This is a genomic window from Rhizobium sp. L51/94 (genome assembly GCF_019355555.1).
Lineage (GTDB): Bacteria > Pseudomonadota > Alphaproteobacteria > Rhizobiales > Rhizobiaceae > Rhizobium > Rhizobium rhododendri.
In genome coordinates, this window is the sequence record NZ_CP072141.1 from 686,322 (window position 1) to 743,613 (window position 57,292).

54 protein-coding genes (2 of these 54 only partly in view) are annotated in these 57,292 nt (G+C 60.5%); 30 read left to right on the top strand and 24 right to left on the bottom strand.

Going from position 1 to position 57,292, the window contains the following annotated elements; translation table 11 throughout:
- Nucleotides 1-894, bottom strand: the 5' portion of a protein-coding gene (gene htpX, locus J5274_RS03305; protein WP_142824500.1) for a zinc metalloprotease HtpX. The gene continues 90 nt to the left of window position 1, outside the view; only the first 894 of its 984 coding nucleotides appear in the window; its start codon is at nt 892-894; the stop codon falls past the left edge of the window.
- Nucleotides 895-997: 103 nt separating this feature from the next.
- On the opposite strand from htpX, the gene J5274_RS03310 reads away from it, so the two are divergent.
- The 5 genes from J5274_RS03310 to J5274_RS03330 all read left to right on the top strand — a co-directional run bounded on the left by J5274_RS03310 (nt 998) and on the right by J5274_RS03330 (nt 4,526).
- Complete coding sequence (locus J5274_RS03310) at nt 998-1,225, top strand: DUF1674 domain-containing protein (RefSeq protein ID WP_142824499.1); 228 nt, start codon at nt 998-1,000, stop codon at nt 1,223-1,225.
- A gap of 53 nt (nt 1,226-1,278) precedes the next feature.
- On the top strand, nt 1,279-1,734 hold the full coding sequence (locus J5274_RS03315) for a thermonuclease family protein (RefSeq protein ID WP_142824498.1): 456 nt from the start codon (nt 1,279-1,281) through the stop codon (nt 1,732-1,734).
- Between the two features lie 249 nt (nt 1,735-1,983).
- The gene (locus J5274_RS03320) at nt 1,984-2,430 is read left to right on the top strand and encodes a transposase (RefSeq protein WP_219274753.1); all 447 of its coding nucleotides are present in this window, start codon (nt 1,984-1,986) and stop codon (nt 2,428-2,430) included.
- A complete protein-coding gene (gene tnpB, locus J5274_RS03325) occupies nt 2,427-2,780 on the top strand; it encodes an IS66 family insertion sequence element accessory protein TnpB (protein WP_374113730.1) in 354 nt (117 codons plus the stop codon). Before J5274_RS03320 ends, tnpB begins: the two co-directional genes overlap by 4 nt.
- Before the next feature lie 45 nt (nt 2,781-2,825).
- Nucleotides 2,826-4,526, top strand: a complete 1,701-nt coding sequence (locus tag J5274_RS03330) for an IS66 family transposase (protein ID WP_219274754.1) — start codon at nt 2,826-2,828, stop codon at nt 4,524-4,526.
- Here J5274_RS03330 and J5274_RS03335 read toward each other — a convergent pair.
- Nucleotides 4,507-4,740: a DUF6429 family protein gene (locus J5274_RS03335; RefSeq protein ID WP_219274755.1), complete on the bottom strand. Its 234-nt coding sequence runs from the start codon at nt 4,738-4,740 to the stop codon at nt 4,507-4,509. The genes J5274_RS03330 and J5274_RS03335 overlap by 20 nt on opposite strands.
- Before the next feature lie 910 nt (nt 4,741-5,650).
- Between J5274_RS03335 and J5274_RS03340 the strand changes: the two genes are divergently transcribed.
- Entirely contained in the window at nt 5,651-5,932 is a 282-nt protein-coding gene (locus tag J5274_RS03340) for a hypothetical protein (RefSeq protein WP_142828747.1), read from the top strand.
- Nucleotides 5,933-6,086: 154 nt separating this feature from the next.
- Nucleotides 6,087-7,973: an MFS transporter gene (locus J5274_RS03345; RefSeq protein WP_142828745.1), complete on the top strand. Its 1,887-nt coding sequence runs from the start codon at nt 6,087-6,089 to the stop codon at nt 7,971-7,973.
- 39 nt (nt 7,974-8,012) lie between these two features.
- On the opposite strand, the gene J5274_RS03350 is transcribed toward J5274_RS03345, so the two are convergent.
- The 5 genes from J5274_RS03350 to J5274_RS03370 form a co-directional block, all read right to left on the bottom strand.
- Nucleotides 8,013-8,753, bottom strand: coding sequence for a phosphatase PAP2 family protein (locus J5274_RS03350; RefSeq protein WP_224153323.1), 741 nt, complete (start codon nt 8,751-8,753; stop codon nt 8,013-8,015).
- A gap of 153 nt (nt 8,754-8,906) precedes the next feature.
- Nucleotides 8,907-10,019, bottom strand: coding sequence for a 3-isopropylmalate dehydrogenase (leuB, locus tag J5274_RS03355; RefSeq protein WP_142828743.1), 1,113 nt, complete (start codon nt 10,017-10,019; stop codon nt 8,907-8,909).
- A 177-nt stretch (nt 10,020-10,196) separates the two neighbouring features.
- Entirely contained in the window at nt 10,197-11,012 is an 816-nt protein-coding gene (locus J5274_RS03360; protein WP_142828741.1) for a sugar phosphate isomerase/epimerase, read from the bottom strand.
- A 153-nt stretch (nt 11,013-11,165) separates the two neighbouring features.
- The gene (locus tag J5274_RS03365) at nt 11,166-11,981 is read right to left on the bottom strand and encodes a sugar phosphate isomerase/epimerase (protein ID WP_142828739.1); all 816 of its coding nucleotides are present in this window, start codon (nt 11,979-11,981) and stop codon (nt 11,166-11,168) included.
- Between the two features lie 174 nt (nt 11,982-12,155).
- Nucleotides 12,156-12,815, bottom strand: coding sequence for a YggS family pyridoxal phosphate-dependent enzyme (locus J5274_RS03370; protein WP_142828737.1), 660 nt, complete (start codon nt 12,813-12,815; stop codon nt 12,156-12,158).
- Nucleotides 12,816-13,010: 195 nt separating this feature from the next.
- Between J5274_RS03370 and leuS the strand changes: the two genes are divergently transcribed.
- The 3 genes from leuS to holA are packed head-to-tail and all read left to right on the top strand — an operon-like array spanning nt 13,011 to nt 17,229.
- Nucleotides 13,011-15,641, top strand: a complete 2,631-nt coding sequence (gene leuS, locus J5274_RS03375) for a leucine--tRNA ligase (RefSeq protein WP_143123319.1) — start codon at nt 13,011-13,013, stop codon at nt 15,639-15,641.
- Nucleotides 15,631-16,170 (top strand): LPS assembly lipoprotein LptE, encoded by a 540-nt coding sequence (locus J5274_RS03380; RefSeq protein ID WP_142828733.1) that lies wholly within the window; start codon nt 15,631-15,633, stop codon nt 16,168-16,170. The genes leuS and J5274_RS03380 overlap by 11 nt, the downstream gene beginning before the upstream one ends.
- Before the next feature lie 21 nt (nt 16,171-16,191).
- Entirely contained in the window at nt 16,192-17,229 is a 1,038-nt protein-coding gene (holA, locus tag J5274_RS03385) for a DNA polymerase III subunit delta (protein WP_142828731.1), read from the top strand.
- 1 nt (nt 17,230) lies between these two features.
- Here the strand turns inward: holA and J5274_RS03390 are convergent, their stop codons facing one another.
- From J5274_RS03390 to hemE, 8 genes are all read right to left on the bottom strand, one after another.
- Nucleotides 17,231-18,115, bottom strand: coding sequence for a ParB/RepB/Spo0J family partition protein (locus J5274_RS03390; protein ID WP_142828729.1), 885 nt, complete (start codon nt 18,113-18,115; stop codon nt 17,231-17,233).
- A 36-nt stretch (nt 18,116-18,151) separates the two neighbouring features.
- Nucleotides 18,152-18,949, bottom strand: a complete 798-nt coding sequence (locus J5274_RS03395) for a ParA family protein (protein ID WP_111222118.1) — start codon at nt 18,947-18,949, stop codon at nt 18,152-18,154.
- An 18-nt stretch (nt 18,950-18,967) separates the two neighbouring features.
- Nucleotides 18,968-19,585 carry a 16S rRNA (guanine(527)-N(7))-methyltransferase RsmG gene (gene rsmG / locus J5274_RS03400; RefSeq protein ID WP_219274756.1) on the bottom strand — a complete coding sequence of 206 codons (618 nt, stop codon included), beginning with the start codon at nt 19,583-19,585 and terminating at the stop codon, nt 18,968-18,970.
- A gap of 25 nt (nt 19,586-19,610) precedes the next feature.
- The gene (gene mnmG, locus J5274_RS03405; protein WP_142828725.1) at nt 19,611-21,488 is read right to left on the bottom strand and encodes a tRNA uridine-5-carboxymethylaminomethyl(34) synthesis enzyme MnmG; all 1,878 of its coding nucleotides are present in this window, start codon (nt 21,486-21,488) and stop codon (nt 19,611-19,613) included.
- 101 nt (nt 21,489-21,589) lie between these two features.
- Nucleotides 21,590-22,909 carry a tRNA uridine-5-carboxymethylaminomethyl(34) synthesis GTPase MnmE gene (gene mnmE / locus J5274_RS03410; RefSeq protein ID WP_142828723.1) on the bottom strand — a complete coding sequence of 440 codons (1,320 nt, stop codon included), beginning with the start codon at nt 22,907-22,909 and terminating at the stop codon, nt 21,590-21,592.
- An 82-nt stretch (nt 22,910-22,991) separates the two neighbouring features.
- Nucleotides 22,992-24,257, bottom strand: coding sequence for a transcription termination factor Rho (gene rho / locus J5274_RS03415; RefSeq protein WP_111222121.1), 1,266 nt, complete (start codon nt 24,255-24,257; stop codon nt 22,992-22,994).
- A 185-nt stretch (nt 24,258-24,442) separates the two neighbouring features.
- The gene (hemJ, locus tag J5274_RS03420; protein WP_142828721.1) at nt 24,443-24,988 is read right to left on the bottom strand and encodes a protoporphyrinogen oxidase HemJ; all 546 of its coding nucleotides are present in this window, start codon (nt 24,986-24,988) and stop codon (nt 24,443-24,445) included.
- A complete protein-coding gene (gene hemE / locus J5274_RS03425; protein WP_374113731.1) occupies nt 24,985-25,995 on the bottom strand; it encodes a uroporphyrinogen decarboxylase in 1,011 nt (336 codons plus the stop codon). The genes hemJ and hemE overlap by 4 nt, the downstream gene beginning before the upstream one ends.
- A 425-nt stretch (nt 25,996-26,420) precedes the next feature.
- Here hemE and J5274_RS03430 point away from each other — a divergent pair, with 425 nt between their 5' ends.
- The 5 genes from J5274_RS03430 to dnaQ are packed head-to-tail and all read left to right on the top strand — an operon-like array spanning nt 26,421 to nt 30,045.
- On the top strand, nt 26,421-27,242 hold the full coding sequence (locus J5274_RS03430) for a pyruvate, water dikinase regulatory protein (protein WP_142828717.1): 822 nt from the start codon (nt 26,421-26,423) through the stop codon (nt 27,240-27,242).
- Between the two features lie 33 nt (nt 27,243-27,275).
- Nucleotides 27,276-27,875: a Maf-like protein gene (locus tag J5274_RS03435; RefSeq protein WP_142828715.1), complete on the top strand. Its 600-nt coding sequence runs from the start codon at nt 27,276-27,278 to the stop codon at nt 27,873-27,875.
- Complete coding sequence (locus J5274_RS03440; protein WP_142828714.1) at nt 27,868-28,731, top strand: shikimate dehydrogenase; 864 nt, start codon at nt 27,868-27,870, stop codon at nt 28,729-28,731. Before J5274_RS03435 ends, J5274_RS03440 begins: the two co-directional genes overlap by 8 nt.
- The gene (coaE, locus tag J5274_RS03445) at nt 28,728-29,330 is read left to right on the top strand and encodes a dephospho-CoA kinase (protein WP_142828712.1); all 603 of its coding nucleotides are present in this window, start codon (nt 28,728-28,730) and stop codon (nt 29,328-29,330) included. The genes J5274_RS03440 and coaE overlap by 4 nt, the downstream gene beginning before the upstream one ends.
- A gap of 1 nt (nt 29,331) precedes the next feature.
- Nucleotides 29,332-30,045, top strand: coding sequence for a DNA polymerase III subunit epsilon (gene dnaQ / locus J5274_RS03450; RefSeq protein ID WP_142828710.1), 714 nt, complete (start codon nt 29,332-29,334; stop codon nt 30,043-30,045).
- Nucleotides 30,046-30,101: 56 nt separating this feature from the next.
- Here dnaQ and secB read toward each other — a convergent pair whose 3' ends face one another.
- Both secB and J5274_RS03460 read right to left on the bottom strand, forming a co-directional pair.
- The gene (gene secB / locus J5274_RS03455; protein ID WP_111222128.1) at nt 30,102-30,578 is read right to left on the bottom strand and encodes a protein-export chaperone SecB; all 477 of its coding nucleotides are present in this window, start codon (nt 30,576-30,578) and stop codon (nt 30,102-30,104) included.
- Nucleotides 30,579-30,669: 91 nt separating this feature from the next.
- A complete protein-coding gene (locus J5274_RS03460) occupies nt 30,670-31,176 on the bottom strand; it encodes an FxsA family protein (protein ID WP_142828708.1) in 507 nt (168 codons plus the stop codon).
- Nucleotides 31,177-31,316: 140 nt separating this feature from the next.
- Here J5274_RS03460 and J5274_RS03465 point away from each other — a divergent pair, with 140 nt between their 5' ends.
- From J5274_RS03465 to gyrB, 5 genes are all read left to right on the top strand, one after another.
- Nucleotides 31,317-32,018 carry a Tim44/TimA family putative adaptor protein gene (locus tag J5274_RS03465; protein ID WP_142828706.1) on the top strand — a complete coding sequence of 234 codons (702 nt, stop codon included), beginning with the start codon at nt 31,317-31,319 and terminating at the stop codon, nt 32,016-32,018.
- Entirely contained in the window at nt 32,015-33,133 is a 1,119-nt protein-coding gene (locus J5274_RS03470) for a murein transglycosylase A (protein ID WP_142828704.1), read from the top strand. Before J5274_RS03465 ends, J5274_RS03470 begins: the two co-directional genes overlap by 4 nt.
- Complete coding sequence (locus J5274_RS03475; RefSeq protein ID WP_142828703.1) at nt 33,133-33,708, top strand: Smr/MutS family protein; 576 nt, start codon at nt 33,133-33,135, stop codon at nt 33,706-33,708. Before J5274_RS03470 ends, J5274_RS03475 begins: the two co-directional genes overlap by 1 nt.
- Nucleotides 33,705-34,070 carry a helix-turn-helix domain-containing protein gene (locus tag J5274_RS03480; protein ID WP_142828701.1) on the top strand — a complete coding sequence of 122 codons (366 nt, stop codon included), beginning with the start codon at nt 33,705-33,707 and terminating at the stop codon, nt 34,068-34,070. Before J5274_RS03475 ends, J5274_RS03480 begins: the two co-directional genes overlap by 4 nt.
- 144 nt (nt 34,071-34,214) lie before the next feature.
- Nucleotides 34,215-36,650 carry a DNA topoisomerase (ATP-hydrolyzing) subunit B gene (gyrB, locus tag J5274_RS03485; protein WP_142828699.1) on the top strand — a complete coding sequence of 812 codons (2,436 nt, stop codon included), beginning with the start codon at nt 34,215-34,217 and terminating at the stop codon, nt 36,648-36,650.
- Between the two features lie 75 nt (nt 36,651-36,725).
- Here the strand turns inward: gyrB and J5274_RS03490 are convergent, their stop codons facing one another.
- Entirely contained in the window at nt 36,726-37,325 is a 600-nt protein-coding gene (locus J5274_RS03490; RefSeq protein WP_142828697.1) for a nitroreductase family protein, read from the bottom strand.
- 208 nt (nt 37,326-37,533) lie between these two features.
- Between J5274_RS03490 and J5274_RS03495 the strand changes: the two genes are divergently transcribed.
- The 10 genes from J5274_RS03495 (at nt 37,534) to J5274_RS03540 (ending at nt 47,527) form a co-directional block, all read left to right on the top strand.
- A complete protein-coding gene (locus J5274_RS03495) occupies nt 37,534-38,487 on the top strand; it encodes a glutathione S-transferase family protein (protein ID WP_142828695.1) in 954 nt (317 codons plus the stop codon).
- Between the two features lie 185 nt (nt 38,488-38,672).
- The gene (locus tag J5274_RS03500; protein WP_142828693.1) at nt 38,673-39,515 is read left to right on the top strand and encodes a fumarylacetoacetate hydrolase family protein; all 843 of its coding nucleotides are present in this window, start codon (nt 38,673-38,675) and stop codon (nt 39,513-39,515) included.
- Nucleotides 39,516-39,691: 176 nt separating this feature from the next.
- Nucleotides 39,692-40,963 carry a polyhydroxyalkanoate depolymerase gene (locus J5274_RS03505; RefSeq protein WP_142828814.1) on the top strand — a complete coding sequence of 424 codons (1,272 nt, stop codon included), beginning with the start codon at nt 39,692-39,694 and terminating at the stop codon, nt 40,961-40,963.
- Between the two features lie 142 nt (nt 40,964-41,105).
- Nucleotides 41,106-41,540, top strand: a complete 435-nt coding sequence (locus tag J5274_RS03510; RefSeq protein ID WP_142828691.1) for a DUF2852 domain-containing protein — start codon at nt 41,106-41,108, stop codon at nt 41,538-41,540.
- A gap of 76 nt (nt 41,541-41,616) precedes the next feature.
- Nucleotides 41,617-42,378, top strand: a complete 762-nt coding sequence (locus tag J5274_RS03515) for a M48 family metallopeptidase (RefSeq protein ID WP_142828689.1) — start codon at nt 41,617-41,619, stop codon at nt 42,376-42,378.
- A gap of 75 nt (nt 42,379-42,453) precedes the next feature.
- Complete coding sequence (locus tag J5274_RS03520; protein WP_143123323.1) at nt 42,454-43,122, top strand: phosphoribosylanthranilate isomerase; 669 nt, start codon at nt 42,454-42,456, stop codon at nt 43,120-43,122.
- 2 nt (nt 43,123-43,124) lie between these two features.
- Nucleotides 43,125-44,345 carry a tryptophan synthase subunit beta gene (trpB, locus tag J5274_RS03525; protein WP_142828685.1) on the top strand — a complete coding sequence of 407 codons (1,221 nt, stop codon included), beginning with the start codon at nt 43,125-43,127 and terminating at the stop codon, nt 44,343-44,345.
- Nucleotide 44,346: 1 nt separating this feature from the next.
- Nucleotides 44,347-45,186, top strand: a complete 840-nt coding sequence (trpA, locus tag J5274_RS03530) for a tryptophan synthase subunit alpha (RefSeq protein ID WP_142828683.1) — start codon at nt 44,347-44,349, stop codon at nt 45,184-45,186.
- A 48-nt stretch (nt 45,187-45,234) separates the two neighbouring features.
- Nucleotides 45,235-46,143 (top strand): acetyl-CoA carboxylase, carboxyltransferase subunit beta, encoded by a 909-nt coding sequence (gene accD, locus J5274_RS03535; protein ID WP_142828681.1) that lies wholly within the window; start codon nt 45,235-45,237, stop codon nt 46,141-46,143.
- 31 nt (nt 46,144-46,174) lie between these two features.
- Nucleotides 46,175-47,527: a folylpolyglutamate synthase/dihydrofolate synthase family protein gene (locus tag J5274_RS03540; RefSeq protein WP_142828679.1), complete on the top strand. Its 1,353-nt coding sequence runs from the start codon at nt 46,175-46,177 to the stop codon at nt 47,525-47,527.
- A gap of 51 nt (nt 47,528-47,578) precedes the next feature.
- Here J5274_RS03540 and trxA read toward each other — a convergent pair whose 3' ends face one another.
- The 6 genes from trxA to J5274_RS03570 form a co-directional block, all read right to left on the bottom strand.
- Nucleotides 47,579-47,899, bottom strand: coding sequence for a thioredoxin (gene trxA / locus J5274_RS03545; protein ID WP_111222142.1), 321 nt, complete (start codon nt 47,897-47,899; stop codon nt 47,579-47,581).
- A 75-nt stretch (nt 47,900-47,974) separates the two neighbouring features.
- Complete coding sequence (gene addA, locus J5274_RS03550) at nt 47,975-51,526, bottom strand: double-strand break repair helicase AddA (RefSeq protein ID WP_142828677.1); 3,552 nt, start codon at nt 51,524-51,526, stop codon at nt 47,975-47,977.
- Entirely contained in the window at nt 51,519-54,713 is a 3,195-nt protein-coding gene (gene addB / locus J5274_RS03555) for a double-strand break repair protein AddB (protein ID WP_142828675.1), read from the bottom strand. Before addB ends, addA begins: the two co-directional genes overlap by 8 nt.
- On the bottom strand, nt 54,710-55,447 hold the full coding sequence (locus J5274_RS03560) for a nucleotidyltransferase family protein (protein ID WP_142828673.1): 738 nt from the start codon (nt 55,445-55,447) through the stop codon (nt 54,710-54,712). Before J5274_RS03560 ends, addB begins: the two co-directional genes overlap by 4 nt.
- A 12-nt stretch (nt 55,448-55,459) precedes the next feature.
- Nucleotides 55,460-56,968, bottom strand: a complete 1,509-nt coding sequence (gene tsaE / locus J5274_RS03565) for a tRNA (adenosine(37)-N6)-threonylcarbamoyltransferase complex ATPase subunit type 1 TsaE (RefSeq protein WP_263431741.1) — start codon at nt 56,966-56,968, stop codon at nt 55,460-55,462.
- Between the two features lie 5 nt (nt 56,969-56,973).
- Nucleotides 56,974-57,292, bottom strand: the 3' portion of a protein-coding gene (locus J5274_RS03570; protein ID WP_374113732.1) for an ATP-binding protein. The gene runs 2,261 nt beyond the window's last position; only the last 319 of its 2,580 coding nucleotides appear in the window; its start codon lies off the right edge, out of view; it ends in the stop codon at nt 56,974-56,976.

A 57,292-nucleotide genomic window follows, 5' to 3' on the forward strand; every position in this document is an offset into this window, starting at 1 on the left:
CCGGACCGGCTGCGTCGAGCCGTGCCCATGCAGTGGATTGCCATTGGAGGGCATATCCATAGACATCGCCTGCAGCGCGGCAATGCGGCTTTCGGTGTTCGGATGGGTGGAAAACAGATTGTCCATCGGCCGCCCGGAGAGCGGGTTGATGATGAACATATGTGCCGTTGCCGGGTGACGCTCGGCATCCTCGTTGGGAACATGGGCCGCAGCGCCGGCGATCTTGCCAAGCGCCGAGGCAAGCCACAGGGGATTGCCGCAGATCTCCGCGCCGCGCCGGTCTGCGGCATATTCGCGCGTCCGGCTGATTGCCATTTGCACCAGCATGGCCGCCAGCGGCGCGACGATCATGGCGACAAGGGCACCGATCCCACCGAGCGGGCTGTTGCTGTCGCGCCGGCCGCCGAAAAAGAAAGCGAAATTGCCGAGCATCGAGATGGCGCCGGCGAGCGTCGCTGTTATCGTCATGGTCAGCGTATCGCGGTTCTGGACGTGCGCCAGTTCATGCGCCATGACGCCGGCCACTTCTTGCGGCGTGAGCGCGTTCAGCAGGCCGGTAGAGGCGGCGACGGCGGCATTCTCGGGATTGCGGCCGGTGGCGAAGGCATTCGGCTGCGGGCTGTCGTAGAGATAGACGCGCGGCATGGGCAGACCGGCATTGGCGGCGAGATCGCGGATCATGCCGAAAAACTCCGGCGCGCTGCGCTCGTCGACAGCCTGGGCATTATAGGTCGACAGCACCATGTTGCCTGAATTCCAGTAGGAAAAGAAATTCATGCCGGCCGCAACGACGAAGGCGACCATCATGCCCGACCGACCGCCGATCAGAAAGCCGACGCCCATGAACAGCGCCGTCATGAAGGCCAGAAGCATCGCCGTTCGCATCATGTTCATCGTCGTCTCCGCCAATTGACCCGCGTCGCGCTTTTCATTCCGGCAGCGACGCCCTATAATCTGGCTATGCGCCCGCCCAATTCAATATTTGCTGGAGAGCCTCATGCAGGCAGCCGATAACGACAACAGCGAAACCGTCGAGACTTCCGACGAAGGCGCTACACCGCGCAAGCCGCTCTCTCCGGCAGCCAAGCGCGCCCTCGCCGAAGCAGAAGAACGTCGACGGCTGCAAGCGCAGACCGAACTTCCGCCCGAAATCGGCGGTCGCGGCGGCGCCGAGCCCTCCCGGTTCGGCGATTGGGAGATCAATGGCCGGGCCATCGACTTCTAGTCGGTAAATATTCCTATTGACTTCCCGATGATTCAGGAAATAATTCCTCAATCATGGCTCGATCCTATTTGACTCTGTTGGTCTGTCTCATCCTCTCGCTGCCCTCTGGCGCGACGGCCAACACGGTGCATGAGACAATTGCCGGTCCCGTCACCGCCGAGATCCTCCAGGTCATCGATGGCGACACCATTCTGGTGGATGCATCGCCCTGGCCGCAGCAGACGATCGAGGTCTATGTCAGGCTGCGCGGCATCGATGCGCCGGAACTGCATTCGACATGCGCTTCGGTGCGCGAGGAGGCTGAGCAGGCGCAGGCAGCGCTGGAGGAAATATTGCCGGCCACAGGCGAGATCCAACTGATGCGAATTTCCGGCGACAAGTATTTCGGCCGCATCCTCGCCGACGTCACCACCGCCAACGGGCGCAACCCGGCCGACACACTTCTCTCATCCGGCCACGCCATCCCCTACCACGGCGGCCACAAACCCACCGAGCGATGCCAGCAGTAGAACCCCAATCCCACCCTCAAGGCAGCCGCCAAAAACTCTAGGCTGCAAAGTCTTCCAGTCCAGCCACGTCTGATGGCAGTTTTAGAGGACAGGTTTCCTGTTTCCTCTGACAACACACGAATGAGGGAGGTCGGCATGCACGCTGAGCAAGGTATTGAAAACTCAAATCTATCGAGGTGTCCAACTCTGGTACGCCTCCGAGGAAGGCCGCCTTGCTGAGAAGTGAGGCGAACTGGATGCTGTGTCTATATGGACGTCAATATAGACAGTGTGAGCAGCGTGGATTTATCGATAGAGAAGCGGCCGCAAGTTAGCCGTATGGAGATTGTCGATAGCGGGCGGCGTCGCCGTTTCAGCATCGAGGCCAAACTTGCGATCGTGGCGGAGAGTTATTCCGCCCCGCGTCAGGTCACGGCAACAGCACGTCGCCATGGGATCACACGCTTTCAGTTGAACGATTGGCGTAAAGCAGCTCGCGAGGGACGGCTCGGCAGTGGCCGTGGGAGTGAAGGGTTTATTCCTGCACTGTTGGTCCCGGAGCCAGGCATTCCGGTTGTTGCGCCGACCAATTCTTCGACGGCACATAGTGGGCTTATGGAGGTTGTCAGCGCCAATGGTCGCCGTGTGATTGTGGGACGCGATGTCGACGTTGAAGCGCTGCTTCGGATCCTGCGCGGACTGGAGGCGCTGAGGTGAATCCGTTTCCGATGGGAACAGGGGTCAAGGTCTGGCTTTCGACAGGGTATACTGACATGCGCTGTGGCTTTCCTTCTCTGGCGCTTCGGGTGCAGGAGGTTCTGAAGCATGATCCGTTGTCAGGGCATCTCTTCGTCTTCAGGGGTCGCAGATCGGATATTTTGAAGATCATCTGGCACGATGGTCTGGGCGCCTGCCTTTTTACCCGGCGGCTGGAGAAGGGCCGGTTTATCTGGCCGAATATGGAGGGCGGCGCGGTCGCGATCTCACCGGCACAATTGTCTTATTTGTTGTCCGGGATCGACTGGCGCAATCCGCAGGAAACCTGGCGTCCGACACGGATCGGATAGCATTATTGCATTGAAAATATTGAATGAATCTGATCGAATGGCTTCATGACTTCGAAGCCTGTGGACCTTCCTGCGGACCTTGCGAGCGCCTATCTGGCGCTGCTTTCCGAGCGTGAGATGTTACAGGCTGAACGTGATGTCGTTGTTGCCGAGCGCGACACCGTCGTCACTGAACGGGACATTGCGGTGGCGCAAGCCGCCAATGCGCAGGCCATGCTGTCGGACAGTGAGGCCTTGATTGCCAGTCTGGAGCTGGCGATCGAAAAGCTGAGACGCGAACTGCGCGGAAAGCGATCTGAGCGCACGGCGCGCCTGATCGACCAGATGGAATTGCAGCTCGAAGAACTGGTGATGGCGGCGACGGAGGATGAAGCCGCAGCGCAGGCGGCTTCCGCCAAGACCTCGAGCGTGCGTTCGTTCACGCGCAAACGGCCGGTCCGAAAGCCGTGGCCGGAGGATATCGAGCGCGAGCGCGTGGTCATCGATCCCCCGGCCACTTGCGCATGCTGCGGTGGATCACGGCTTTCCAAGCTGGGCGAAGACGTCACCGAGACGCTGGAAGAGATTCCGCGTCGGTTCAAAGTGATCGAGACGGTGCGGGAGAAATTTACCTGCCGTGACTGCGAAGCGATCAGCCAGCCGCCGGCGCCGTTCCATGCGACGCCGCGCGGCTTCATCGGTCCTCATCTGCTGGCGACGATCCTCTTTGACAAGTTTGGAATGCATAGCCCGCTGAACCGCCAGAGCACCCGGTTCAAATGCGAGGGCATCGAGCTTTCGACCTCGACGCTGGCCGACCAGGTCGGGTATGGAACGGCCGCGCTCCTGCCGATCTTTGATCTGATCGAGGCGCATGTCTTCGCGGCCGAGCGCCTTTTTGGCGACGACACCACTATTCCCATCCAGGCCAAAGACAAATGCACGACCGGGCGAATATGGACCTACGTATGCGATGACCGTCCCTACGGCGGCGCGGCGGCGCCGGCGGCCATATACTATGCTTCGAGCGACCGTCGCGGCGAGCATCCGCAGAAGCACCTGGCCGGGTATGGCGGCATTCTCCAGAGCGATTGCTACAATGGCTTCGAGCCGCTCAGTGTCGCCGAAAAGAAGGTGGTACCGATCACCTTTGCCTTTTGTCATGCGCACGCGCGGCGCAAATTCTTTGAACTGGCTGACATCCAGAAAAATGCCCGCGATCGCAAACGTAAAGGCAAGCCGATCTCGCCGATCGCGCTTGAGGCCGTCCAACGGTACGAGGCGCTGTTTGAGATCGAACGCGAGATCAATGGATTGAGTGCCGAAGAACGGTTGGCCGCGCGGCAGGAAAAGAGCAAGCCGCTGTTTGACGACATGCACGAGTGGCTGAAACGGGAGCGGGCCTCGCTCAGCAAATCGTCCGAGGTGATCGAGCCGATCGATTACATGCTGAAGCGCTGGGATGGCTTTGCCCGTTTCCTCGAAGATGGCCGGATTTGTCTCACGAACAATGCGGCCGAGCGCGCTCTGAGAGGAATTGCACTCGGGCGTCGAAACTGGACCTTCGCCGGTTCCCAGCGTGGGGCTGATCGAGCCGCCATCATGCTCTCCGTCATCACGACCTGCCGCCTCAACGACGTCGACGCAAAGGCGTGGCTCGCCGATGTGTTCGCCCGCATCGCCGATCTTCCCGTCTCCCGCCTGCACGAACTGCTGCCGTGGCAGTGGAAGGCCCACAAAGGGACGGCTATCGTGGTGGCCGCGTAAACAGCTCCCGGAACAATGCTTCCGAACGCTCCAAGCCTTCATCGGTCAGGATCAATGACTTCGACTTGTTGACCGGGTCGCCGATCATGCCCTTCTTGTGAAGCCGATCCGTCGTTGCCCAGTCGAAGCCCTTCCAGGCCCAACGCTCGTTATGCAGCGTCAGCCATAGCAGCGCCAAAACGGCATCGTCGATCTTGTCCTCATCGATCTCCATGAACCGACGTTACCACGCGCGGCGCTCAAAATCTTGCGGCCCTGCTCGGATGGATACCAACTCTGTGAAGAAGGATCAATTGCGGCCACGTCTTTTTAAGATCCAATCTCGCCTGAGGTGCCCACCACACCCTCATTCCTGTGCCCGTCACAGGAATGAGGGAGTCGGGGTGGCTCTTTCCGGTTTTATGATCTTTCTGACCTCACACGCACACACACTCTCTCTATCTCTCGCACTCTCTCCTCTCGCTTTACTCCATCGCCCTGCTCGCAGCACCTCATGGGGATAAACCGTTGGGATTTCCGTTTGGAAACAATGCCGGCATCATAATTTCATCCCCGTGCTTTCGGCCTGATCTATAATCACCCCGTTCCACCATCGGATACACCGGTCTGCGTTGCCGGCGAGGTGGGACCGGGTCTTGGAGGGGTTGCCGTCTACGCAGGCACGTCTTCAAGGGTCCGCAGAAGTGGATCCCTTCGGGCCCCTAGGCTCGGCGTGCCTGTGTGGCATAACTCCGGCAGCTTTTCCCCTCAAAGGGACCTGGGTCGGAAACAGAGGATCCGGAGTTGCGGATAAAAACTGTCGAACGGGGCACATCTGGTGTCACTTCACTAAAAAATCATCAGGCACACGGTGTGCCCCGGCCATCAGATTTGAAAACACGGGTCGAACAGATCGCGTGAACGGGATGGTGTGTGCGCGATAGACGCCGGATGGGAATACGGGAACACCAAAACATGGAGATCTGCATGTCGACGCCCACCATAGACCACCGTGCCGTCTTTCTTCAGCAACGCGCCGTCAGGCACGAGTTGCTCAGCCGCAGTGCTGCATCCTATTTCTGCAATCGGGCCTCGCCCTGCGTCGTCCACCTTTGCCGCCTCAGGAAATGCCACCGGGACCGCGTTTGCAGCGGGCCGATGCGAACGTCAGCCGTCCTCCTCGACGACTGAACGAACTCCACAGGCTTGGCCTGCCCAGCAGCGCCTGCACCGTTCTCCCCGCCTGCCTTTCAGCTGCCGACAAGGACCTGCTGCACATATTCGAAGAGTGGCGCGACTGGTGGACGCCAAGGCTCAAGAACTTGCCCGAGATGACCTGGCCGCAACTCTCAAAAGTCCTGCGCTACTCCATGAGGCGCGATTGCGACGAGGGCGATCTGTCCAAAGATGGCGACAACGATCTGTAACATCGGCGACACAGGCGGCAACGGCAGGCTGCAATGGCGTGTTTCACTACGGAGTTTTTTCTGGCACACTCTAAAGATGCGCGTCGTGTTGGAGGACGTCCCGGGATCCGGGAGGCGCGCATGACACTCAGCATTCCGTGGGAGGAAAGAATTTATGGCTAACGTCGCAATGACCGGTCGGCCGAAGGCGGCCGCCATGACTGCCGAGGAACGGAAGGTAATCTTCGCCTCGTCGCTTGGCACCGTGTTCGAATGGTACGACTTCTACCTCTACGGCTCTCTTGTCGTCTATATCGGCGCGAGCTTCTTCGGCCAGTATCCGGAAACAACCCGCAACATCTTCGCACTGCTGGCCTTTGCCGCCGGCTTCCTGGTGCGCCCCTTCGGCGCGCTGGTGTTCGGCCGGCTCGGCGATCTCGTCGGCCGCAAATATACCTTCCTCATCACCATCCTGATCATGGGCCTGTCGACCTTCCTGGTCGGCCTCTTGCCCGGGGCGGCCTCGATCGGAATTCTGGCACCGATCATCCTGATTGCGCTCCGCCTGCTGCAGGGCCTGGCGCTCGGCGGCGAATATGGCGGCGCTGCTACCTATGTTGCCGAACATGCTCCGCCCGGACGTCGCGGCTTCTACACCGCCTGGATCCAGACGACCGCAACGCTCGGCCTGTTCCTGTCGCTGATCGTAATCCTGTCCGTCCAGGCCTTCCTCGGCAAGGAAGCCTTTGCCGCCTGGGGATGGCGCGTGCCGTTCCTGGTCTCCTTCGTGCTGCTCGGCGTATCCGTCTGGATCCGCCTCAAAATGAACGAATCGCCGGCCTTCCAGAAGATGAAGGCCGAAGGGAAGGGCTCCAAGGCGCCGTTGACGGAGGCTTTCGGCACCTGGAAAAACGCCAGGATTGCCTTGATCGCGCTGTTCGGCGCCACCATGGGACAGGCAGTCGTCTGGTATTGCGGCCAGTTCTACGCGCTGTTCTTCCTGCAGAACGTGCTCAAGGTCGAGTTCCAGGCTGCCAATATCATGGTCGCTGTCGCCCTGTTCATCGGCACGGGCTTCTTCCTGCTGTTCGGTTGGCTTTCCGATCGCATCGGCCGCAAGCCGATCATCATGGCCGGGCTGCTGCTGGCAATGCTGACCTATTTCCCGCTGTTCAAGGCGATGACCTGGACGGCAAACCCGGCGCTGGCACAAGCCCAGTCGACCGTACGGGCAACAGTAACCGCCGACCCGGCCGATTGCCGCTTCCAGTTCAATCCGACCGGCGTGGCGAAGTTCACCAGTTCCTGCGACGTGGCAACGGCGTTCCTCACCAAGAACTCGGTGCCCTATGATGTCGTCGCAGCTCCTCCGGGCACACCGGCGACCGTGACGATCGGCGGCCAGACGGTGCCGAGCTATGACGTCGTCACCGCCGGCGACAAGGCCAAGGGCCTGAATGCGGCGTTCGAGAAGGGCATCAACACCGCCCTGCACAATGGCGGCTATCCGCTGGTGCGAGGACCCGCCAAGGTGCCGGACAGCAAGCTCGACGCTTTCGTCGTCGCCAACCCGGAAGTCGGTATCGATGCTGCAGCAGTACGTGCGGGCGACAAGACGGTCGTGCCGGCGGACAAGCTGGTGGCTGACAAGATGCTCACCAAGGAGGAGGCCGCCGGCGTGACCGAGATGCCGGTCTACACCATCGCCAAGGCAGGCGCCTTCGCCATGGTCGCCGACCCCGCAGCGGTTAACTGGCTCGGAACTATCCTCGTCCTGACGGTGCTGGTGATCTATGTCACCATGGTCTACGGCCCGATCGCAGCCCTGCTGGTCGAGCTTTTCCCGACCCGCATCCGCTACACCGGTATGTCGCTGCCCTATCACATCGGCAACGGCTGGTTCGGCGGCCTGCTGCCGGCCATGGCCTTCGCAATGAGTGCTGCCAAGGGCGATATCTATTATGGCCTATGGTACCCGATCGTCTTTGCCGGGATCACGCTGGTGATCGGCATGATCTTCCTGCCGGAAACCAAGGACCGCGATATCAACACGATGGATTGAACCGGATCGCAATCCGGCCGGCGCCGGTGGCGTCGGTCGCTATCCGTCGGCAAGCGGCCGACGCCGCATCAAGCGCCGCACACGCGGCACCGGAAAGCCGTTCGGCGAAAGCGCGAACAGCAGGCCGAAGCGAGAAAACATCACCGCCGTCGCAAAGGCGAACCAGGCGCCAAGGGCCAGCCCCGCCGCCACGTCGCTCGGATAGTGCACGCCGAGAATGACCCGCGTCGCCCCGATCCACAGCGCAACCCCGACGAAGACCAGCCTGAACCTTGGAAACAGAAGGGCCAGGGCGACGCAGAACGCACCGATCTGGGTGGAGTGGGCGGAAGGGAAGCTTTGGAACAGGAAGTGACCGTCGAAAGGCTTGAAGCCGAGAATGCCATACTGGTCGTAGATCAGCGGCCGGGCCCGGCCGATCGCGGTCTTCAGCACGTGCACGACCGCGCTTGCCGACAGCACCGAGATCAGCAGATAGGCTGCCATCCGCGCGAAATAGGCGACGCGATAGCGGCGGCGGAGGTCCGCCAGCCGACGCGCCAGAAGCACGCCGACAACGAAAATGACGACGATGGCGCCGAGCATCCGCAACATCTGTCCGACATTGGTGATGTCGCCGGCAAAGGCCACCAGTGCCGCCGGCAGGTCCCGCGCCGTCTTGCCGAGCGGCGCGTCGAGCACGAAGAAGGCAAGGGCGACGATATTGACGATGCTCAGCGTGTAGCCGAGCCAGGGGATGGAACGGTGCTGCGCGCGACGAGCGGCATAGCGGGTCGCCAACAGACGCCACATTCCGCGACGGGTTTTGTCAGGCAGGGAAGGGGCATTCTCGGTGTCGTGTTGCATCGACCAGACATAGGCATGCCGGAGGGCAGATCAAGACGATCGCCGCGCCCGGAATTAGCGGACGCGGCAAAAATGTTTCACGTGAAATCAGGCACTCAGCGTCTTGAACTCGGCAAGGATCGCATCGCCCATCTCGACAGTGCCGACCGGGGTCATGCCGTCCGAGACGATGTCGCCGGTACGGATGCCGCGATCGAGCACGTTAGCGATCGATTTCTCAAGCGCATCGGCCTCGGAAATCATCGCAAACGAGTAGCGCATGCACATGGCGAAGGAAGCGATCATGGCGATCGGGTTGGCAACGCCCTTGCCGGCGATATCGGGCGCCGAACCGTGGACCGGCTCGTAGAGTGCCTTGCGCTTGCCGGTCTTGCCATCGGGCGCACCGAGCGACGCGGACGGCAGCATGCCGAGCGAGCCGGTCAGCATGGCGGCCACGTCGGACAGCATGTCACCGAACAGGTTGTCGGTGACGATGACATCGAACTGTTTCGGCGCCCGGACCAGCTGCATGCCGCCGGCATCGGCAAGCATGTGCTCGAGCTTGACGTCGGAATATTTTTCCTTGTGGGTCGCCGTCACCACTTGGTTCCACAGCACGCCGGACTTCATGACGTTGCGCTTTTCCATCGAGCAGACGCGATTGTTGCGGGTACGGGCCATCTCGAAGGCAACGCCGGCAATACGCTCGATCTCGTAGGTATCGTAGATCTGCGTATCGATGCCGCGCTTCTGGCCGTTGCCGAGATCGATGATCTCCTTGGGCTCGCCGAAATAGACGCCACCGGTCAGTTCACGGATGATCAGGATGTCGAGGCCTTCGACCAGCTCCGGCTTCAGCGACGAGGCGGAGGAGAGTGCCGGATAGCAGATCGCCGGGCGCAGATTGGCGAACAGTTGCAGGTCCTTGCGCAGCCGCAGCAGGCCGGCTTCGGGACGGGCTTCATAGGGAACGTCGTCCCACTTCGGACCGCCGACCGCGCCGAACAGCACGGCATCGGCCGCCATCGCCTTGGCCATGTCGCCTTCGGAGATCGCCACGCCATGCGCATCGTAGGCACAGCCGCCGACGAGGCCTTCCTCGGTGACGAAACCGGCCTGGTGGGCCTCGTTGAGATAGGCAATGATCTTGCGGACCTCGGCCATGGCTTCCGGTCCGATGCCGTCACCCGGCAGCAGGAAGAGATTGCGCACTGTCATGAAAAGCCCTCTGCTTTGACAATCGGTTGCGGGTTCTTAGACCCGCAGACCCCGCTTTTCAAGCGAGGTAGGGGCCGAAACGGTACGCTTCATGCCACCGTTTCGGCATCTCGTCATGTTTCGCAACAACGCTGCGACCGGCGGCCTTTCCGCCTGGGTCGCAGCGGCAGAGCCTTATTACTGGGCGAGACCGAGTTGCTCGAGATGCGTCGCAGAAGCGCGGATATTCGTCTTATCGCGCAACTCGATGATCAGGCGCGGGTTGCTGGTCAGCTTGGCGAGCGCCGCAAACACCGAATGCCAGCGGATGATGCCCTCACCGAGACCCCAATGGCGGTCAGCATACCCATCGACGTCCTGCAGATGCACATGCTTCAGCTGGTTGCCGGCCGCGTGGATGAAATAGTCGACCGGCGGTGCACCGTAGCTGCCATGCGCACACTCGGCATGGCCGGTGTCGATGGACACGGCGACGGCTGGCGAATTGAAGCTTTCGGCAAGGGCGACGCGGGTCTGCGGATCGATGTCGTCGCAATTCTCGATGACGAATGTCAGTCCGATGTCTTCGGCCCGCCTGACGGCCTCGGCTATCGTCAGATGTGTATATTCGGTCATCCGCTCCCGCTCGCCGGGAAAGTGGGGGAAATTGTTATGGTGCCAGGCGGTGTAGGGGCTGTGGATGACCATATGGGTCGCACTGAGTGCAGTCGCCACATCCAGCGCCTGGCTCAGCCGTTTGGCGACGACAGCACGGATCTCCTCGTCTTGTGACGAGATGGTGAAGCCGAAGAACGGCCCGTGGATGCCGACCCGGCCGGTGTGGCCGTCGAGCAGCCGCTTGGCGCGCTCGACCAGCGGCATCCAGTCGCCGCCGAGCACCCTCGCGTCGACGAAATTTTGCAGTTCGAGGTCGCGCTGTTTGTCGAGCATCCAGTCGCGGTGGATTTCGAGGTCGTCCAACGAGAGGGCGGCGCCGAGAACGGGAAGGGTCATGGAAGTCTCCTTTTGGGATCAGTGGCGCGAACGATCAGATTGCGGATGGTCACCATGGACCACGCTGTCGTCGGCTGTATTGACAATGCGGGCAATCGGCCGCCCCGCTTTCGGGGCGGGTCGGCTTTTTCAAGGCAACGGGGCAGGCCGGATTTACTGGGCCAGACCGAGCGATTCGAGATAGGCGGCCGAGGCCGGGATCTTCGACTTGTCCTTGATCTCGATGATCAGACGCGGGTTGCTGATAAGCTTGGCAAGGGCGGCAAAGACGGAATGCCAGCGGATCGTGCCTTCGCCGAGCGACCAGTGGCGGTCGGCATAACCATCGGCATCCTGAAGATGGACATGCTGCAGGCGGTTGCCGGCGGCATGAACGTAATAATCGACCGGGGGACCGCCCGTCGAGCCGTGGGCGTAATGGGCATGGCCGGTATCGATCGACACGGCGACCGCCGGCGAGGCAAAGCTGTCGACCAGCACATTGCGGATTTCAGGATCGATATCCTCGATGTTCTCCATCACCATGGTGAGGCCGATATCCTCAGCCCGCTTGACGGCATCGCCCATGGTCTTCTGCGTGTACTCAATAATGCTTTCGCGCGCCCCCGGATTATTGTCGAGATTGTTGTAATTCCAGGTCGTGTACGGGCTGTGGACGACCATGTGGGTTGCGCCGATCGCCGCCGACACATCGAGCGCCTGTCGCATGCGCTCTGCAACGACGGCACGTACGCCAGGGTCTTTGGAGGCAATCGTAAAGCCCCAGAACGGCCCGTGGATGCCGACGCGGCCGGTGTGGCCATCCAGCAGCGTCTTGGTGCGATCGACGAGCGGCTTCCAGTCACCGCCGAGCACTTCAGCGTCGACAAAGCTCTGCAATTCGAGGTCACGCTGCTTTTCAAGGAGCCAGTGTCGGTGGATTTCGAGTTCTTCCAGCGTCATGGCGGCGCCGAGGATGGGAAGGGTCATGGAGGTCTCCGGTTCCAGTCATGTGCGCTGCAGCATGATTGGCAACGCGGCCCCTCTCATGATCCTCATTCTTGTCAGCCATATTACAATTTGCGGGCAGGCTGCGATACGCTATCCGCGGCCAAGGCTGCAAACCGCTGTTCATCAACGCCTGCAGAAAAATTTGACGCGGACCTAACGGGCCCCGAAAATTGCCGAACCGACCCGCACACTGGTGGCACCGAAGGCGACGGCGACCTCGTAATCGCCGGACATGCCCATAGAAAGCTTCTCGACCCCGCAGGCTGCGGCGAGCTTTGCCAGGAGGGCGAAGTGCGGACCGGGATTTTCATCCGCCGGCGGAATGCACATCAGCCCCTCGACCGTAAGCCCCAGTTCGTCGCGGCAGAGGGACACGAAGGCGCCGGTGTCGTCAGGACTGATCCCCGCCTTTTGCGGCTCAAGCCCGGTGTTGACCTGCACGTAGAAACGCGTCGACTTGCCCTGCTGCTTCATTTCGGCGGCCAGCGCACGGGCAATCTTCTCGCGGTCGACGGTCTCGATAACGTCGAACAGCGCCACGGCATCGGCCGCCTTGTTCGATTGCAGCGGGCCGATCAGATGCAGTTCGATGTCGGGTGTCTCTGCCTTCATCGCCGGCCACTTGCCCTGGCTTTCCTGCACCCGGTTTTCGCCGAACAGCCGCTGACCGGCGGCGATAACAGGACGGATGACATCGGCATCGAAGGTCTTGGAGACCACAACCAGCTGCGCCGAACCCTCAGGCCTGCCGGCCTTTTGTTCGGCCTTTGCGATCCTGTTGCGCACATCGTCCAATCGCTCTTGAAGTTCCATCGCTCGACCTCGACATAGGAGTAGAATTGCCCGTCCTGAGTAGACAGCCCGCCCGCCCTTGCCAAGAGCAACCCCTTGAAATTCGGCCATCTCGAACGCCGGATGACGATGCTGTTGGCCACCAAACTTGACGCTTGGTTGGTTTCATGATGAAGGTCACGCCAACTCCCCATTACATCCGGAAATACAGGTCACATGGCTACCGAACGTTATAATCCGCGCGACTCCGAGCCCCGCTGGCAGCAAAAGTGGAATGACGCCAACGTCTTCCTCACTGACAACAACGACCCGCGCGAAAAGTACTACGTCCTAGAGATGTTCCCGTATCCATCGGGCCGCATCCACATGGGCCATGTGCGCAACTACGCCATGGGCGACGTCGTGGCCCGCTACAAGCGTGCGCGTGGTTACAATGTGCTGCATCCCATGGGCTGGGACGCCTTCGGCATGCCGGCCGAAAACGCTGCCCGCGACAACAAGGTGCATCCGAAGGAGTGGACCTACCAGAACATCGCCTCGATGAAGGCGCAGCTGAAGGCCATGGGGCTGTCGCTGGACTGGAGCCGCGAATTCGCCACCTGCGATGTCGAATACTATCACCGCCAGCAGATGCTGTTCCTCGACATGATGGAAAAGGAGCTGGTCTACCGCAAGAAGTCGAAGGTCAACTGGGACCCGGTCGATAACACCGTGCTGGCCAACGAGCAGGTGATCGACGGACGCGGCTGGCGCTCGGGCGCGCTGGTCGAACAGCGCGAGCTGACGCAATGGTTCTTCAAGATCACCGACTTCAGCCAGGACCTGCTGGATGCGCTCGACACGCTGGATCACTGGCCGGAAAAGGTCCGGCTGATGCAAAAAAACTGGATCGGACGCTCGGAGGGCTTGACCATCCGCTGGGAGATAGTGCCCGGCGCGGTGCCAACGGAAGAGCGCGAGATCGCCGTCTACACGACGCGCCCGGATACTCTGTACGGCGCCTCGTTCCTTGCAATCGCCGCCGACCATCCACTGGCGAAGGAAGCAGCAAGCCGGGACGCCGCCGTCGAAGCATTCTGCGAAGAGTGCCGCCGCGCCGGCACATCCGTTGCAGCCCTCGAGACGGCTGAGAAAAAGGGCATGGATACCGGTATCCGCGTCCGTCATCCGCTCGATCCGAGCTGGGAACTGCCGGTCTATATCGCCAATTTCGTGTTGATGGACTATGGCACTGGCGCCATCTTCGGTTGCCCCTCGGGCGACCAGCGGGACCTCGATTTTGCGCGCAAGTACGACTTGCCGGTCATCCCGGTCGTCATGCCGGCAGATGGCGACGCCAAGAGCTTCACGGTCGGGGACGTGGCCTATGACGGCGACGGCGTCATGATCAACTCTCAGTTTCTCGACGGCATGACCACGACGGAAGCCTTCGACGTCGTGGCTACACGCCTGTCGACAACGAATATCGGCAATGCGCCTCAGGCTGAACGCAAGGTCAATTTCCGCCTGCGCGATTGGGGAATTTCACGGCAACGCTACTGGGGCTGCCCCATCCCGGTCATCCATTGCAACGATTGCGGTGTCGTTCCGGTACCGAAACAAGACTTGCCGGTCAAGCTGCCGGACGACGTTACCTTCGATTTGCCAGGCAACCCCCTGGATCGCCATCCCACCTGGCGGCATGTCGCCTGTCCGCATTGCGGCAAGGATGCCCAGCGCGAAACCGACACCATGGACACCTTCGTCGATTCCAGCTGGTATTTCACACGCTTCACGGCACCATGGGAAAACGACCCCACCGACAAGGCTGCCGCCAACCACTGGCTCCCGGTCGATCAGTATATCGGCGGCGTCGAGCATGCGATCCTGCACCTGCTCTATTCGCGCTTCTTCACGCGTGCCATGCAAAAGACAGGGCATGTCGATGTCAAGGAACCCTTCAAGGGTCTGTTTACGCAAGGCATGGTCGTCCACGAGACCTACAGCCGCGGCGAGGGGGCATCGCGCGAATGGGTACCACCTGTGGATCTGCGCTTCGAGGAGGTCGACGGCAAACGGCGTGCCCTGTTGCTGTCCTCCGGCGAAGAAGTGACGATCGGCGCTATCGAGAAGATGTCCAAGTCGAAGAAAAACGTCGTCGACCCCGATGATATCATCGCCTCCTACGGAGCCGACACGGCGCGTTTCTTCGTGCTCTCGGACTCGCCGCCGGACCGCGACGTCATATGGTCGGAAGCCGGTGTCGAGGGCGCCCATCGCTTTACCCAGCGCGTCTGGCGCCTGGTGTCGGAGGCCGCTGACCGGCTGAAGTCGGTCGAGCCAAAGGCGGCTCATTCCGGCGATGGACTGGCCGTATCTCAGATAGCCCATAAAACGCTGAAAGCTGTCGGTGCCGATTATGACAAGCTCGCCTTCAACAAGGCCGTGGCGCGTATCTACGAATTCGTCAACGCCCTTGCAGCGCCGCTGGCAAAAGTCGCGGCCGGAGAGGGCGACGAAACCTTCTGCAGCGCCGTTCGCGATGCCGTCGAGATCCTGATCGCCATCGTCGCGCCCATCACGCCGCACCTGTCGGAGGAGTGCGCGGCCGCGATCGGATGCCCCACCATGGTGGCGACGTCGCCATGGCCCGACTTCGACGCCGTTCTCGTCGTTGAAAACGAGGTGATGATGCCGGTACAGATCAACGGCAAGAAGCGCGCCGAATTGACAATCGCCCGCGATGCGGATCAAAGTGCCGTCGAGGCCGCCGCCCTTGCCTTGGGCGCGGTGCAAAGCGCGTTGAATGGTCAGGCGCCGAAAAAGATCATCGTCGTTCCACAGAGGATCGTAAACATTGTCGTCTGATTTCATGTCCAAGCTCGCCAGGATCGCCTGCGCGGTCACCGTCATTGCGGTCCCGGCCCTGCTGTCCTCCTGCCAGGTTCGGCCTCTCTACGCCGAAAGCACGGGTGCGACGGCCAAATTGGCGACCGTCGGCTTCACCGATGCCGTTGCCGCCGATGCTGCCCAGCGCCGCGTTGGCCAGGAGGTCAGGAACCAGCTGATCTTCATCGCCAGCCATGGCGCTGGCGAGCCTGCCAACCCGCAATACATGGTCAGCCTGAACGTCAGCTCCGGCACAGGCGGCGTTCTCTACCTTGCCTCGTCCGATACATCGCAGGCCGGCCGCACGACCGTGACTGCCTCCTATGTCATCAAGCGTATCAGCGACGGCAAGGTCATCAAGGCCGGCAACCGCTCGATGGTGGCGCTGGTGGATTTCCCGACGCAGGAATTTGCCAAACAGCGCGCCATCCGCGATGCGGAAGACCGTGCGGCACGTGAAGTCGCACAGTTCGTCGGTGCCGACATTGCGGCTGCATTGAGCAATTGATCCAGCCATAAGGACGGCCGCATGACGGAGATAAAATCCCACGAATTCGAGGGATTTTTGCAGACGGCCGCCCGTAAGCATCGGCTGTTTGTCATCTATGGCCCTGACCGGGGTCTCGTCTCCGAGCGAGCGAAGCAAATCGCCGAAAAGACGGGGGTCGATCTGTCTGACCCGTTTTCGCTGGTCAAGCTGGATGTCGGCGACCTCCACAACGACCCCGGGCGTCTCATCGACGAGACCAACGCCATCGGCTTATTCGGAGGTGCCCGCCTTGTCTGGATACGCGGCGCGGCCAATGAAAAATCGGTCGTCGACGGGCTTCAGGCGATCGCTTCCAATCCACCCGAGACGACCTTCCTGATCGTCGAGGCCGGCGACCTGAAGAAGACCGCGGCTCTCCGGAAGCTTGCCGATAGCAATCGCACGATCATGGCGATCCCGTGCTACGCAGATGACGCCCGGGCGCTGAACACGCTTGTGGACCACGAACTGGCGCATGAAAACCTGCGGATCACGCCCGCTGCCCGCCACATGCTGCTGGAACTTCTGGGCGGCGACCGGATCGCCTCACGAAACGAGGTGCGCAAGCTCGCGCTCTATTGCCGTGGCCTCGGCACGATCGACGAACAGCATGTCGTCGACATCATCGGCGATGCCAGCGCAGTCTCGGCTGACGATGCGGTCGATGCCATCCTCAAGGGCGACTCCGCCGGATTTCTCCACGCGACCCAGAAGATCATCGCCTCGAAGACATCGATTTTCCTCGTGCTGCAGGGGTGCCTGCGGCAATTTCAGCTGCTGGATGTCATGAGGGCCGAAATGGATGAAAAACGCCTTCCGGCAGCGCAGGTGCTGCAGACGCACGGGCGGCATCTGCATTTCCGGCGCAAACCAACGATCGAACAGGCATTGCGCGTCTGGACGTCGGACGCGATCGGACGCGAAATGAACAGGCTGCAGGCCGCAATTTTCCAGACACGCCAGCGCCAAAGCCTCGAGGACAGCATCGCGATGCAGACATTGCTGGCCACGACGCTGCAATCTGCCCGCAAGGCTTGAATTAACGGCGCTCCAGGAGCCTGCAGATTTCTTCCAGCTGTTCCAGTGACTTGTAGGAAATCCGCACCTGTCCGCCGCTCCCCTTGTGGGCAATCGTCACATCGAGCCCAAGCGTATCGGTGAGCGTCCGCTCCAGCGCGAGGGTATCCGAATCCTTGTCGTCCTTGCGGGCGCCGGCTGGTCGGGGGTCGTTCTGGGCCTTGATGTCATTCTGGGCGAGGCGCTCCGCATCACGAACCGACATGCCCTTGGCAACGATAGTGCGTGCAAGACCGGCGGCATCTGACGTCGACACCAAGGCGCGCGCATGACCCGCCGACAGCGCGCCGCTCGACAGCATGTCCCTGACAGGCTCCGGCAATTTCAGAAGCCGCAGCGAGTTGGCGACGTGACTGCGGCTTTTACCGATAATTTCGCCGAGATCGTTCTGCGTATAACCGTGCTCGGCAATCAGCTGGTCGTAGCCGAGCGCCTCTTCGAGAGGGTTAAGATCGGCCCGCTGGACGTTTTCGACAATGGCGATTTCCAGTGCGGTCTTGTCGTCGACATCGCGGACGATCACCGGGATCTCGATCAGGCCCGAAAGCTGAGCCGCACGCCAACGACGTTCGCCCGCAATGATCTCGTACCTGCCACTAGAGACGGTGCGAACGACGACCGGCTGCACGATGCCGTGCTGGCGTATGGAGGAGGCGAGGTCCTGCAGGTCCGCCTCGTTGAATGTCCGGCGCGGGTTCTTTGGATTACGGCTGATAAACTCGATCGGCACAAGACGATCCGGATTGATGGTCGGCTTTGCGTCGCCCACGGGCGCCGACTGATCCATCTCACCGATGAGGGCTGCCAGACCGCGCCCCAGGCGGCGCTTCGATTGATCATCATTCATAGGTAAATACGCTCGCTTATTCTACTGGACGAAACCTTATGCCGCGATCTTGCGCTGCCGCTCCCGCTGGATCACCTCCGAAGCCAGCTGCAGATAAGCCTGGCTGCCGGCGCATTTCAAATCATAAAGAATGGCAGGCTTGCCATAGGAGGGGGCCTCCGAGACCCGGACATTGCGCGGAATCAACGTGTGATAGACCTTGTCGCCAAGATGCGTCCTGACGTCGTTGACGACCTGCTGCGCCAGATTATTACGGGCGTCGAACATGGTTAACACAATGCCCTGGATATCCAACGTGGGATTGACCGTGCGCCTCACCTGGTCGACAGTCTCGAGTAGCTGGCTCAATCCCTCGAGAGCAAAGAATTCGCACTGCAACGGAACCAGCACGGAATCTGCCGCTGCCATGGCGTTCATTGTCAACAAATTGAACGACGGCGGGCAATCGATTAGAATGTAGGAAAACTGCTTGGCATCTGGCTGCGAAAGCGCCCGCTTGAGGCGGAAAACACGATCGGCTTGCTGCGCAATCTCCATCTCCACGCCGAGCAGATCCATCGTCGACGGAACGATATAGAGATCCGGCACCACTGTCTGCACCGCGGCTTCCACAACGGTATGGGAGCCAATCAACAGATCGTAGGAGGACACCTCGCGGCGGCGGCGGTCGATACCAAGACCCGTGCTCGCGTTACCCTGCGGATCCAGATCGATAATCAGGACGCGCTCACCAATCGCAGCGAGAGCGGTGGCAAGATTGATCGCTGTGGTCGTCTTGCCGACCCCGCCCTTTTGATTGGCGACGGTGATGATACGATTTCGCTGAGCTGACATGGCCGCACCTGGGTTCGATTAAGCTCGGCGTCTGAGGTTCGAAATTTCCAGGATAACGGAATCTGCCTCAAGAACGCTCTCATGCTTTACCAGATCGAACTCCCAGCCACCATGGGCGGCGTCGATCTCCCGTTGGTAATCCCGGCCTTTATGAAGAAAAAGTTTAAGGGATTCGGTTTCCCCCGCCCAAGGCGATGCATATTCAAATAAAAGAGACAGATCTCCCAAAGCCCTTGCCGAGATCGCATCGCATCTTGCAATCGTGTTCTGCGCTTCCTCGATACGCATGCAGTGGACGCTGCCTCGACCACCGCACTCACGCAGACAAGTCCGCAGGAAAGAGGCCTTCTTCTGGTTGCTTTCGATGAGATCGACATGTCCGTCACCGAGCTCTGCCAGGAATATCGATGTAATTATTCCCGGAAAGCCCCCGCCACTGCCTAGGTCAAGCCAATGAATCGGCTTCGGATAGAGCTGAAATATCTGTGCGCTATCGGCAATGTGGCGCTGCCAAAGCTCGTTGCGTGTCGATGGCGCTACCAAATTGATTGTCTTCGCCCACTTCTCGAAAAGCGCACTGAAGATGATCAGCCGCTCAGATGTTTCACGTGAAACACGTAAACCGTTCAATTCCATATGAGGACTCTCCAGCCTTGTAAGATCACGCCACTCTGGTCGATGTCGCTGCGGCATACTTTCTCAATGCAGCAATCAGCAACAAGAGCGCTGCCGGCGTCATGCCATCGACTTTGGCAGCTTGCGCAAGATTGGCTGGGACAGCCTGTTTCAATTTATGCGTCAATTCATTCGACAGACCGGAAAGCAATGAAAAATCAAAACCAGATGGAATAACCATGGCTTCTTCACGTTGTACCTTTTCGATATCGGACGCCTGTCGCTCCATATACACCGAGTATGTCGCTTCGATCGCAAGCGCCTCAGCGACAGGCGATTCGAGCGCTGCAAGCTCGGGCCAGATGCGCTGCAGCGATGAGCGATCGTGATCCTGGTGTGACAAAAGCTCGTAAGCCGAGCGACGTTGTCCATCCTGATTGAGATGAATACCAAAAGCCGCAGCAGCGTTCGGGGTAACAGTGAGCTCCTGAAGCAGCTTCCGTCCAGCTTCCAGACGCCCAAGGTAGCTCTTAAAGCGTGCTGATCTCTCGGCACCTACGCAACCGATTGCCATGGCAGTCGGTGTCAACCTCACGTCGGCATTGTCTGCTCGTAGCGAAAGTCTATATTCTGCGCGGGACGTGAACATCCTGTATGGCTCAGCAACACCGCGTGACGTCAGATCATCGATCATCACGCCAATATAGGATTGCGTACGACTGAAATGGACAGCATCCATTCCCGCAGAAAGACGCGCCGCGTTAAGACCAGCTACCAAACCTTGCGCGGCTGCTTCTTCATAACCGGTTGTCCCGTTGATTTGACCACCGAGAAAAAGTCCCGGTAGCTTGCGCAGCTCCAGCGAAGCGCTGAGTTCGCGTGGATCGACATGATCGTATTCAATTGCATAACCCGGCTGTAGGATCGTAACTCGTTCCAGACCCGGAATAGTCCTGATAAAGGCCTGCTGCACTGACTCAGGCAAACTTGTGGAAATACCATTTGGGTAAATGGTATCGTCGTCCAAGCCCTCGGGCTCAAGAAAGATCTGGTGACCGTCACGTTCGCCGAACTTGACAATCTTATCTTCGATTGACGGACAGTAGCGCGGACCTATTCCCTCAATCTGGCCCGAATACATGGCAGACTGCTGGAGATTATCCATAACGATCTTGTGCGTGGCGGCCGTCGTCCGCGTCACACCGCAATCGACCTGTCTGTTGACGATCATGTCCGTCATGAACGAGAAGGGCACCGGATCTTCATCCGCCCCTTGCCTGCCGACTGCCGTCCAATCGATCGTCTTGCCATCGAGCCTAGCTGGGGTACCAGTCTTCAACCTGGCCAACGAAATGCCAAGCCGCTCCAGCGTGCCCGACAGTCCAACCGAAGGCTCCTCGCCCATACGTCCTGCCGGGATCTTCTGGTCGCCGATATGGATCAATCCTCGAAGGAACGTACCTGTCGTGACCACAACGCTGCGGCAGTGAAGTTCCGTACCGTCTCGCAGGGAGATTCCGGTAACTCGCCCATCGCGCTGGAGGATATCGAAAACATCACCCTCAACAACCTCCAGGTTTTCCAGCGATGCGATTTCAGCCTGCATGGCGAGGCGATAAAGCTTGCGGTCTGCCTGGGTGCGAGGACCGCGTACCGCCGGTCCCTTCTTGCGATTGAGCATTCGGAACTGTATTCCGGCAGCATCTGCAACACGGCCCATCAGTCCATCAAACGCATCGATCTCGCGAACGAGATGCCCTTTACCAAGCCCACCAATGGCAGGATTACAGGACATGACGCCGATGGTGTCCCGGCGATGCGTAACAAGTGCGGTGCGTGCACCAAGGCGGGCGGCCGCAGCTGCGGCTTCACTGCCTGCGTGGCCGCCACCTACTACAACTACATCATAACGCGTCGTTTGCATCGTAATCTCCAGCTTAGGCTGTTTTCCGGACTAACGACCGGGAGTCAAGAAGTTTCACGTGAAACACGTTTCCAACGCAGTCACCGAATGTTTCACGTGAATCATTTACCGACGCAGAACTCAGAGAAAATTACACCGAGCAAATCTTCCACATCCACATGCCCGGTTATCCGCCCCAATGAGCGGGCAGCGGCGCGCAAATGCTCAGCTCTGATATCAAGTCCGTCAGAGGAATTTAAAGCGAAAGTGATGTCTGAAATCGTTTGTTCCAGTAGCACACGGTGTCTCCGCCTCGCGGGAACTGCCATGGAAAGACCACTGGAGCGCTTTCCAAGTTCTGCCAAAAGGCGATCTTTTAATTCCGACAGTCCAGTCCCATTTTGAACAGAAATACAAATATCGTATTGCTCAGACGGCCCGTGGATATCTGCTTTAGTCCCTACCTGGATCGCGTCAGGATGACCGACAGTCTCTGTTTCGGGACTGCCAATCTCTCTCAGCACGAGGACGAGATCCGCTGCCTCAACGGTCTGAAATGCGCGCTTCACACCCTCTGCTTCTACCACATCTTCCGTCTCGCGAACGCCGGCGGTATCGAACAAGCGGACCCGAAAGCCGTCTATATCAAGATTAACCTCAAGGACATCGCGCGTCGTGCCGGCGATCTCTGTGACGATGGCAACATCTCGACCGGCCAACGCATTCAGCAACGTCGATTTCCCGCTATTGGGCGGTCCAGCTATCGCAACTCGGAACCCGTCGCGGACGATTTCTCCGAACCTTGCGCCAGCCAAATGGTCTGAAATCGCATCACGGATCAGGAGCATTTCAGCCCAAACCTGATCTGAGACGGAGCCGGGCACATCACCTTCATCCGAGAAGTCGAGCTCGGCCTCAATCAGAGCCCTGGCGCGCGTTATGCGGATCGCCCAGGCAGCATACAGCTCGGAACGTCCGCCGTTGCTCTGTTCTATCGCCAGCCGCCGCTGCATTTCGGTTTCGGCCGCCAAGAGATCTGCGAGACCCTCCGCCTCTAGCAGATCCATCCTTCCATTTTCGAACGCTCGTCGTGAAAATTCACCATTCTCCGCCAGTCTGCATCCGGAAATAGCTGAGAGCTCGTCCAATATCGCAGCCACAACTGCGAGGCCCCCATGCACTTGAAATTCCGCACAATCTTCTCCGGTGAACGAGTTCGGACCGGGAAAAAGCAGAACAATACCCTTGTCGATCACCGATCCGTTTCGAGTCCGAATCGTTCTCAGTGAGGCAGTGCGAGGCGCCGGCAGTTGCCCTGCAATCCGCGAGGCCACCGCAAATGCACCATTACCACTGACGCGGATGACAGCGACGCCGGCGGGTAAGCCGCCACTAGACAACGCATAGATCGTATCTGCAAATTGTGACACGTTGCACCGCATTTGGTACGGAACCGAATCGATCTACCCAGCATAAAGGCCGCACATGGCGGCCCTTAAGTTGCAAACGTTCGGCCGATTGAAATCAGGTATTCATCGAGTCGAAGAAATCCGGATTGTTCTTTGTCTGCTTCAGCTTGTCGATGAGGAATTCGATTGCATCCGTCGTACCCATCGGGGCAAGGATACGGCGAAGAACAAAGATCTTCTGCAGATCCTGACGCGGAACGAGCAGGTCTTCCTTACGCGTACCGGACTTAAGGATATCCATCGCCGGGAAGATGCGCTTGTCGGCGACCTTGCGGTCGAGCACGATTTCCGAGTTGCCGGTACCCTTGAATTCTTCGAAAATGACTTCGTCCATGCGGCTCCCGGTATCGATCAACGCTGTCGCGATGATCGTCAGCGATCCGCCTTCCTCGATATTTCGCGCAGCACCGAAGAAGCGCTTCGGGCGCTGCAGCGCGTTGGCGTCGACACCACCCGTTAGGACCTTGCCAGACGATGGCACGACGGTGTTGTAGGCGCGACCGAGACGGGTGATCGAATCGAGCAGGATGACGACGTCACGCCCGTGCTCCACGAGACGCTTCGCCTTCTCGATTACCATTTCAGCGACCTGTACGTGGCGAACCGCCGGCTCGTCAAAGGTTGATGACACGACCTCGCCGCGCACAGAGCGCTGCATGTCCGTCACTTCTTCAGGCCGCTCGTCGATGAGAAGGACAATCAGATAGCATTCGGGATGATTGGCCGTGATCGAGTGCGCAATGTTCTGGAGCAGGACGGTTTTACCAGTGCGCGGCGGAGCAACGATGAGGCCGCGCTGGCCCTTGCCGATCGGCGCCACGAGATCGATGACGCGGGCAGAGAGATCCTTGGTCGTCGGCACGTCGAGTTCCATACGGAAGCGGTCGTTCGGATAAAGCGGCGTCAGGTTGTCGAAGTGAACCTTGTGGCGGATTTTCTCAGGATCGTCGAAGTTGATCGTATTGACCTTGAGCAGAGCAAAATAGCGCTCGCCTTCCTTAGGTCCACGGATTGGGCCTTCGACGGTGTCGCCGGTCTTCAGCGAGAAACGGCGGATCTGCGAGGGCGAAATGTAGATATCGTCGGGCCCGGGCAGATAGTTTGCATTGGCAGAGCGCAGGAATCCAAATCCGTCCTGGAGGACTTCAACCACACCTTCGCCAATGATTTCCACGTCCTGGCTGGCCAGCACCTTCAGGATGGCAAACATCAATTCCTGTTTGCGCAACGTGCTGGCGCTTTCGACCTCGAGCGATTCGGCGAAAGCCAGCAAATCGGTCGGGGATTTGCTTTTCAGTTCTTGCAGCTTCATTTCAGCCATGAAGGGACCATTACTCTATTTTTAGAAAGGGAAAGGCGACGTTTTCGTATTCGGGACCGCGAAGGGGACTCGCGGGCGACAGGATGAATACATGCCACGAAGATGAGATGCGCGAAAATAGCGACTTCCGCAGGAAGCCGCAAGGGGCATGTCGCCGATGGCGAAAATTTAAAATGACGCCTTTTCTAGGCGAAAGGTTTGACCACGACGAGGATGACGATGGCAATCATCAGCACCGTCGGCGCCTCGTTAGCAAAACGCCAATAGCGGGCGGAGCGGGTGTTCTGGTCTTTTGCGAAGGCTTTCACGGCACGACTGAAATACACATGGACACCAGTCAGAAGCACGACAAGACCAATCTTTGCATGCAGCCAACCACCCTGGAACGCAAACCCCGACCAGGCAAGGTATAGCCCGAAGATCCAGGTCAGCATCATTGCAGGATTCATGATCACCTTGAGCAGCCGCTGCTCCATGACCTTGAAGGTTTCCGACTGGGCAGAGCCCGGCGCCGCGTCGGTGTGATAGATGAACAGCCGAGGCATGTAGAGCAGCCCGGCCATCCAGGAGATAACTGCGATGACATGCAACGCCTTGATCCACAGATAGAGATTATCCGGGTTCCAGTAAAACAGCGCCACGGCGAGCAGCACGAAAACGAGGATTGCGGTCAGCGCGCGGCTACGTGCCGTCCGTCCCGCCTTTTGATCCGTCTGCTTTTCGGCCGTCAAAACTTGAAACTCCGCACCCTGTCGACCAGCACAGCAACATTTTCAGGATCTGCCTGGGGCGTGATGCCATGGCCGAGGTTGAATATGAGGGGTCCGTCGCCAAGCCGCTCCAGGATCCGGTCTATCCCGTCTGTCAGCGCATCGCCGCCGGCCACCAGGCGCATCGGATCGAGGTTACCCTGGATAGGCCCGTCCCGCTGCAGTTCGGCAGCGAAGGAGAGGGGAACGGACCAGTCCAAGCCAATCGCATCGGCGCCGGTCTTGCGGCGATAATCCTTCAGCATGTAGCCCGCATTTTTGGCAAAAGCGATGATCCGCGCCTGAGGACGGCGCGCCTTTACCGAAGCGATAATCCGCGCCACGGGAGCCACGGCAAATGCCTCGAATTCCGCTTCCCCGAGGACGCCCGCCCAGGAATCGAAAATCTGCACCGCGTCGGCACCGGCATCGATTTGCGCCACGAGATAATCGGCAGAGAGCTCGGCGAGCATTGCCAGCAGGTGTTCGAAAGCCTTGCGATGGCGATAGCCGAACAGTCGGGCCGGCGCCTGATCAGGTGTCCCGTGTCCGGCGATCATGTACGTCGCCACCGTCCACGGCGCCCCGCAGAAACCGAGCAGCGTCGTTTCGCCCGGCAGTTCGGCCCGCAGCCGCCGCACAGTTTCAAACACAGGCTTCAGGTGCTCGAGCACATCCTTCGGTTCAAGAGCCAGAATACCGGCCTCGTCGATGGGATTCATCTGTGGCCCGTGGCCTTCCGTAAACCTTACATTCCGGTGCAAGGCGTCAGGGATGACGAGGATATCCGAAAACAATATCGCAGCATCGAAGCCATAGCGCCTTATCGGCTGCAGCGTCACCTCAACGGCGTGATCCGGCGAGTAACAGAGGTCCAGAAAGCTCCCCGCCTGAGCCCTCGTTGCCTTGTATTCGGGAAGATATCGACCTGCTTGTCGCATCAGCCATATCGGAGGGGGTGTCAGCGTTTCTCCCGCCAACACTCTCATAATTGCCCTGCGTTCTGCCGTCAAATGCCTCTTCCCTCTAAAAATTATAAAGCTCTTCTTAAGGTTTCTATTTCTAAGAGTCGGTGACTATCAAGGATTATCACTTATCCACGCGAAGTCCCCGTGACTGCCATATCCCGGAATAGTCGGGACGAAAATTGCGGCATCTTGACGAGATATGGGGACAGAATGAATTTCATCAATCATCCCTGGCATTTAGCGTGACCGTAGATTTGCGTATCCTGTGGACAAGGTTAGGATGACAATCGGTCGAAGCTTCTTTATCCCCAGTCTTCAAAGCTTCTGTTTTCAGCAAGCCGCAAAATCGCAATTGTGGACAACTTGGCAGTTATCCCAGCCCCTCCGCCATGAGGCTGCCCAATTATATTTTCCTCCCCGGTTATCAACAGACGACGGAAAACAACGTGGAGAACAGAATAAATTTCTTTCATCTGCACCTGATATCTGACTCAACCGGAGAGACTCTCATTTCCGCCGGAAGGGCGGCGTCGGTCCAATTCCAGGCGAGCCAACCAATCGAGCATGTCTACCCGCTGATCCGCAATCGCCGGCAGCTGCTGCCGGTGCTCGAGGCGATCGATGCTTCTCCGGGTATCGTGCTCTATACCATTGTCGATCACGAACTTGCCGATCTCATCGACGAGCGCTGCAAGGCGATGGGTGTCCCGTGCGTCGCTGTGCTCGAACCGGTACTCAACGTCTTCCAGACCTATCTCGGCGCCGTTTCCCGACGCAGGGTGGGCGCCCAGCATGTGATGAATGCGGATTACTTTGCCCGCATCGAAGCTTTGAATTTCACCATGGATCATGATGACGGCCAGATGCCGGATGATTATAATGATGCCGACGTCGTCATTGTCGGCATCAGTCGAACGTCGAAAACTCCGACCAGCATCTATCTCGCCAATCGCGGCATCAAGACCGCGAATATTCCGATCGTCTACGGCGTACCGCTGCCGCCGAGCCTGGCTGCCGCAACCAAGCCTCTCATCGTCGGCTTGATCGCCACCACCGACCGCATTTCGCAGGTTCGCGAAAATCGCATCCTCGGCACTACGCCCGGCTTCGATCGCGGTCATTATACCGATCGCGCGACGATCTCCGAGGAATTGAAATACGCCCGTGCGCTTTGCGCCAGGCACGGCTGGCCCGTCATTGACGTGACCCGGCGCTCGATCGAAGAAACGGCTGCCGCCATCGTTGCCCTCAAACCGAAGCTGCGCTAAGCGCAAGTCTGCCGAATAGCGCAGGGACACTCCATGACATCGCCACTCATCCTCGCGTCCTCCAGCCCCTTTCGTCGCATGCTAATGGAAAATGCCGGCCTGCGGTTCGAATCCATCGCTGCCAGCATCGACGAACGTGCCCTTGAGGCACCGCTTGAAAAAGCCGGCGCCGGCCCGGATGCCATTGCGCTGGTTCTAGCCAAGGCCAAGGCTGTCGCTGTCAGCGAAAGCCACCATGGTTCGCTGGTCATCGGTTCGGACCAGACGATGTCACTCGGCTCTCGCGTGTTTCACAAGCCGAAGGATAGCGCCGAGGCAGAGACCCATTTGCTGGCCCTCTCAGGAAAAACCCACCGGTTGAACAGTGCCGTCGCGATCGCAAGGGATGGCGACATCCTCTGGGAGCACCTGTCCCATGCCGAATTGACAATGCGGACGCTCACACCCGCTTTTATCCATCGGCATATCGGCAGGGTCGGCGACAAGGCGCTCGGCAGCGTCGGGGCCTATCAGCTGGAAGGCGAGGGGATACAGTTGTTCTCGCGGATAGACGGCGACTACTTTACGATCCTCGGCCTTCCCATGCTGCCGCTGCTCGCCGAATTGCGGGCCCTGGAGGCGATCGATGGATGATTCACGTGAAACAATCGGCCGGCGTGCGTTCGTCACAGGCTATCCTGTCAGCCATTCCCGCTCGCCGCTCATCCATGGACACTGGCTTAAAACACTGGACATCGCCGGCAGCTATCAGGCGCACGCCGTGTCCCCGGCAGATTTCCCCGGCTTCATCGCATTGCTGAAGGACGGCACCGCCGACTTCATCGGTGGCAATGTTACGATCCCGCACAAGGAACAGGCATTCGCGCTGGCCGATCGGCCGGACGAATTGGCGCAAGAGCTCGGAGCCGCCAACACGTTGTGGCTGGAGAACGGCCAGCTCATGGCAACCAATACCGATGGCCACGGCTTTGTCGCCAATCTCGATGCCCGCCACCCCGGGTGGGACAAGGTGGAAACCGCCGTCGTCCTCGGCGCCGGTGGCGCAAGCCGCGCCATCATCCAGGCGGTCCGCAACCGTGGCATCGGTACGATCCATGTGGTCAACCGCACCCTGGATCGCGCCCGCGAACTTGCCGACAGGTTCGGTCCCAGCGTCCATGCCCATCCGGAAAAGGCTTTGCGCGAGGTCATGCAGTCGGCGGGCTTGTTCATCAATACCACCTCTCTTGGCATGGATGGAGGAGGCCCGGTGCCAGCAATCGATTTCACGACGATGGCGAGGGACGCCGTTGCCACAGATATCGTCTACGTGCCGCTGAAGACGGAAACGCTTGTCCAAGCCGAACGGCAGGGTATCGCCGCGGTCGACGGTCTCGGCATGCTGCTACACCAAGCGGTGCCGGGATTTGAAAAGTGGTTTGGCCAGCGCCCAGAGGTTGATGACCCCCTGCGGCAGTTGGTTATCGCAGACATGGAAGCGCACAAATGATCCGGCTTGGCCTGACGGGCTCTATCGGCATGGGCAAGACGACAACGGCCAGGCTGTTTGCCGATGCCGGCATTCCGGTCAACGATGCCGACAAGGCGGTGCACGAACTGTACGCGGGCGAGGCGGCACCTTTGATCGAGGCGGCTTTTCCGGGAACCGTTGCAGCCGGTATCGTTGACCGGCAGCTGTTGTCTAGGCAGCTGGCGGCAAACCCGGCTGGCTTCAAGACACTCGAAGCCATAGTCCATCCGCTGGTGCGCCGCGGCGAACTGGCATTCCTGGGTGAGCAGGCCCTGGCCGGCGCCGATATCGTTGTGCTCGACATTCCCCTGTTGTTCGAAACGGCAAGCACAGATCGCGTCGATCGCATCGTCGTCGTTACTTGTGATCCACAGCTTCAGCGCCAAAGGGTTCTTGCGCGACCGGGCATGACGGAGGAGAAGTTCAATATGATTCTCTCTCGGCAGATGCCGGACGCCGACAAGCGGGCGAGGGCGGATTTCTTGATCGATACCGGAAACGGTATCGAGGCGGCCCGCAGCCAGGTCGCGGCGATCATTGCCGCCTTGAGGGCGGGCACGACGGACAGGGATTTGTGACATGCGCGAAATCATCTTCGATACGGAAACGACAGGCCTCGACAGCCGCATCGACCGCATCATCGAAATCGGTGGCGTCGAACTGTTCAACCATTTTCCGACGGGACGCACCTTTCACATGTACGTCAATCCGACCGGCCAGAAAGTCCATCCGGACGCGCTGGCGGTGCACGGCATTACCGACGAGTTCCTCGCCGACAAGCCACCCTTTGCCGAGGTCGCCGGACCGATGCTGGAATTCTTCGGCGACGCCAAGTGGATCGCCCATAACGCCAATTTCGACATGGGCTTCATCAATGCGGAGCTGGCGCGTCTCGGCATGCCGTCGATCCTGCCGGAGATGGTGATCGACACCCTGTCTCTCGCCCGTCGCAAAAACCCGATGGGTCCGAATTCTCTCGATGCCCTCTGCCGCCGCTATGGCATCGACAATACCCACCGCACCAAGCACGGTGCGCTGCTCGACTCGGAATTGCTGGCAGAAGTCTATATCGAGATGATCGGCGGCCGCCAGACAGCCTTGGGTCTAAGCTCCGATAAAGGCGGTCAGAGCGGTTCAGATCGCCGGATGGATAATGACGACGTGGTTGTCGCGGTGCTTGCGAGACCATCTCCGCTGCCGGACAGGGTAAGCGATCTGGAGCGCGAAGCACATCGGGCGCTGCTCACCAAGCTCGGAGAAAAGAGCATCTGGCTGAAATATGGTTCTGCCTGATAGATAAAAAAATGCCCGGACAAGCCGGGCACATGTCTCATGATATCGATCGAGGATCAGTTCGGAACGGAGCTGACCTGCGCACGCGTCTGTTCTTCGGCAACGCGCTGGGTGAACATCGTCGCGAAATCGATCGGGTCGATGATAAGCGGCGGGAAGCCGCCGTTGCGGGTGACGTCGGCAATGATCTGGCGCGCGAACGGGAACAGCAGGCGTGGGCATTCGATGAACAGCAGTGGCAGCATATGCTCCTGCGGAAAGCCAACGACCCGGAAAACGCCGCCATAAACCAGCTCGGTGTGGAATACGGTCTTGCCATCATCCTTGGCATCGGCATTCAGCGTCAGCACGACGTCGAAATCGGTGTCAGAGAGCGGGTTGGCATTGACGTTGACGTTGATATTGATTTCCGGCGGCTTGTCGCGGGACTGCAGCGAGCGCGGCGCACCGGGATTTTCGAAGGACAAATCCTTCGTGTACTGGGCAAGAACGGATAGGCTGGGGGCGGTCTCGCCGTTGATTTCGTCGGCCATGGCACTTCCTCGCGGCTCAAAATGGTGTCGCCATCTAACATTTCATGCCGGGGCTTACAACCCTTCGGCCGCCGGGCCAAAACCGCGGGGCTCAGTCCTTCAGGCGCTTGTGATCGGACCACGGAGAGCCTGGATTCGGGCCGCGACGAAAATCATCTGCGTCGAGATCGACCACGGGCCCCGAGCTGTTCGGCTTTTCCGGCGCGCCGCGCGAGCGATTGAACGCCGGCGAAGACCCCAGGATGACGATGCGGCGGCTGAGAAACTTCCAAGCGAGATCGCGCACGCCAGGAATGAAGAGAAGCAGGCCAAGGATGTCTGTGAAGAAGCCGGGTACCAGCAGCAGGAACGCAGCCACCACCACCATCGCACCATGCACGAGATCGCGGGCAGGCGCTGCACCGTCGCGGCTTGCCATCGAGAGCCGCCGCAGGATGCTCAATCCCTGGGATCGCAGCAGAAACGCGCCGACGACGACACTGAGGACGACGAGGCCGAGCGTTGCCCAGATACCGATCGCCTTGCCGACCACGACGAAGCCGGCGATCTCCACCAGGGGGAGCAGCAGGACGAAGGCAGGTAGAAGCGAAAGGCGCATGGTCTCTTCCTCGAATGAGTAACTTGGCTGCCGTTCAGCATAGCAGATCACAAAGATGAGGACCTGCTATTTGAATGATGGCATTATGCTGACTATATGGGTGTTGAAACTTCGAATGTGAACAGTGGTGCCGGAGCGATATGGGTTCGAATGACTTTGTGACGATTTTCTTTCTGGTCGCAGCGGTGCTGATCTTCCTTCAGTTGCGCAGCGTGCTTGGTCGCCGCACGGGCACCGAGAAGCCACCACGTGATCTGTACACTCCGCGCGATGCTGTCAAAGGTCCCGATGCGCCGGATACCGGCAAAGTCGTTACTCTGCCGCGTCGCGACGCCGTCGATGACGAAAATCGCTTTGCAGCCGTCGATGCCTTCGCCAAGCCTGAAACGCCGCTGAACGCGCAGTTGCGCGAAGTGGTGAAGATCGACCCGTCCTTCGATCCGAAGGAGTTCGTCAAGGGCGCCCGCATGGCCTACGAGATGATCGTCATGGCTTTTGCCGATGGCGACCGGAAGGCGCTGAAGGGTCTGCTGTCAAACGAGGTTTACGAGGGCTTCGACGCAGCGATCGCCGATCGCGAAGCACGCGGCGAGAGGGTCAAGTCCAGCTTCGTCGGCATCGACCGGAGCGATATCATGAGTGCCGAGATCAAGGAGACCGATGCATTGGTCACCATTCGCATCGTCAGCCAGATGATATCGGCGACATACGACAAGGCCGACGTGCTGGTGGATGGCGATGCGGAGCAGGTATCTGAAGTCAGCGACCTCTGGACATTCGCCCGCGACACGCGCTCACGCGATCCGAACTGGAAACTTGTGGCGACCGAATCCGAGCAATGAGTGCCCGATCCAACGATTTTTTGCTGGAGCCGACAACCTTTGACGATCTGAAGGGCTGGGGGGATGACGATCCCTCCGGCCTTTTCGATGCAATGCGGGCCTGTTATCGGCACGTCACTGAGACAAAGTCCTACCGAGCCGGGTCGCTCGGGCTGACGACGGCGGACCTGCTGCCGCTGCTGGAAGCGGCAAAGGACATCGAGCCAGCCGATGCCGGAGAGGCCCGGGCTTTTTTCGAAGCCAATTGCCAGCCGTTTTTCATACGGCGGAGCGAAGACCGCAGCGGGTTCGTCACCGCATTCTTCGAGCCAGAAATAGAAGTGTCCGCAACACCCGATGCGGTCTATCGCTATCCCTTCTACCGTCGCCCGACCGATTTGGTCGATCTCGATGACAGCAACCGCCCGGCCGGACTGGATCCATCCTACATGTTCGCACGTCTGAGGGATGGCGAGATCGATGCCTATCCGGACCGCGGCGAGATCACCTCTGGCTACCTTGCCGGCAAGGGTCTGGAAATCGCCTGGGCCAGATCCAGCGTCGATGTGTTTTTCGTGCATGTTCAGGGCGCCGCGCGGCTGCGATATCCGGATGGGACGCTCCGTCGTATCACATATGCCGCCAAGGCCGGCCATCCGTTCTCGGCTGTCGGTCGGCTGCTGATCGACCGTGGCGAACTGGACCGCTCGACGATCTCGATGCAGACGATCCGGGACTGGCTCTACGCCCATCCGGAAGAAGTCGACGAGGTTCTCTCACACAATCGCTCCTACATTTTCTTCCGCGAGGCCGATGTTGCAGATCTGCAGGCCGGGCCAATCGCAGCGGCCAAGGTGCCGCTGGTGGCGGGCCGGGCGCTCGCCGTCGACAGGCTGATCCATACCTTCGGCTTCCCCTTCTTCATCCGCTCGGAAAGCCTCACCCACCTGGACAACGGCGGACCGTTCCAGCGGCTGATGCTGGCGCTCGACACCGGTTCGGCAATTGTCGGCCCCGCACGTGGCGACATCTTCACCGGCTCGGGCTATGAAGCCGGAGAACTGGCGGGCACCGTCCGTCATGACGCCGATTTCTACATTCTCGTGCCCAGGGCGGCTGCCGCGAGGTTCAGCTGATGGCGAAGGACCGCAAGCTCAGCCCGGAGGAGCGCATTCTCTGGAGCAAGGTCGCCAAGAGTACCCGGCCGCTGCCGCAGCATATGGCCGAGATGCAGGCGCTCGATATCTTTCTGACCGAGCAGCAGGCCGCCGAAGCGCAGCGCGATGTATCATCACCTCCGCCTCCGAAGATGCCGATTTCGCAACAACCCCTGCCGATGCCGCAAAAGCCGCAGCCTTCCGCCAGCAAGCACCATCCGCTCGAGCGGCCGGTGAAGCGCAAGATCGCCAAGGGTCGGCTTCCGCTGGAAGCAAGGATCGACCTGCACGGCCTCTACCAGGACGAGGCGCATGATCTGCTGCTCGATTTCCTGGTTCGGGCCCATATGCGCGGTCTGCGCCATGTGCTGGTCATAACAGGCAAGGGAAGCTCGATGGGCAGCGAAGGCGCTCTGAAGCGGGCAGCACCTTTGTGGTTCTCCAAGCCCGACTTCCGCTATCTCATCTCGTCCTATGAAACGGCGGCCCAGCATCATGGCGGCGAAGGCGCCCTCTATATCCGCCTGGCAAGGCGTCCGGGAGATGCGCCATGACGCCATTCGGCGAAGCGGTGCGCAAGCTCCGCGAACGCAAGGGCGTGACGCAGAAGGAAATGGCGGCCGCGCTCGACGTGACGCCCGCCTACCTCTCGGCGCTGGAACACGGCAAACGGGGTCTCCCGACCTTCGTCATGCTGCAAAGGATTGCCGGCTATTTCAATATCATCTGGGACGAGGCCGAGGAGCTGTTCATGCTGGCGCGCGGTTCCGACCCGCGGGTCGTGATCGACACGGCGGGGATGGCGCCGCAATATACGGCGCTCGCCAATCGCCTTGCCGGACAATTTCGCTTTCTCGACCAGGATGCTGTAGAAGCACTGGAGGCCATCCTCGAAAAGGCTCGGAAAACTGGCTGAAATCAGCCTTAATCCCCTGCTTTATAGGTCTTTTCGGGGTCATGTATTTGGCATTGACTATGAAATACCCCTATAGTCCGGGGAGGAAAAACGATGATTCGCAAGGATCGTCGCGCCCTGCGATAACACGAAAGACTTCAAGCCATGACCGATATTCCCGCGACCGAAAATGCCGCCAATCCTGAATATGGCGCTGACTCCATCAAGGTCCTGAAAGGCCTCGATGCCGTGCGCAAGCGGCCCGGCATGTATATCGGCGACACGGATGATGGCTCCGGCCTGCATCACATGGTCTACGAAGTCGTCGATAACGCCATCGACGAAGCGCTCGGTGGCCACGCCGACCTGGTAACCGTGACGCTCAACCCCGACGGCTCGGTGACGGTGACCGACAATGGTCGTGGTATTCCGACGGATATCCACACGGGCGAGGGAATATCCGCTGCCGAAGTGATCATGACCCAGCTGCACGCCGGCGGCAAATTCGACCAGAACTCCTACAAGGTGTCCGGCGGTCTGCATGGCGTCGGCGTCTCCGTCGTCAACGCGCTGTCGGTCTGGCTCAAGTTGCGCATCAAGCGCCAGGGCAAGATCCACGAGATCAGCTTCACCCACGGCGTCGCCGACGCACCGCTGGTGACGCTCGGAGACAGCGGCGGCGAAACGGGCACGGAAGTCACCTTCCAGCCCAGCACCGAAACCTTCACGATGATCGAGTTCGACTTCGCAACGCTGGAGCACCGGTTGCGCGAACTCGCCTTCCTCAATTCCGGCGTCCGCATCCTTCTCACCGACAAGCGTCATTCCGACGTCAAACAGGTGGAAATGCTTTATGACGGCGGCCTCGAAGCCTTCGTCGTCTATCTCGATCGCGCCAAGAAGCCGCTGGTCGACAAGCCCGTTGCCATCCGTGGCGAAAAGGACGGCATCGTCGTCGAAGTGGCGATGTGGTGGAACGACAGCTACCACGAGAACGTACTCTGCTTCACCAACAACATCCCGCAGCGCGACGGCGGCACCCATATGGCCGGTTTCCGTGGCGCCCTGACCCGTCAGATCACCTCCTACGGCGAGACCTCGGGCATCAGCAAGCGCGAGAAGGTGACGCTGACGGCAGACGACTGCCGCGAAGGCCTGACGGCCGTGCTGTCGGTGAAAGTGCCGGATCCGAAATTCTCTTCGCAGACCAAGGACAAGCTGGTTTCCTCGGAAGTTCGCCCGGTCGTCGAAAGTCTTGTCAACGAGGCGCTCGGCACTTGGCTCGAAGAACATCCGACCGAGGCCAAGATCCTGATCGGCAAGGTCGCGGAAGCCGCCATGGCCCGCGAAGCCGCCAAGAAGGCCCGCGAACTCACGCGCCGCAAGGGCGCCCTCGACATCGCCTCGCTGCCGGGCAAGCTCGCCGACTGCTCCGAGCGTGACCCTACCAAGTCCGAAGTCTTCCTCGTCGAAGGGGATTCCGCCGGCGGCTCAGCCAAGCAGGGCCGCTCGCGCGAAAACCAGGCAATCCTGCCGCTGCGAGGCAAGATCCTCAATGTCGAGCGTGCGCGCTTCGACAAGATGCTCGGCAGCCAGGAAATCGGTACGCTGATCATCGCGCTCGGCACCGGCATCGGCAAGGATGAGTTCAACGCCGACAAGCTGCGCTACCACAAGATCATCATCATGACGGACGCCGACGTGGACGGCGCCCATATTCGCACGCTGCTGCTGACCTTCTTCTTCCGCCAGATGCCGGAGCTGATCGAGCGCGGCCACATCTACATCGCCCAGCCGCCGCTCTACAAAGTGTCGCGCGGCAAATCGATCCAGTATCTGAAGGACGAGAAGGCGCTGGAAGAGTATCTGATCGGCCAGGGCCTCGACGACGCCAGCCTGCGGCTCGGCAGCGGCGAAGTCCGCTCCGGCCAGGATCTGCGCGAAGTCATTCAGGACGCGCTGCGTCTGAGGGCACTGCTCGAAAATCTGCATTCCCGCTATAACCGCGCCGTCGTAGAGCAGGCGGCGATTGCCGGCGCGCTCAATGCCGACGTGGTCAGCGATCCCGCCCGGGCCGCGACGATCGTTGCCGAAGTTGCCCGTCGTCTGGACATTATTGCCGAAGAAACGGAACGTGGCTGGATCGGCGACATGACCGACGAGGGCGGCTTGCGTCTGGAACGCACCGTGCGCGGGGTCAAGGAAGTCATCACCCTCGACATGGCGCTGATCGGCTCGTCCGATGCCCGCCATATCGACCAACTCGGCCCGCGCCTCAAGGAAATCTACGACGTGCCGCCGAAACTGGTGCGGAGAGACGGCGAAACGGAAATCTCCGGGGCCCGTGCGCTGCTGGAAGCCGTCTTTGCCAGCGGTCGTAAGGGTCTGTCGATGCAACGCTACAAGGGCCTCGGCGAAATGAATGCCGAGCAGCTCTGGGAAACGACGCTCGATCCGAACGTGCGCTCGCTGCTGCAGGTTCGCGTCAACGACGCCGTCGATGCCGACAGCCTGTTTGCCCGGCTTATGGGCGATGAAGTCGAGCCGCGCCGCGAGTTCATCCAGGACAATGCGCTCAACGTCGCCAACCTCGACATCTAATCTATCAGCGACCAGACATGGAAAAGCCCGCGCCGCAAATCTGCAGCGCGGGCTTCGTTGTGTCGGAATCAGGGATTACTTGGCGATGAACTTGCCGTTGAAGGCGACCTCGGCCAATGGCTTGCGCGGGCTCGGGACTTCGCGTTCGCGCAGGCCTTCCGGCAGCTGGTTCTTGTCGCCGATCTTGCCGATGGCGACGGCGCATTCGACGCGGAAGCCGTCCGGAATGCCGAGTACGCCCGGCACCTTGTCGAAGTGAACGCCGGTCATGCCGTGCGCTTCATAGCCGGAGAGATGGGCCTGCAGGGCAATGTAGCCCGATGCGGTGCCGGCGTCGAAGGAGTGGCTGTAGATCGGCTTCTGGTCGTCGGCACCGAGTTCGCCGGAATGCGTGCGGGAAACGATGAACAACAGCGCGGATGCAGACTTAACCCAGCTCTGGTTGAAGTCGATCAGCAGGCTGAGGAACGTGTCCCACTGCTCGGAGCCGCGCAGCGCGTAGACGAAACGCCAGGGCTGGTGGTTGTAGGAGGAGGCTGCCCAGTGGCCGGCTTCGAGGATCGTCAGCAGATCTGCTTCCGGCATGGTCTCGTTGTTGAATGCACGGGGCGACCAGCGATCCAGGAAAAGGGCGTCGATCGGATGGTTGGATTCGCGGCTGTTGCTGCTTGTCATGGTTTTTCTCTCTGAAACGGTCTGCGCTGGGAGCAGCGCTTGTGTTTGGATGGAGTGCCCGACGATGTATAGCGTGCCGCCCGCCATAGTCCAGATCGCCGGCGCTTCTGGCGATGGCGCAAGGGTGACGGTCTGTTTCAACAATGTGTGATGTGGCCTTCGCAGGGGCCGGGTAGAACAGTAATTCCCGCGCGCGAAGGAGAAGAACATGCTGGTCGACGGAAAGTGGACGGAAGATTGGCAGCCGGTGCAGGCAAAGGACGAAAAGGGTGGCTTTGTCCGCCAGACGTCCAGCTTTCGAAACTGGGTGACGCCGGATGGCAGCGCCGGCCCGACCGGTACCGGTGGGTTTGCTGCCGAACCGGGCCGCTATCACCTTTATGTTGCGCTGATCTGCCCTTGGGCATCGCGGACGCTGATTGGCCGGGCGATGAAGGGCCTGGAAGCTGCTATCGATATCTCCATCGTCGAACCTGCCCTCACAAAGCAGGGCTGGCAATTCGGCGACTATCCCGGCGCGACCGAGGACAGCGTCAACGGTGCCCGCTATATCCACGAACTCTATACGATGGCTGATCCGCATTTTACCGGAAGGGCGACAGTTCCCGTCCTCTGGGATACCCGGACGAACACCATCGTCAACAATGAATCGTCCGACATCCTGAGGATGATGAATGACGGCTTTGGCGATCTGGCAACCCTCTCGACCGATCTCTATCCGAATGACCGGCGCGAAGAGATCGACGCCTTCAACGCGCGGATCTACCCGTCGCTCAACAACGGCGTCTATCGGACCGGCTTTGCGACGACGCAGCTCGCCTACGAGGAAGGTTTCCGGGATGTCTTCGACTGTCTGGATTGGGCCGAACTCCAGTTCGAAGGCAAGCGCTTCCTCTTTGCCGATCACCCGACTGAAGCAGATATCCGTCTGTTCGTGACGCTGGTGCGCTTCGATGTCGCCTATCACGGCATTTTCAAATGCAATCTCAGGCGTCTCTCCGATTACTCAAATCTCAGCGCTTTCTGCCGGAGCATGCTCGATTGGCCTGGCATCGCGGAGACGGTAAGTTTCGACCACATCAAGCGCGGATATTACTCGATAGAGACGCTCAATCCATCCGGCATCGTTCCGGTTGGCCCCGCGCTCGAAGAGCTGTTCTGATCGCCAAGCCATCGGATATTACACTCAGGCAAGTGGTATATCCTTTCCCATCGCGTCGCTTTGCCGGTTGCCTTCACGGGCTGTCGGCGTAAAGTTTGGCACGCAATCCACGGGTGACACAGGTGAATGTTTCGTTCATATATGGCGAAACACACTTCTGAAGACATGGCAGGAAGGAAAATACGATGAAACTGATGCGAGTCGGCGAGCCCGGCAAGGAAAAGCCGGCCCTCCTGGACAAGGAAGGCAAGATCCGCGATCTGTCGGCGCATGTTGCCGATATCGGCGGAGAGGCGATCCATCCGGATAGCCTGGCAAAGCTTGCCCAGATCGATCCCGACACCTTACCGGAACTGGCGGCAGGCCGTATCGGCGCTTGCGTCGCGGGTACGGGCAAGTTCATCTGTATCGGCCTCAATTTTTCGGACCACGCCGCAGAGACCGGCGCTACTGTGCCGCCTGAACCGATCATATTCATGAAGGCCACTTCCGCCATCGCTGGTCCGAATGACACGGTTCTCATTCCGCGCGGCTCTGAAAAAACCGACTGGGAAGTCGAACTCGGCGTCGTCATCGGCAAGACGGCTAAGTATGTCAGCGAAGCCGACGCACTCGATTATGTCGCCGGCTACTGCGTTTCGCATGACGTCTCCGAGCGCGCTTTCCAGACGGAGCGCTCCGGCCAGTGGACTAAGGGAAAGTCCTGCGACACATTCGGCCCGATCGGCCCCTGGCTGGTCACGAAGGATGAAGTTGCGGATCCGCAGAATCTCGGCATGTGGCTGAAGGTCAACGGCAAAACCATGCAGGATGGATCCACCAAGACGATGGTCTACGGCGTCGCGCACCTGGTTTCCTACCTCAGCCAGTTCATGTCGCTGCAGCCGGGCGACGTCATCTCGACCGGTACGCCCCCGGGCGTCGGAATGGGCATGAAGCCGCCCACTTACCTGAAGGCCGGCGACGTGGTCGAACTCGGCATCGAAGGTCTCGGGGACCAACGCCAGACGTTCGCCGCCGACGCTTAAGTTCAACGACCACAAACGACACCATGCCGGAGATCAATTCTCCGGCATTTTAATTTATAGGCCCTCCACTGTGTCTAACTTTGGCAGAATGTGATAGGGACCTCGGTAATACTGCCGCTGATCCGCACGAAGGACCAGCCATTCTTTCGGCCGCAGTCGAAAAGGTAATGTCGGTCATGTACTATCATCTCTACGAACTGAACCATGCGGTCATGGCGCCATTCCGGGCTGCTGCTGGCATGATGCGCCAGGCTTACGATAATCCGCTCAATCCCATGGCCGAAACCGCGTTCGGCAGGACGATATCTGCCAGTCTCGAGGTCTTCGAGCGCAGCACGCGGCGTTACGGAAAGCCCGAGTTCGGGCTGGTGCAGACAGTCATCGACGACAAGCCCGTGGTCGTCACCGAGGCTGTCGTCTGGCAGAAGCCGTTCTGTCGTTTGCTCCATTTCGAAAGGGACCTGCCAGTCCCCCGTCCGTCCGATCCGCGGATCCTGATCGTGGCGCCGATGTCCGGCCATTACGCGACGTTGCTGCGCGGTACGGTGGAGGCGCTGTTGCCCGGCGCCGATGTCTATATCACCGACTGGACCGATGCCCGGATGATACCCGTCGAAGAGGGCGACTTCGATCTCGACGACTACATCGACTATATCGTCGCCATGCTGCATCACCTCGGGCAGGATACCCATGTGGTGGCCGTCTGTCAGCCATCCGTGCCGGTGCTCGCTGCAGCCGCCCTTATGGAAGAGGCTGGCGATCCGCTGTCGCCCGCGTCCATGACGCTGATGGGCGGCCCGATCGATACGCGCATCAATCCGACCGGTGTCAACAAGCTCGCCATGGACAAGCCCATCGAGTGGTTTGCCGATAATGTGGTGATGAACGTTCCGTGGCCGCTGCCGGGTTTTGGGCGGTCGGTGTATCCGGGCTTCCTGCAGCTTTCTGGCTTCATGTCGATGAACCTCGACCGGCACGTCATTGCCCAGAAGGATTTCTTCATGCACCTCGTCAAGAACGACGGGGAGCCCGAAAAGCATCGCGAGTTTTATGACGAGTATCTGGCGGTCATGGACTTGACCTCGCAGTTCTACCTGCAGACGGTCGAGCAGGTGTTCATGAAACACGCCTTGCCGAAGGGCGAGTTGCACCATCGTGGTCACCGCGTCGATCCATCTGCGATCCGCAAGGTGGCGCTCCTGACGGTGGAAGGCGAAAACGACGATATCTCCGGCGTCGGCCAGACCAAGGCGGCGCAGACGATCTGCAGCAACATCCCCGACGCAATGCGGATGCATTATTTGCAGCCAGATGTCGGTCACTACGGTGTCTTCAATGGCTCTCGCTTCCGCCGCGAAATAGCGCCGCGCATCCTGGCTTTTGCCAGGGCCCACTCGAGAACTGCCGATGTCCCGAAGCGGAAGGCCAAGGGCTCAAGAACGGCCTAGGCGCGAAAAACGGGATTTTCGATCCGGAATGAAGAGTATTTGCGATTTTAAAGCACTTCCTTATTGAAGCCGGAGCCCGTTATTCCCACATCGATTTGAGCGGCTCCGGCATTCAGCCGGCCGCCTTACGAGGTATCTCACGATGAATCAGTCAGCATTGATTCGGCCGGAGTGGACCCCGGCGACCATCGCGCTCATGGTTCTGGGCTTCGTGGTTTTCTGGCCGCTTGGTCTTGCTATGCTCGCATACATCCTCTTCGGCGATCGCCTGAGAGGCTTCAAACGGGACGTCAACCAGGCAGCCGATGGCATGTTCAGCGGTTTCCGCCGCAACGGCCGTCGTTACCGTCAGCAGTTCAACAGCGAGAACGTCGCTTTTGACGACTGGCGCCAGGCAGAACTCGACCGCCTGGATCAGGAGCGCCGCAGGCTCGACGAGACCCGCGCCGACTTCGACAACTACGTGCGGGAATTGCGCCGCGCCAAGGACCAGGAAGAGTTCGACCGTTTCATGCGTGACCGCACAGCGGCGCGACGCACGGATCAGGGCTCCGGGCAGGAGTTCAGAACCTCCTGACGCATTCGACAGCCGGCATCGCGAGATGCCGGTTTTTCTTTGCAAGACACTGCAGCGAATCATATAAACCGGATCGATGTTTCCGCTTCTTTCAAAAGTCCGCAAGACTGCCCGGACGCCGCCTGTTCCGGAGGTGAGGACGCTCGATCTCGCCGGACGTCAGATGCCGCTGACGATCCGCAAGCACGAGCGCGCCACCCGTATTACCCTGCGCATAGAACCCGGCGGCCGGGCCCTGAAGATGACCGTGCCGCACGGCGTGCCGTCGCGAGAGATCAATGCCTTTCTCGACCGCCACCAGGGCTGGCTCATCACCAAGTTGTCGAAGTTCGAGCCTGATGCGAAGCTGCGCGATGGCAGCGAGATCCTGATCCGTGGAGTGCCCCACCAGGTTGAGCATTCAGGCAGCCTGCGTGGCATCACCGAAATCCTCGAACTGGACGGCGAGCGCATCCTGCGTGTCAGCGGAATGCCGGAGCATGCCGGGCGGCGCATTGCAGCCTTCCTGAAGAAGGAAGCGCGCGCCGATCTGGAGCGCCTGGTGAAACTGCACGCCAGCACCATCCGCGCGGAGGTTGCTTCGATCACCATGAAGGATACGCGCAGCCGCTGGGGCTCCTGTTCGTCGCAGGGCAATCTCAGCTTTTCTTGGCGGATACTGATGGCACCGCCCGAAGTTATCGACTATCTGGCTGCCCACGAGGTGGCGCACCTGAAGGAAATGAACCACGGCCCCCGCTTCTGGGCGCTGTGCAAAAAGCTTTGCCCACACATGGAAGAAGCAAAAGCCTGGCTGAAGCGGCATGGCACCCACCTTCATGCCATCGATTTCGGCTAGCGCGGCAGGCTCTGAAATCCAGCAACTGTCGCGAATGGGCTCGACTCTTTTGCCATTTCGTGTCACTTGCCTGCCATGAAACCCGATATCAAGATTTGCGGATTGAAGACGGCCGAGACGGTCGATCGCGCTGTCGCGCGCGGCGCCACACACATCGGTTTCATCTTCTTTGAAAAAAGCCCGCGCTACATCGATCCCGATCTTGCAGGCGTGCTTGCTGACCGCGTTCGTGGCAAGGCCCTCATCGTCGCCGTGGTGGTCGATCCGGACAATGACGATCTCGATGAGATTATGAACCTGGTTCGGCCCGACGTGCTGCAATTGCATGGCCATGAAAGTCCGGAGCGGGTTCTGACCATCAAGGCCCTCTACGACGTGCTTGTCATGAAGGCCTTTTCCGTGCGGGATGCCGAGGACCTCAGGCGTGTGGAGGCCTACATCGGCATCGCAGATCGCTTCCTGTTCGATGCCAAGGCACCCAAAGGTTCGGAACTGCCCGGCGGAAACGGCGTTGCTTTCGACTGGAGCCTGATGGCGTGGCTTGACGGCCGCGTCGACTACATGCTTTCGGGAGGCCTCAACAAAGACAACGTCGCCCTTGCGCTCGCCTCCACCAAGGCCTCGGGTATCGATATATCGTCCGGTGTGGAAAGTGCGCCGGGCGTCAAGGATCTGACCATGATCGACGAATTTTTCGACGCGGTTGCCTCGGCTCGCATGCCGGCAACAGCCTCAGGGAGTTGACAGTGAACGAGACGCCAAACGTAAATTCCTTCCGCGCCGGGCCAGACGAAGATGGCCGCTTCGGTATCTTCGGTGGACGATTCGTCGCAGAGACGCTGATGCCGCTGATCCTCGCCCTGCAGGCCGAGTGGGAAAATGCCAAGACCGATCCGACCTTCAAGGCCGAGCTCGATTATCTCAACACCCACTATATCGGTCGCCCAAGCCCGTTGTATTTCGCCGAGCGGCTCACAGCCGAGCTTGGCGGCGCGAAGATCTATTTCAAGCGCGACGAACTCAACCACACCGGATCGCACAAGATCAACAATTGCATCGGGCAGATCCTGCTCGCCAAGCGCATGGGCAAGACCCGCATCATCGCAGAAACCGGCGCCGGCCAGCATGGCGTGGCTTCGGCTACCGTTGCTGCTCGCTTCGGGTTGCCCTGCGTTGTCTACATGGGCGCAACCGATGTCGAGCGCCAGGCGCCGAACGTGTTCCGTATGAAGCTGCTCGGTGCCGAGGTCGTTCCCGTCACATCCGGCCACGGTACCCTGAAAGATGCCATGAACGAGGCGCTGCGCGACTGGGTCACCAACGTCGACGACACCTACTATATGATTGGAACTGCGGCCGGACCGCACCCCTATCCGGAAATGGTTCGCGATTTCCAGTCTGTGATGGGCCGCGAAGCCAAGGAACAGATGATGGCCGCAGAAGGCCGCCTGCCGGACATGCTGGTGGCAGCAGTCGGCGGTGGCTCCAATGCGATCGGCCTGTTCCATCCGTTCCTCGATGACAAGAGCGTCCAGATCGTCGGCGTCGAAGCCGGCGGCAAGGGCCTGGAGGGCGAGGAGCACTGTGCGTCGTTGACGGTCGGTTCCCCGGGCGTGCTGCATGGCAACCGCACCTACCTGCTGCAGGACAGGGACGGGCAAATAAAGGAAGGCCACTCGATCTCCGCCGGCCTTGACTATCCCGGCATCGGCCCGGAGCATTCATGGCTGAAGGATATGGGCCGCGTCGAATACGTGCCGATCATGGACACCGAGGCTCTGGCAGCCTTCCAGATGCTGACTCGCCTCGAAGGTATCATCCCGGCACTCGAGCCTGCCCATGCGCTGGCCGAAGTCATCAAGCGTGCGCCGAAGATGGATAAGGACCAGATCATCGTGATGAACCTCTGTGGCCGAGGCGACAAGGATATCTTCACCGTTGGCAAAATTCTCGGCGTGGAGCTCTGACATGACCGCACGGATGGACAAACGCTTCGCCGACCTGAAGACCGAGGGTCGCCCAGCGCTGGTTACCTATTTCATGGCTGGCGACCCAGATTACGAAACGTCGCTCGGCATCATGAGGGCGCTGCCGGAAGCAGGCTCCGACATCATCGAGCTCGGCATGCCTTTCTCGGACCCGATGGCCGATGGTCCGGCAATCCAGATGGCCGGTCAGCGGGCGCTGAAGGCAGGCCAGACGCTGAAGAAGACGCTGCAGCTTGCCGCCGATTTCCGTAAATCCGATGACGCCACGCCGATCGTACTGATGGGCTACTACAACCCGATCTATATTTACGGCGTCGAGAAATTTCTCGATGACGCGCTGGCATCCGGCATCGACGGCCTGATCGTCGTCGACCTACCGCCGGAAATGGATGACGAGCTCTGCATCCCGGCTATCCGCAAGGGCGTTAATTTCATCCGTCTGGCAACACCGACGACGGACGACAAGCGCCTGCCGATGGTGCTTCGCAATACTTCGGGCTTCGTCTACTACGTATCCATGAACGGCATCACCGGCTCGGCTATGGCCGATCCGTCACTTGTCTCGGCTGCCGTCCGCCGTATCAAGAGCCATACCGACCTGCCTGTTTGCGTCGGCTTCGGCGTCAAGACGGCCGAGCATGCGCGGGTCATCGGTGCGGCTGCCGATGGCGTCGTCGTCGGCACTGCGATCGTCAATCAGGTTGCGAATTCGCTGACCGCGGATGGCAAGGCGACTGCCGATACCGTGCAGGCGGTGGCAACCCTTGTTCGTGGTCTTTCAACCGGAACCCGCTCGGCGCGCCTTGTTGCCGCCGAATAGTTCCCCCACATTGGCCTTGGTCAATTCAGTCATTCAGGAGATCTCGATTTGAACTGGATCACGAATTACGTTCGCCCGCGGATCAATTCCATGCTGGGCCGTCGCGATGATATCGCCGAAAATCTCTGGATCAAATGCCCGGAAACCGGAGAAATGGTCTTCCACAAGGATCTGGAAGACAACAAGTGGGTCATTCCTGCTTCCGGCTTCCACATGAAGATGCCGGCAAAGGCCCGCCTGATCGATCTGTTCGACAATGGCGAGTACGAGGCCCTGGTGCAGCCGAAGGTCGCCCAGGATCCGCTGAAGTTCCGTGATTCGAAGAAATACAGCGACCGTCTGAAAGACAGCCGCGTCAAGACCGAGCAGGAAGACACGATTCTCGCCGGGGTCGGCAAGCTGCAGGGACTGAAGATCGTTGCCGTCGTGCACGAGTTCAACTTCATGGGCGGATCGCTCGGTCTCGCTGCCGGCGAGGCGATCGTCAAGGCATTCGAGCGCGCTATTGCCGAGAAATGCCCGCTGGTGATGTTCCCGGCTTCGGGTGGTGCCCGCATGCAGGAAGGCATCCTATCGCTGATGCAGCTGCCGCGCACGACGGTCGCAGTCGACCTCCTCAAGGAAGCAGGCCAGCCCTATATCGTCGTATTGACCAATCCGACGACCGGCGGCGTCACTGCCTCTTATGCGATGCTGGGAGACATTCACCTGGCCGAACCCGGTGCCGAAATCTGCTTCGCCGGCAAGCGCGTCATCGAACAGACGATCCGCGAAAAGCTGCCGGAAGGCTTTCAGACGTCGGAATATCTGCTCGAACACGGCATGGTCGACATGGTCATTAAGCGTCATGATATCCCGGATATGCTGGCACGACTGTTGAAGATCCTGACCAAGCAGCCGGCGACCGCCTCGCTTGAACCGAGCGAGATCGTGCTGCCGATGGCTGTCGGCGCCTGAGTCGACGAAGACCGAAAAGCGGAGGTGCGGAATGGGCTCCATAGATCACTCCACCAAGAGCCAGGCCGAACAGGTGATCGACGAGCTCCTGGGCCTGCACCCCAAGGGCTTCGACCTTTCGCTCGACCGCATCACGCGGCTGCTTGAGCTTCTCGGCAACCCGCAGACCAAACTGCCGCCGGTGATCCATGTCGCCGGCACCAACGGCAAGGGCTCCGTTACAGCGTTCTGCCGGGCGCTGCTCGAAGCGGGCGGCAAAAGCGTTCATGTCCATACGTCACCGCATCTGGTAAACTGGCATGAACGCTATCGCATCGGCGTCAAGGGCGGTCGAGGACAGCTCGTCGACGACGCCGTCTTTGCCGATGCACTGCGCCGCGTCGCTGATGCCAATGCCGGCCAGAAGATCACCGTCTTTGAAATCCTGACCGCAGTCACCTTCCTGCTGTTCTCGGAACAGCCCGCCGATGCGGCGATCATCGAGGTCGGTCTCGGAGGCCGCTTCGATGCGACCAACGTTATCTCCGACCCCGCCGTGTCCGTCATCATGCCGATCTCGCTGGATCATCAGCCTTATCTCGGCGACCGCGTCGAGTTGATTGCCGCTGAGAAGGCGGGGATCATGAAGCGCGGGCTTCCGGTCGTCATCGGCCACCAGCAATATGATGCTGCGCTAGAGGTCTTGACGACGACGGCCGAGAGGCTGCATTGCCCGACGGCAGTATTCGGCCAGGACTTTTCGGCCCATGAGGAATACGGACGGCTGGTCTACCAGGACGAGTTCGGCCTTGCCGATTTATCGCTGCCACGTCTGCCGGGACGCCACCAGCACGCTAACGCTGCTGCCGCCATCCGTGCCGTCAAGGCCGCCGGCTTCATCGTCACTGACGCCATGATGGAAAAGGCGATGACTACGGTCGAATGGCCCGGCCGACTGCAGCGCCTGACTGAAGGCAAGCTCTTCACTCGCGCGCCGAAGGGTGCCGAAATCTGGGTGGACGGAGGGCATAATCCGGGTGCTGGCGAGGTGATTGCCGAGGCGATGGCCGGCTTCGAGGAGCGTCAGGCCCGACCGCTGTTCCTGATCACAGGCATGATCAACACCAAGGATCCGATAGGTTACTTCAAGGCGTTTGCGGGTTTGGCGGAGAAAGTGTTCTGCGTGCCGATCGCCCATAGCGATGCGATGATCGATCCCGTCGTTCTCAGCCATGCGGCCTATGATGCCGGACTGGTCGCCGAGCCGATGTCGTCGGTCGGCGATGCGCTCGACGCAATCATGCGTGCTATGTCCCCGGATACCCTGCCCCCTCGCATCCTGATGGGCGGCTCGCTCTATTTGGTTGGCGAGGTATTGGCCGAAAACGGAACTCCACCGCAATAAAAAAACCCGGACAATGCCGGGCTTTCAACTCTGGTCGCTCTGGCGACGCAATCAGGCGGCGTTGGAAATCCAGCTTGCCAGCGCAGACTTCGGTGCAGCACCAACCTTGATATCGGCAACTTCACCAGCCTTGAAGAGGGCGAGCGTCGGGATCGAGCGGACGCCAAACTTGGCGGCGAGTTCGGGATTTTCATCGATGTTAAGCTTGGCCACCTTGACCTTGCCGGCCATCTCAACGGAAATCTCTTCGAGGCTCGGAGCAATCATCTTGCACGGGCCACACCATTCAGCCCAGAAATCAACCACGACTGGTTCTGCAGAATCTAGAACTTCCGCTTGGAAGTTCGAGTTATCGACTTTCACGGTAGCCATAAAAATGCTCCTTCACCGGAATTAACTGTTGAACCACATGTGATGTTGCGGTGCCGAATTTCAAGCTTTGGTATTTCACTTTGTCATGAGTTCGGCAAGCGCCGATCTGAGAGCTGCCTCCGACAGCGTGTGGACAGTCGCGTTCTCGGAGTAGACCAGCACGCAATCGATGCGCTTGCCCGGATAGAGCGGCGCCAGGATCTCGCGGTATATCGCCAGCTGAGCCTTGTGCGCGAAGGGTATGGCTTCGGCTGTAGCCGGCGGCACGCGATTGGTCTTGTAGTCGAGGATCACCACGCGATCGTCCAGCACCGCCAGCCGGTCGATACGGCCGGAGACCGCATAGGTCTGACGGTCGAGTGCAAGCGTCCCCATAATGGAAACTTCGGCTTGTGCGTGGCTACTGAAAACCCCCAGCAGGTCCTTGTGCGCCATCAGCGCCAAAACTGAGGCGACCAGCGCCTGGCGCTCCGTTGCCGGCCAGAAGCGCGTCGTCCGTTCGGCGTAGCGCGCGGCGGCCTCAGCGCGTTCGGCTGGAGGCAGATCCGGCAGCATCTGCACCATACGGTGGACCAGTCGGCCCTTTTCCAGCGCACGATCGGATGCACCCTTGTCGCCGAACAGCGGGGAAGCGACCGCCAGATTCCCGGCTTCGTCATCGATGATGGTGCCTGCTCCCGACGGGCTCAGCGGACGCGGGAGATGGCGGGGGGACGGAAGCGGTTGCAGCAGGGCAGGCGGCAGCGCCGTTTTGTCCCTTCGTGCCTCCGTCGACACTGCGGTTTCGAGATCTTTTGCCATTCCCCCGACGCGCCAGCGCAGGCCGGTCCAATCGCCGTCAGGTCCGGTGAAAGTGGCCTCAGTACAACGCTCGGGATGTTGTGCGAGGGTGGTCGCGATCATGCTGTGCCAGATGTCGGGGTTCTGTCGCACGCCGCGATAGCCGCAGACGATCAGTCTGTCAGCGGCCCGCGTCATGCCGACATAGAGCAGCCGGCGATATTCCTCCTCTGCCTGGCCCTGGATACGGCTGGCATTGGCCTGGGTCAGCGTGTTGCCGAGCGAACTCAGCGGCAGCCAGGCCGGCATCGGCACTTCTTCGCCGCGCCCCTCCAGCAGCCGCAGCTTCGGCAGATGGCTGGAAGTGAAGGATTTCGAGCCGCCATCGACGAGAAAGACAATCGGCGCCTCCAGCCCCTTGGCGGCATGCACCGTCATGATCCGCACCTCGTTGCGGCCCTTGTCCTGTTCGCGCTTGACGACCGGTGCTTCCAGTTCCAGCGTCGAGACGAAGGATTGCAGGCCGGGCAGCCCGGATGTCTCATGGTCGAGCGCGAATGTCAGGAACTCGTCGAGGATATCGCTGACTTCGCTGCCAAGCCGAGCCAGGAACTGACGCCGACCGCCATGGCTGCCGAGAATTCGCGCAAAGAGATCGTGGACCGAGTAGGTCTTCGACAGTGCCATGAAGAGTTTCAGTCGCTCGACTGCATCGGCAAAGGTATCGTTGCCGTCGGCTGCAAAGGCTTGGAGATGCTGCCAGACGCTGGTGCCATCGCCGCGCAGCGCCGCCACCATGAACACGTCGTCCTCGGAGAGGTCGAAAAGCGGGCTTTTCAGCACCGCCGCCAGCGACAGGTCGTCCTCCGGCAATAGCAGGAAGCGGCCGAGCGCCAGCAGATCCTGGATGGCGATATGGCTGGTCAGCACCAGGCGGTCGGCGCCGGCGACGGCAATGTTGCCACGTTTCTTCAGCGCACGGGTGAGGGCATTGACGAAAGCATCGCGCTTGCGCACCAGCACGAGGATATCACCCGCCTCTATCAGCCGCGTCTTACCCTTGTCGATAATGCTCTCGCGGCCGACCAGTGTATCCATCACATGAGCCATGCGCCGCGCGAGAACTGCGGCCGGCGCGCTTTCAGGCGTCGAATCGAAGGGCGCCGTCCAATCCTCTTCCTTGGCGGCAGGCTCCGGCGCGATCATGTGCCAAAGGTCCACTTCCCCCGGATGACCGATACGACTGGAGCGATGGACGACGGCCTCATCGGTGGCGCTGAGGCCCCTGGCATTGTCCGGCGTCGAAAAAACGTGATCGACGGCTGATAGCACGTCAGATGTCGAGCGGAACGACAGCGGCAGCCGCACCGGCGAAAACGCCTGGCCACTGGCAAGCACGCGACGCCGCGTACGGTCGCTCTCCTCGGAGAAACGCTCCGGTCGCGCGCCCTGGAAGGAATAGATCGACTGCTTCTCGTCTCCGACCGCAAACAGCGTCCGCAGCGTCGGCCGGGCGCTGGCGCCGGAGAAAAAATCTTCCGCCAGAGACTGGATGACACTCCACTGGATCGGGCTGGTATCCTGCGCCTCGTCGACGAGAATATGGTCGATGCCCTGGTCGAGCTTGTAGTGGATCCACGGGCCGACACCGCTGCGCATCAAAAGATCGGCCGTTCGGGTGATCAGGTCCTCGAAATCGAGCTGGCTGCGCTGTTTCTTGAGTTCGGCATAATCGGCGTTCAGCCGGTCGGCAAGCGTCAGGGCGGCGCGTGTAGCGCGGTACATCTGCATGCGTTTCAGCCTGTCCCGGCAGTCCACGACATGGGCGCGCGCCGTCGCGATGGCATCCGTCAGCTCCGGCGCCTCGGCCAGCATTGCCTTAACCACGAACTGGCCATCGGATTTTGGCTCGCCCTTGGCGGTCAGCATGACCTTTTCAAGGATTTCCACACGCTCGTTGGGATCTAGCGCGCGCATGACCAGCCTCAGGCCGTAGGCGATCTCCTGGGCCTTGCTGCCACCCTTGCTGTCCGCGAGCTCAAGATAGCGGTCCAGCATCGCACCTGACAGTCCCCGCAGCGGCCAGAATTGCTGTGCGATGTCGGCTTCCGTCTCGGTCGCCGACAGCCCCAGCCGCTGGCGCATCACCTTATCGAGGCCGCCGCGCTGTTCCGCATCGAGCGCGAAGCGACGGATGGCGTTACGGTGGGCGATGATCTCGCCCAGCAGCGTCTCGAGACCGGATTCGTCCCCGAGATCGAGCACATGGGCAAAGGCCTCCGCCAGAGCAGCATCGTCTTCAGGCGTCGTTGCGGTTAGCAGGGAGCGTCGGGCGTCCGCCAGCAGCGTCGTCGCAGCGCGGTCGTCGAGCACTGAAAAATGACCGGCGACATTGGCTTCGAGCGGAAACTGGTGCAGCAGCGCCTCGCAGAAGGCATGGATGGTCTGGATCTTAAGCCCGCCCGGCGTTTCCAAGGCCTTTGCAAAAAGTCGCCGCGCCTCTGCCAGCTTGAAGACGTCCGGCACAGCTCCCTCGACATCGGTAATGCGCTTGATCAGCGCTTCGTCCGGCAGTGTTGCCCATTCGGCAAGCCGGTCGAAGACGCGGTTCGACATCTCAGATGCTGCTGCCTTGGTGTATGTCAGGCACAGGATCGCCGAAGGCCTCGCGCCGGCCAGCAGCAGCCGGATCACCCGCTGCGTGAGGACATGCGTCTTGCCGGAGCCGGCATTGGCCGAAACCCACGCAGACCGGGTCGGATCGGAGGCCAGCGATTGCTGGACCGTCGTCCAGCCGATCCAGGTGCCGGCGTCGTCGCCTTCCGGAAGCTCTGCCAGTTCACTCATCGTCTGCAGCCTCTTCCGCTTCGGCCGTCGACCATTCCGACACCCGCGCCAGATGGTCGTAATCGCCGCCGAATTCCTGCTGCTGGGCCGGGATCAGCCGCGAGGCGAAACCTTTTTCGCCGGATCGCAGCAGCAAAACGAACTGGCTGAGCTGTTCGATCGATTCGTGGCCGAGATCGAGCGCCGATTTCGGCTGTGTCCGGGCGCTGGCCTTGGCGAGCTCGTTGTTGACCTGATCCTCCCTGAATCGATCGCCCGGCCGTAGGCGAACGTAAAGCAGGTTTTCCGGCGTCAAAGTCCCGACATCGCGAAAGGCACCGGCCTGCAGCGCGTAGGCCTCGAGTGCCAGCTGCGGATCGAGCAGCGCCCGGGCCTGCTGCGGCGTAGGATTGAAGCCGGTCTTGTAGTCGATGATATCGGCCGCTTTGCCGCCCTTCAGGTCGATCCGGTCGGCAACGCCGGTCAGCCGGATGCCGGCGGCTTCGAGATCGACGGCGGCGCGGACTTCGGTAAATGTTTGGCGGATCTGCGGCTGCCGGGTCTTCTCCCAGTTGAGAAAGGCCCGTGCGACCTCGCGAAAGCGCGGGCGCCAGACGGCGTCGATATGCGGCGGCAACTGCTCGGCGTCGAACAGCTCCGTCAGGATGCGCTCCATTGCCTTCAAGGCATCCGGCGCCGTTGCCAGATGGCCCTCGCGGGTGAAGCGATCGACAATCCGGTGATAGAGCGTGCCGCGCTCGGCAGCGCCGGGGTCGCTGTTGAACGGGTTGACTGGGTCGAGCCGGAGGACGCGGCGGGCATAGATCGCGTACGGATCGCGCCTCAGACGTCCGACCTCGCTGAACGAATAGCTTTTCGGCTGCATCGCTGCCGGTGGCTTGGGCGAGGGGCGCTGAGCGGGTGCCTCGCGGTCGCCGGCATCGATCAGCGCTGCCCAGTCGCGAAAGCAGTCGCCGCGCACCTTCAGCTCTTCTGCAAATTCCTTGCCGCCCAGCGCCATAAGCCTTTGCAGCCAACGCGAGGCGACTGTGGGCGTTGAGCCCTGCCGCAACGCTCTAGAGTAGATGAGGTCCGCCGTGCCGTTTGCCATCTCGAAGTCATGGGCCAGCTGGCCGATGCGTCGCTCCGGCGGCTCCAGGCCGATCTCCGTCTTCATCATCCGCGACACGAAGGGGTTGTTGGCCGTCTGTCCGGGCCACGAGCCCTCGTTCAGGCCGCCGAGGATGAGAGTATCGACGCTTTGCAACCGGGCTTCCAGCGTACCGAAGATGAACAGCCTGGGATGGCTGAGCGCCCGGGGTTTGACTGCCTGGCCGGCGGAAAGCGCCATCATGATGTCGATCCACTGCGGGCCATCGGCTTCCATCTGGCCATCGGTCGCCATCACTTCGCGCAGCACGGTCGCCAGCGCATCGCCCGCTTCGGAAGACCAGAGCGCCGCAAGGTCGCCTTTCTCGTCGGCAACCACCGCCTCCAGAGCTCGCCCGGTGCGTTCGGCCCATTCTGACAATGTGAAGCTGGTCGTCAGCCGCCGATCCTCGGGGCGGCGTCGGACCAGGGCGCCAGCCAGCAGTTCGGTCGCGAGCCGCACACGATTGGCAAGTAAGGCCGCCATGTCAGCCGCTTCCGGCGGCAGGCTGTCGCGCCATCTCGGCGCATGGCGATCGTTCTCCTGGTCCGCTAGCCGCTGTTCCAGAAGAGGCTCCAGCGTATTGATGTCGACCTCGCCGACGCCTCCGCGCAGGGCCAGCAACTCCAGCGCGTCGACGGCATGATCCAGCACGGATCGTTCCAGCCCGAAGCTCGTAAGGGGGTGTTTGAGCAGGCTGACGATGGCAACGGGGTCGCCGGGCCTGAGCGTTGCCTCGAGCAGCAGCGTCAACAGGCTGCCTTGCGGTGTGGAGGACAGCGGCGTGCCTGCCGAATCATCGGCGACGATGCCGAAGCGGGCAAGTTCAGCCGTCACTCGACGCGCCAGGTTCCGGTCGGGCGTAATCAGCGCCGCTTGGCTTTCATTGCCGTTACGGCCAGGCTTTTCCAGCGCCAGCCGCAGGGCAATCGCGATGGCCGTCGCCTCTTCGCGCTCGTTCGCAGCCTCGATCAGCGAGACATCGGCGAACGCCGCGCGAAACGCGCCGGGCGGCAGCGTCTTTTGCCAATCTCCCCAGCCGCTCGTAGCCTTGGCTGGCGCCAGCGCACGGGACAGGATTTCGGCACGCCGCTGCAGATCGACCGGCGCCGTCTCTATGGTATCGACCTCGGCGCGCTCCGTTTTCAGTTGCCGCAACAGGTGCGCAAGACCGTACTGTGGATGGCTGCGGCTGGCCGGATCGCGATCGGCAATGCCAGCAATCGGCGCGACCATGGCCCAGTCCTCATCGGACATCGTCTGGTCGAGACCCGGCAATACGATGACGCCTTGCGGCAGGGCAGCGACGGCGGCTATCAGCTCGGCGGTGGCCGGCACGGAACCGGTCGAACCGGCGATGATGATCGGCCCTGTGGGCTGCGCGGTCGCCAGCCGTTTGGCCTCGGCGCGCAGGATGGCATTGCGATGCCGGGCTGGCGAGGACCGGCCAAGTTCGTCCAGGCGGGCCGGCCAGAAGGCGCTGGCGATCTGCAGAAATTCGGCTGTCAATTGCCACCAGAGAGCATGATCCTGGGCATCCAGCGTCGCGAGATCAGCCCAGTCGCGGTCTTCCGTCTCGATCGAATCGATCAGTTCGGCAAGATTGCGCGCAAGCCAGATCGCATCGGCCGGGCTGGCAGGCGCCACCAGCGGTGAATCGGAGTGGATGTCACGGACGATCTGCGGCAGCTTGTTGCGCCAAGCGAGGATCAAGCGGGCCAACTCCAACAGCCGGGCGGTATTCGAGAGTGGCTGCAGCAGGTCGGCGGTGGCTGGCAGGTCCTCGTCGAAATAGCCGCTATCTTCGTCGGTCTCGCCGAGAGGCCGGATCACCGGGAGGATCGCCGATTGGCCGCCGAGCAGATAGACGAAGGCAGAGCGCAGCACGCGGGCTGCGCGTCGCGTCGGCAGATAGATCGTTACCTTGGCAAGGGACAGCGGATCGGCGGGGTCGTGGCGAAAGTGATCGGTCAGCCGCCCGTCGCAGAGCGCTGCTGCAAGCGTTGCAAGGAAGGGCAATCCCGCCGGTATCGTCAGGATGCGCTGCCGTTGCTTCATGATGGCTCGCTTGCGCTGATGCGACGGATCGTTTCTTCTGCAGCTTCTATCGCATCCGGCGTTCCGACCGTCAGCCATTCGCCCTCGAGCACAAGGCCGTAAAGCCTGCTGCTCGCTATGGCCCGGTCGAAATAGAGGTTGAGGTTGAAGGCTTCGTCCGGCGCGTCGTCGAACAGTGCGGGATGCAAGGCAATGGCGCCGGCATAAACCACGGGATTGGGCATTCCCTCGCGGTAGCGCGTTAGGCAACCATCGGCAGCCATGGAGAAATCCTTCTTGCCGTCATGGCCGGTGGTCTTGTCCAGCGGGACGCAGAGCAAGGCCATGTCCATGGTGCCCGCATCGAAGACGTCCGCCAATCGCTCGAGGTTTGTCGGCTCCCCAGGCGTTTCGCCAATCCAGAAAAGGTCGGCGTTCATGACCAGAACCGGGTCGCGGCTGAGCAGCTTCAGGCCTTTGGCAAGACCACCGCCGGAGTTCATCAGGCCTCCGGTCTCGTCGGATACCACGATCTCCAGTCCCTCACGAGCTTGGAGATAGGCTCGCATCTGATCGGGATGATGATGAATATTGATTGCGACCCTGTCCACCCCTGAGGCGACCAGAAGGTCGAGCACATAGTCGAGCATTGGCTTGCCACCGATCTTCACCAGCGGCTTCGGGGTGTGGTCGGTGATCGGGCGCATGCGGGTTCCAAGCCCCGCTGCGAGCACCATGGCCTGTTTGATTGTCATCTGATCCGGTATTTATGATTCGCCTGCGCCTATACCAGCCCTTGCGCACCAATCGCGCAAGGGGGCAAGCGTTTCGTGCTCGAATGCAGCCTGCAGGTAGGTGAGGGTACGCGGCATATGCTGGAGATAGCCCGGCTTTCCATCCCGCTGCTTCAACCTGACCCACAGTCCGGCCAGCTTGCAGTTGCGCTGCGCCGACATGATAGCCCAGCTTTTCAGGAACAACGGCTCGTCGAAGCCTGGCTGGGCGCGACGGAGCGCCAGGTAGTCACCCATCAGTTGCTCGAACAGCGGCCGCTCGATGGTGACGCGGGCGTCCTGTACGAGAGATGCCAGGTCATAGGCCGTCGGCCCGATCATTGCGTCCTGGAAGTCGATCAGGCCGATGCGGCGAATACCGACGTCCTCGCCGCGCCAGATGATGTTCGGGGAATGCAGGTCGCGTAGCAGCAGGCTCTTCTCCGAGGCGGCGAGCTGGTCGATGAGATCGTCCCAGATTGCCAGATATTCTGCGCGTTCCGTGTCGCTGGCAGCTTCGCCGCGTTTCCAGGGCAGGTACCAGTCGAGCAGCAGGCGGGCTTCCATGCCCGTCGCCGTGCGGTCGAAATCCGGAATATGGTGGACATGATCTGAAGTCACCACGATATCCCGGGGCAGGGTAAGCCCGTGCAGCAGTGCCAGGCAGGCAACGCCGGCTTGATATCGCTCCGGGATGGGTCTTCCGTGCGTGTCGAGAACACCATCGGTGCCGAGGTCCTCGATCAGCAGAATGCCTTGCTTGTAGTCGACATGATAGATTTCCGGCGTGGCGAAACCGTTGTCCCGCAGCATGCCCGCGATCGCTACGAAGGGATAAGCGTCTTCGGCAAGGTGCGCGACCTTGGGGTAAGGTTTGCCGTCCAGCACCGGGGGTCCCTCCGGACGGCGTGGCCAGTCCATCAGGATGATGCGATTGCTTCCGTCGGCAGGGTAGATCGATTCATAAGCGCGCATCGACGCATCGCCTGTCAGGAAGCGACGTTCCGCGCCTGCAAGCCCGCTCTCGTCGAGAAACGAGCGGATATTCAACACGCGCCGGATGCGGGCTGCCTGGCCTGGCGGTGCCGATATAGTCGCGCGGCGCCCTTGGCCTTCGGTCTCGAGACGAAGTGTAATACGACTTCCGGGTAATTCCGTCTCCGCCATTTCAGGCCATTCGACCAGGCAGATACCAGCATCGAGCGCTTCGTCGAAACCCAGTTCCACGAGTTCCGTCGGATCGCCCAGACGATAGAGATCGAAATGCGAAACCGGAATGCGCAGCGCATAGGACTGGACAAGCGTGAACGTCGGGCTAGGCACTTCCAGCCCCTCGTCGTCGGCCATCGCCCGCAGAAAAGCGCGTGCCAGCGCCGATTTGCCTGCGCCAAGATCGCCGCTCAGCGCCAGGCAGTCGCCCACCGTAAGCGCGAGCGCCAGATCTTCGCCGAGTTGGCGTGTCGCCGCGTCATCTTGCAGAAAGACCGAGATCGGGGCGTCCATGGACGTCACTCGGCAGCGGCAATCGATTGCGGCACGTCGGCAGACGGAATGCGGCAGCGCACGATGGTTCCCTTGCCGGGCTGGCTGTCGATGGAAACTTGGCCGTTATGCAGGCTGACGAAACTTTCGACGATCGAGAGCCCCAGACCGGCGCCGCTGCGCTTTCCGCCCTTGCCGTTGGACGCGAAGCGTTTGAATACCGTTCCCATCACATCTTCCGGGATGCCCGGGCCCTGATCGGCGACAGAAAACAGGAAGTCGGTGCCGTCACGATGGCATTTCAGCGAAATGACCGAGCCTTCGGGCGCAAAATTGGCGGCATTG

Excerpts from the sequence above, each read along its gene's own strand:
- J5274_RS03310 (WP_142824499.1), top strand. The coding sequence starts at position 998 with ATGCAGGCAGCCGATAACGACAACAGCGAAACCGTCGAGACTTCCGAC.
- J5274_RS03315 (WP_142824498.1), top strand. The coding sequence starts at position 1,279 with ATGGCTCGATCCTATTTGACTCTGTTGGTCTGTCTCATCCTCTCGCTG.
- J5274_RS03320 (WP_219274753.1), top strand. The coding sequence starts at position 1,984 with ATGGACGTCAATATAGACAGTGTGAGCAGCGTGGATTTATCGATAGAG.
- J5274_RS03330 (WP_219274754.1), top strand. The coding sequence starts at position 2,826 with ATGACTTCGAAGCCTGTGGACCTTCCTGCGGACCTTGCGAGCGCCTAT.
- J5274_RS03335 (WP_219274755.1), bottom strand. The coding sequence starts at position 4,740 with ATGGAGATCGATGAGGACAAGATCGACGATGCCGTTTTGGCGCTGCTA.
- J5274_RS03345 (WP_142828745.1), top strand. The coding sequence starts at position 6,087 with ATGGCTAACGTCGCAATGACCGGTCGGCCGAAGGCGGCCGCCATGACT.
- leuB (WP_142828743.1), bottom strand. The coding sequence starts at position 10,019 with ATGACAGTGCGCAATCTCTTCCTGCTGCCGGGTGACGGCATCGGACCG.
- J5274_RS03360 (WP_142828741.1), bottom strand. The coding sequence starts at position 11,012 with ATGACCCTTCCCGTTCTCGGCGCCGCCCTCTCGTTGGACGACCTCGAA.
- J5274_RS03365 (WP_142828739.1), bottom strand. The coding sequence starts at position 11,981 with ATGACCCTTCCCATCCTCGGCGCCGCCATGACGCTGGAAGAACTCGAA.
- J5274_RS03370 (WP_142828737.1), bottom strand. The coding sequence starts at position 12,815 with ATGGAACTTCAAGAGCGATTGGACGATGTGCGCAACAGGATCGCAAAG.
- leuS (WP_143123319.1), top strand. The coding sequence starts at position 13,011 with ATGGCTACCGAACGTTATAATCCGCGCGACTCCGAGCCCCGCTGGCAG.
- holA (WP_142828731.1), top strand. The coding sequence starts at position 16,192 with ATGACGGAGATAAAATCCCACGAATTCGAGGGATTTTTGCAGACGGCC.
- J5274_RS03390 (WP_142828729.1), bottom strand. The coding sequence starts at position 18,115 with ATGAATGATGATCAATCGAAGCGCCGCCTGGGGCGCGGTCTGGCAGCC.
- J5274_RS03395 (WP_111222118.1), bottom strand. The coding sequence starts at position 18,949 with ATGTCAGCTCAGCGAAATCGTATCATCACCGTCGCCAATCAAAAGGGC.
- rsmG (WP_219274756.1), bottom strand. The coding sequence starts at position 19,585 with ATGGAATTGAACGGTTTACGTGTTTCACGTGAAACATCTGAGCGGCTG.
- mnmG (WP_142828725.1), bottom strand. The coding sequence starts at position 21,488 with ATGCAAACGACGCGTTATGATGTAGTTGTAGTAGGTGGCGGCCACGCA.
- mnmE (WP_142828723.1), bottom strand. The coding sequence starts at position 22,909 with ATGCGGTGCAACGTGTCACAATTTGCAGATACGATCTATGCGTTGTCT.
- rho (WP_111222121.1), bottom strand. The coding sequence starts at position 24,257 with ATGGCTGAAATGAAGCTGCAAGAACTGAAAAGCAAATCCCCGACCGAT.
- hemE (WP_374113731.1), bottom strand. The coding sequence starts at position 25,995 with ATGAGAGTGTTGGCGGGAGAAACGCTGACACCCCCTCCGATATGGCTG.
- J5274_RS03435 (WP_142828715.1), top strand. The coding sequence starts at position 27,276 with ATGACATCGCCACTCATCCTCGCGTCCTCCAGCCCCTTTCGTCGCATG.
- J5274_RS03440 (WP_142828714.1), top strand. The coding sequence starts at position 27,868 with ATGGATGATTCACGTGAAACAATCGGCCGGCGTGCGTTCGTCACAGGC.
- coaE (WP_142828712.1), top strand. The coding sequence starts at position 28,728 with ATGATCCGGCTTGGCCTGACGGGCTCTATCGGCATGGGCAAGACGACA.
- dnaQ (WP_142828710.1), top strand. The coding sequence starts at position 29,332 with ATGCGCGAAATCATCTTCGATACGGAAACGACAGGCCTCGACAGCCGC.
- secB (WP_111222128.1), bottom strand. The coding sequence starts at position 30,578 with ATGGCCGACGAAATCAACGGCGAGACCGCCCCCAGCCTATCCGTTCTT.
- J5274_RS03460 (WP_142828708.1), bottom strand. The coding sequence starts at position 31,176 with ATGCGCCTTTCGCTTCTACCTGCCTTCGTCCTGCTGCTCCCCCTGGTG.
- J5274_RS03465 (WP_142828706.1), top strand. The coding sequence starts at position 31,317 with ATGGGTTCGAATGACTTTGTGACGATTTTCTTTCTGGTCGCAGCGGTG.
- J5274_RS03470 (WP_142828704.1), top strand. The coding sequence starts at position 32,015 with ATGAGTGCCCGATCCAACGATTTTTTGCTGGAGCCGACAACCTTTGAC.
- J5274_RS03475 (WP_142828703.1), top strand. The coding sequence starts at position 33,133 with ATGGCGAAGGACCGCAAGCTCAGCCCGGAGGAGCGCATTCTCTGGAGC.
- J5274_RS03480 (WP_142828701.1), top strand. The coding sequence starts at position 33,705 with ATGACGCCATTCGGCGAAGCGGTGCGCAAGCTCCGCGAACGCAAGGGC.
- gyrB (WP_142828699.1), top strand. The coding sequence starts at position 34,215 with ATGACCGATATTCCCGCGACCGAAAATGCCGCCAATCCTGAATATGGC.
- J5274_RS03490 (WP_142828697.1), bottom strand. The coding sequence starts at position 37,325 with ATGACAAGCAGCAACAGCCGCGAATCCAACCATCCGATCGACGCCCTT.
- J5274_RS03495 (WP_142828695.1), top strand. The coding sequence starts at position 37,534 with ATGCTGGTCGACGGAAAGTGGACGGAAGATTGGCAGCCGGTGCAGGCA.
- J5274_RS03500 (WP_142828693.1), top strand. The coding sequence starts at position 38,673 with ATGAAACTGATGCGAGTCGGCGAGCCCGGCAAGGAAAAGCCGGCCCTC.
- J5274_RS03505 (WP_142828814.1), top strand. The coding sequence starts at position 39,692 with ATGTACTATCATCTCTACGAACTGAACCATGCGGTCATGGCGCCATTC.
- J5274_RS03510 (WP_142828691.1), top strand. The coding sequence starts at position 41,106 with ATGAATCAGTCAGCATTGATTCGGCCGGAGTGGACCCCGGCGACCATC.
- J5274_RS03515 (WP_142828689.1), top strand. The coding sequence starts at position 41,617 with ATGTTTCCGCTTCTTTCAAAAGTCCGCAAGACTGCCCGGACGCCGCCT.
- J5274_RS03520 (WP_143123323.1), top strand. The coding sequence starts at position 42,454 with ATGAAACCCGATATCAAGATTTGCGGATTGAAGACGGCCGAGACGGTC.
- trpA (WP_142828683.1), top strand. The coding sequence starts at position 44,347 with ATGACCGCACGGATGGACAAACGCTTCGCCGACCTGAAGACCGAGGGT.
- J5274_RS03540 (WP_142828679.1), top strand. The coding sequence starts at position 46,175 with ATGGGCTCCATAGATCACTCCACCAAGAGCCAGGCCGAACAGGTGATC.
- trxA (WP_111222142.1), bottom strand. The coding sequence starts at position 47,899 with ATGGCTACCGTGAAAGTCGATAACTCGAACTTCCAAGCGGAAGTTCTA.
- addA (WP_142828677.1), bottom strand. The coding sequence starts at position 51,526 with ATGAGTGAACTGGCAGAGCTTCCGGAAGGCGACGACGCCGGCACCTGG.
- addB (WP_142828675.1), bottom strand. The coding sequence starts at position 54,713 with ATGAAGCAACGGCAGCGCATCCTGACGATACCGGCGGGATTGCCCTTC.
- J5274_RS03560 (WP_142828673.1), bottom strand. The coding sequence starts at position 55,447 with ATGACAATCAAACAGGCCATGGTGCTCGCAGCGGGGCTTGGAACCCGC.
- tsaE (WP_263431741.1), bottom strand. The coding sequence starts at position 56,968 with ATGGACGCCCCGATCTCGGTCTTTCTGCAAGATGACGCGGCGACACGC.